Source organism: Arthrobacter sp. 05T420 (genome assembly GCF_056396305.1).
In genome coordinates this window covers 1-53,645 of record NZ_JBFTLG010000011.1, presented here as the reverse complement: position 1 = coordinate 53,645, position 53,645 = coordinate 1, and the positions used below count along the sequence as shown (strand labels likewise).

The following is a 53,645-nucleotide window of genomic DNA, read 5'->3' as shown; positions in this document are numbered from 1 at the left end:
GCTGACCGGTAAACGCCGACGGCGTACAGAGCCATGGCTGTCGCGATCGTTGCGAAGCTCGCCGGGACCGAGAACGTGATGAGCATGATGCCTGCTGTGGCAGCCAAAGACGACATCGGAGCTCGCCGGCGGAAGACCAGTGCGGTGCCGGAAACCACCACAGCGAGACACTGGAGAACGAACCACGGCCCTTCGGTCTCGCCATCCCGGAAGGCGATGGCTGCCGCCAGGGCCGGTGCTGTGTAGGCGGCGGCGACCAAGAGGTCCGTGACGCGCGGGCGGGAGCACCACCCGCGTGGCCCGCGCGGTTCGCCCGACGAAATCGGTGACTTCACAGCCGGTACCGGCAACGCTGCCGGGACCGCCGGGACCCCGCCCCGGTCATGCGCCGGCCTCTACCTGTCGTGAAGTGCATAAGGGTCCTTCGGCCGTGGGTTGGGAGATCAGTGGAGCGCAAGGACCAGGTAGAGGGCGGCTAGGACGAACGTGGCGGGGGTCATGATGAGGCGTTCGGGTTTGCTGCGGGAGATCCCGTTCATGAAGACTCCCAGCACGAAGTATGCCGTCATCACCCACATGGTGACCGCAGTAAAGGATTCGCTGACCAACAGCGGGACCAAACCAGCCTTGGCCAGAGCTGCATAAGCGAAGAGAGCATACACGGCTATGGACAGGGCGCTCCCGATTCGCAGTTTGGCAGGAAGGACGCGGTGTTGCCCGCCCCACGCCGCTCTTCCCAGCGGAGCTCCGGCGATAAGCGCGCCCTGGAAGATGGTCAGGCCGGCCAGAAGTGCGCAGGCGAGTGTCGCGAAAAGCTGATCTAACGGCATCTAAACCCATCCTCTTGTCCAGTCCTAGGCAGCGTGGTGTTCCTGCGCCCTGTTGTGGTGGCTGTGGAGAGCATATTCGTGAAACCGGCAGAATCATGGCAATCACCATCCGCGCCCCTCCCTTCCGCGCCGGATGGCCCTTCGAATGGCCACCGGGAGAGATCCGGCCAATACAGCAAGCAGGAGGCCAAGCACGATCAGTCCGGAAACCCGGATAGAGGCGCCTCCGGCCGGAAGGTCCAGATGCGCCGTGGGATAGTCGATCATCTTGGCTGCCGATACAGCCGTCGCACGGTCGGTGTGCTGCGCCAGATACTCTATGGCGCCGTCGAACCCGAGCGCTCCGTCGGCACCAGTAAACGCATCGACGGGCGTGCTGCGGGACGCGGCCCAGTTACGCAATTGCGGATCAATGTCCTGGGCCCGGGCCGCGCCGGGGGCGATGAACCGGTCCATCGGGGGAGCCTGATGTTCCGGGACGGTCAGGAGAATGAGACCATGCTTGGTGGTGACGGTATCAGTGGCGCCGACCGCCACGGCCCGGGCGGCGAAGGACATGTTGTAGACCTCGAAGGCGCTGGCGACGTCGATCTCACCCACCCCGTTGAAGAGCCCGACGTCTATCGTCGGCCGGAGCCACGGGACGAGGGCGTTGAGTCCGACAGGAATGTCCGCGGCGGAGAAGGACTGGACGGGTATCTGCGCTGGCGACGCCGCCTGCCAACCCGGGTATTTCATCAGCCGGCCGACTCGTCCGGCTTCGACGGCACCCGCCATGTCCTCCATGACTTTCAGGGCGCCGGGGATGCCGGAGGTTACGCCGGCCGTGGTGGTGATCCTGCCGTCCTGAACAAATCGCAGACCTCCCGTCCACTGGACCTCGGGATGGCTCTGCTTGAGGGCACCCAGACGGGACCAGTGGCTTGTCGCCTTATGCCCATTCAAGAGGCCGGTCCCGGCGAGGACGCTCGATCCGTTGCAGACGCCCAAGATGCGGGCACCGCGACCTGATTGCTCCACGATCCACTCGCGCATTGCGGTTTCCTCCGGGCCCTCCGGGGCGCCGACGGCCGGCACAACGACGACGGCCGGCTGCCGGGCCTTGCCCGATCGGACGTCCTCGAACGTGTACGTGGGCACTATCGCCGGACCCCCGTCTATTGGCACAGGGGCGGACCGAGCGGCAATTGTGTACACCGAAAAATCCGGCGAGCTGGCAAATACTTCGTAGGGGGCCAGAACATCACTTCCAACGGTTCCTGACGATCCCAGTACGACGGCGACAACTATCGGGCCGGAGGAGGAGGGCCGATTCACGGGCAGCTCCTTCGGCTCTTGGGCGGCGGGGCGGACGTGACTTTCCGCATCCGCCACCGACGCGCCCGCGAAAGCCATCGCAGTCACAGCGAGGAGGAAGAAGCCAACCGAGAGAGCGGAATGAATGATTCGTGTAGGGAGGGATGCCATTTGTGAGTCTCGATTCCGTATGGAGTTGCGGGGCCATCGCCTTCCATGTGCCCCGCCTTGCTCTTTCACGCTACGGATCGCCCCCTCCACCCACATCGGCCGCGAGGACTCTCTTGGACCAGCCCAACCGGTACCGGGGTACTACGTGACCGCGCCCTAGGGCTTCGCCTACCTCGCAGGTTGCACGGTCCACTCCGCGGTGACCGACCGGAATCCCGGCGGCGGCCGCATGGCGTGGCTTTGCGCCACACTCCGTGCGCAGCGAAAACCGGGGTACTCTGAGGCGCATGGAGATGCGCCTCGAGGTTGTACAAGTACCCGTCAGCGATGTGGACAAAGCCAAGTCGTTCTACACAGACCGGCTTGGGTTCGCCCTGGACCACGATGTGGAATACATACCGGGCATCCGGGTCGTCCAACTTACGCCACCCGGCTCCGCCGCCTCCATCGTCATCGGCACGGGAATGACCAGCATGCCGCCGGGCAGCCTGGAAGGCCTGCAACTCGTGGTCCCGGACATGGCATCCACAAGGGCTGAGCTTCTACATCGCGGAGCGGAGATCAGCGAGGTCCAGGACATGGGTGGAATCGCCTTCGCCTATTTCAGCGACCCGGACGGCAACCGCTGGGTCATCCAGGAAGCTACGCCGCCGGACGTTCGGGAAGCCTTTCAGCGCTAGGCGCATCCGCCGTGCGATTCGATCGATCTGAGCTTAAGGCGTTCCGGGCAGCGGCCTCGAACCTTGGGCGCTCGAGACTGACACGGCCATCGAGTAGTAGAGATAGTCGCTGTCCGCGTGGGTCCGTTCAAAGCCGGCCTGTTCGTACAGTTCCCGTGCGGGGTTGACCTTGTGCACTCCCAAGGTAAGCGTGCTTGACCCGCTGGCTGATGCATCGGACACGAACCGCTCCAGTAGGCGTTGACCGAGTCCCTGTCGCCGGAATTGTGGCAGGACGTGGATGGTGACCAGTACTGCCACTCCCTCAGGCAACGGCATCCACAGCATGATGCCTGCCGGCTGACCGCCAACGTCGATAACCCGAGCTCGGGAGAGGTTCGTTGTCCAGAGCTCCAGATTCCGATCAACCGCCTGCAGCCATTTGTCGACGTGTTCGCTCTCAACTTCCCGCATATACAGCAGTTCGGACCTATAGAGCATCGGCAGGTCTGTCGGCTCGGCAGGGCGCACGGCCAGTGCGGCGGGCCGGCCGTGGGAATTAACCGAACTTGGCGCTTCCGTCATCAATATCTCTCTTCCTCGAAACAGCTGGCCCGACCGTGCCTATGTCGGCACTGCACTGTGTCCGACTGCAAGGTGAGCCTACCCGCGGCGGAGGGCGTGGAGGGGGTACTGCCAGCACACGTGTCGGGAGGCACTCCCTCATTCTTCAGGATTGCAGTTGGCCGGACTCGTGGCCTATACCAGCAACCGTTCCCCAATCATGAACGACCGGACAGAAAGGGCTGCCAGCGCAGCGGCCCACAAAAACCACGGCGAGCTTTTTCCGGGGCATGTCTCGACCCTGGCGGTCACCGACCCCGAGCTCATCGGGTATTTCGACAACTTCGCCTTCGACGAGGTGCTCCGCCACGGAAACCTGGACACGAGGACCTGGCTCATGGTGCAGCTCGCATCGATGATTGCCTCGCAGGCCATAGGGGAGTACCACGTCATGCTCGGCGCGGCGCTCGCCGTGGGCATCATGCCGGTCGAAGTCAAGGAAATCGTCTACCAGGCCGTCCCGTATGTGCGGATGGCCAAGGTTGTCGACTTCATTCACGCAACGAATGACGCCCTTACCGAGCGGGGCATCGAGCTTCCACTGCCGGGCCAGTCCAGCACCACGCCGGCCGACCGTGCGGAGAAGGGACTCGCCGTGCAGAAGGACATCGTCGGGGGTGACGTTATCGAGGGCATGTATGCTTCGGCGCCCGACGACGAAATCCACTTCCAGCGCTACCTCTCAGCCGATTGCTTTGGAGACCACCTCACACGCACCGGCATCGACGTGCCCACGCGCGAGTTCCTTACACTGGCGATGCTCGTCTCACTCGGTGGGTGCGAAGCCCAGGAGTCACTTCGACAGGGATACGCAACCCGCGCCCTCGTCCGGCAACCGACGACTTTGACGCACTGATTGCCCGGTGGAAGCGGACGCGGCCGGCGGGCTCGACGGAGTCCGCGACACGGCGAACATGCCACTGGCCGACGAGCCAGCTCATGTGCGGGACGACCTCGCCGCCGTCGGATCCTGGCCCCGGGAGCGCCTGGTGGCGTATGGCCACGACCCGGATGCGCGCCCCGACGGCACCTTCCGGAGCCTCGTTCCACCTGGCAGTGTTCAGCGGCGCTGGAAAAGGCGGTCAGGAGGCCGCAGGCTCTGCGGCCAAGCCCGGTGGAGAACCGATGCTTGCCGGGGATGATTAAGGCAGACTGGTGGCGTGAGTGGAATCCGGTGGGTGCTGCACGTCGATCTCGACCAGTTCATCGCGGCGGTCGAAGTGCTCCGCCGGCCGGAGCTTGCCGGCAAGCCGATCATTGTCGGCGGGCGGGGCGATCCCACCGAACGGGCCGTGGTGTCCACCGCATCCTACGAAGCCAGGGCGTTCGGCGTGGGCTCCGGAATGCCCTTACGCATTGCGGCCCGGAAGGTACCCGACGCTGTGATCCTGCCCGTCGACCAGGAGGCGTACCTGGCGGCGTCTGAAACCGTGATGGCTACCCTGCGCGCACAGCCCGGCGCCACCGTGCAGGTGCTGGGTTGGGATGAGGCCTTTGTAGGCACCGAAACAGAGAATCCGGAGGCCTACGCCCGGCAGGTGCAGGCCGCAGTCCTGGAGCGAACCCAGCTGCATTGCAGTGTTGGCATCGGCGACACCCTGGTCCGAGCCAAGGTCGCCACCGGTTTCGGCAAGCCGGCGGGCGTCTTCCGACTCACTGCCGGGAACTGGCTCGACGTCATGGGCAGTCGGCCCACCAAGGACCTGTGGGGTGTCGGAACCAAAGTGTCGGGCCGGCTGGCCAAACTTGGCATCAACACAGTCGCCGAGCTCGCCGCGTCCGACCCCCAAGACCTGGTCCCGGAGTTCGGCCCCAGGATGGGGCTTTGGTACGCGGAGCTCGGACGCGGGGACGGCGCCAGCGTTGTGGACGACACCCCGTGGGTTGCCCGCGGGCATAGCCGGGAGACCACCTTCCAGCGGGACCTGACCGAGGCCGCCCAGGTGGACGACGCCGTCAGGGAGCTGACAGCGCGTGTCCTTGAGGATGTTGTGGCCGAAGGACGGCCTGTGATCGGGCTGACCCTCAAGGTTCGGTACGCGCCGTTCTTGACCAAAACCCACGCGAGGAAGATTCCTGAGACATTCGACCGGAACGAAATCCTCGCGCAGTCCTTGGACCTCGCAGAGGGAATCGAAGCCGGCCGTCCGATCCGGCTGCTAGGCCTGCGTGCCGAAATGGCAATGCCCGACGACGCCCGAAAGGGACATACGCCGACGCGCGGCGGTTGGTGACGGCGTCGTACCCTTCCTTGCCAGCGCGGATGAATAGCTTCGCGGCAGTAACCGTCCTTGTTGTCCAGCGCGCCGGAACGCCGAAGGGAAGCTCTCCGTCGACGTCCCGGGTCTGCGAATAACATCTGAGGGTTAGCGGCCGTTGTATTCGTCGTCGGTGATGTGCTTGCCCCAGGTCGTGGTTGTGGCGGGGTCCTCGCCGTTCTGAAGCATGGCGATGTGCTCCATGAAGCAGCCGGGGGCGGCAGCGTGCCAGTGCTCTTCGCCGGGCGGGGTGTAGAGCGTCTGGCCGGGGTGGACCTCGATGATCCTGCCGTCCCGGCCGCCGAAGCGTCCGACGCCTTGAGTGACGCGCAGGTACTGGCCGTGCTTGTGCGAGTGCCAGGCGGTGCGGGCACCTGGAGCGAAGCGAACGGTCGCGACGACCATCGTCTGGTCCTTCTCGTGAGGCAGTGCGATCGGATCCAGCCAGACGTCGCCGGCGAACTGGGCCGCCGGGTTCTTCGTGGTCGGCGCTGAGGGTTCGATGTTCATGATTTTCCTTATTTGTTGTCTGTGAAGAGTTGCTTGGCGATGCCCATCGCGGACATGCCCTTGGGCCAGCCGGCGTAGAGCGTGACGTGGGTGATGGCTTCGATGAGCTCTTCCTGGGTCATACCGTTTTCGAGGGCGCGGCCAAGGTGGGAACCCAGCTGTTCGGTGTTCCCTCCGGCGGTCAGCACGGCTACTGTGATGAGGCTGCGATCGCGGGCGCTCAGTTCGGTCCGGTTCCAGACGTCCTTAAAGAGGACGTCATCGGTGAGCTCGGCGAGCTTGGGAGCGAAGTCGCCGAACATTCTCCGTCCGCCCCCGACCTGCTTGGGCTGGTAAGTCACGATGATCGGGGTTGCTCTCACTGCCGCAGAGGTCGCGTGTCTGTCACCGCCGTCGTGTCTGCGCTGCGAGTTCATGGGTGCCGTAGCTGTTGTCGTCGGGGTTGACGGTGACGCCGGGTGCGACGATTTGGTCGATGCGGTCCAGCACCTCGGTACCCAGTGTGATGTCAGCGGCGGGCAGGTAAGACTCGAGTTGTTCCATGGTGCGCGGGCCAACGATGGCGGCCGTCACGCCCGGGTGGTTGATCGCGAAAGCGATCGCCAGCTCGATGAGGGTCAGTCCGTTGTGTTCGGCGAGCTGGGCAAGTTCTTCGACGATGTCGAGTTTTCGCTGGTTCGCGGGGCTGCTCATGTCGAAGCGGGCGTTCGGACGTGCGGGGGAGGTGGGCGTCGATGCCGAGTCCTTGCGCCAGCGCCCTGAAAGCCACCCGCCGCTGAGCGGGCTGTAGGTGAGCGTACCCATGCCGTGGCGTTGGGCCGTGGGGAGAACGTCTTCTTCGATGCCGCGGACCAGAATCGAGTAGGGCGGCTGCTCGGTGACGAACCGCTCCAGGTTGCGTTCCCGGGAGGCCCACTGGGCCTCCACGATCTGGGACCCGGAGTAGGACGAGGAACCGAGGTAACGGACTTTGCCTTGGCGGACGAGGTCGCTGAGCGCGCCGAGGGTTTCTTCGACGTCGGTATCGGGGCTGGGGCGGTGGACCTGGTAGAGGTCGATGTAGTCGGTGTTGAGCCGGCGAAGGGAGTCTTCGACTGCTTGCATGATCCAGCGGCGAGAGCCGCCGCGCTGGTTGGGGTCCTCGCTCATGGGCATGAAGAACTTGGTGGCGAGGAACACCTCGTCCCGTCGCCCGTCGAGTGCCTGTCCGACTATTTCCTCGGATGCCCCGCCCGAGTAGACGTCGGCGGTGTCGATGAAGTTGATGCCCGCGTCGAGGGCGCGGTGGATGATGCGGATGGAGTCGGCGGTGTCGTTGTTGCCCCAGGGGCCGAACATCATCGCACCGAGACATAGGGGGCTGACCTGCACGCCGGTGCGGCCCAGGGGACGGTATTCCATAGTGGTTTCTTCTCTCTGTCTTAGGCTTCGGGGATGACCATGGCGAAGCGATCCTCGCGGGCTTCGTCCGGGTCCGGACCGTTGCGGTTGCCGGTGTTGAGCGAATCGATGGCGGTGAGTTCCTCGGCAGTGAGTTCGAAGTCGAACACGTCGAAGTTTTCGGCGATGCGTGCAGGGTTGGTCGATTTCGGGATGGCGGAGCGGCCCTGCTGCAGGTGCCAGCGGAGCATGACCTGTGCCGGACTCTTGCCGTAGGCCCGTGCGAGGGTGGCGATTGCCGGGTCTTCCATGACGTTCCGGCGCTCCTGGCCCCACCCTGGGTAGAAGGTGATGCCTCCGATCGGTGACCAGGCCTGGGTGAGGATGCCGTGCTGGGCATCGACTGCCTGTACGTCCGGCTGGGTGAAGTAGGGGTGCAGTTCGATCTGGTTCACGGCCGGGACGACGTCGGTCGCGTCGAGCAGTCGCTGCAGGTGGTGCGGCATGAAGTTGCTGACGCCGATCGCCCGGACGCGCCCGTCGGCAAGTAGGCTCTCCAGCGCCTTGTACGCGGCGATGGTTTTTTCGAACCGGTCGGGGGCGGGTTGGTGCAGGATGAGCAGGTCAAGATAGTCGACGCCGAGCTTGCCCGTCGCTTTGTCCCAGGCGTGAAGTGTTTGGTCGTAGCCGTAGTCGCTGACCCAGACCTTGGTCTCGATGAACACCTCCGGACGGTCAAGGCCGGAGGTGCGGATGCCCTGCCCGACTTCCCGCTCGTTGCCGTACGCGGCGGCGGTATCGATGTGCCGGTAACCGGTGCCCAGCGCGGCCTCGACCGCGGCAGTGGTCTGCTCCGGGGCACTTTGGAAAACCCCCAGGCCCAGGGCTGGCATTGTGACGCCGTTGTTGAGGGTCAGTTTCATGTTCATGCCTTTCACGATATTGAGACGTACGGAATTGTGGGAGTGCACGTCATTACCCCCTTCTTGTGGATGGCGTTGTTGGTTCAACCGACCTCTTGGACCTGCGGCGCAGGGGCGGTCCTGGCGTGCTGCTTCTGTGTGCGGCGGGCGGCAAGATCGGCGGGCAGGATGGCGGCTGTGGTCACGATCAGGGCAAGGAGCAGGAGAATGCTGCCCGTCGTGAGGGCGACGCTGACCTGCGAGGCCAGGTGCGCTGCAGCGGAACCCGCCGCCGGGACGGCCGCTGCCGCCGCGACCGCGATGCCAAGCCCCAAGCAGGTGCCGACCTGATGGAAGGTGTTCACCAGGCCCGATGCCGCGCCGGCGTCGGCCGCGGGAGCGCCGACGATGCCGAACGAGGTCAGCGGCGCAAACGCGAGGCCCTGGCCGGCGCCGATGAGGACCATCGGCAGCGCCACTCCGGTCAGATAGCCGGAGTCCACACCGACTCGGCTGAGCCAGAACATCCCGGCAAGAGTGATCAGGATGCCGGCCACGAGTGGAACTGAACCGGGCACTTTACCAATGAGCCGCGGAATGCTCATTGCAACAGCGAAGTTGACCGCCGTCATGGGGAGGAACCCGATGCCGGCCTGGAGAGGGTCGAAGCCAAGTACTTCCTGGAGGAACTGGGTGGTGAAAAAGAAGAATGCGATCATCGCGCCCAGGTACAGAAAGCGGGCGACATAGGCGCCGGTTCGTCGGCGGCTCGCGAACAGCCGCAACGGCATGATGGGCTGGGCAGCCCTGCGCTCGATCAGGACGAACACGATCAGGAGCACGACGCCGGCGCTGACGGCCGTGATTGTGACCGGGGAAGCCCAGCCGGCGTCGACGGTGTTGATGATGCCGAATACGAGAGCGCCGACACCCAGCGTGGCGCTGACTGCCCCGGATAGGTCAAAGCGGCCGCGGGCACGGCCTGATTCCGTGAGGAACCGTGGGGCGAGTGCGATCATCGCGGCGCCAATGGGTACGTTGACGAAGAACCCGGCCCGCCAGGAGATCCAGTGGGCCAGCGCCCCGCCGATGACTAGACCGAGGCTGGCGCCGATCCCTGCGGTGGCGCCGTACAAGGCGACGGCCCGGGTGCGCTCGCGGCCTTCCGGGAAGCTGGCCGTGAGTAGGGAGAGTGCGGCGGGCGCGACGATCGCAGCCCCGACACCCTGCACGGCACGGCCGGCGATCGCCCACCAGCCAGTCGGTGCCAGTCCGATCAGCAGCGACGCGATCGAGAACACAACCAGCCCGAACACGAAGACCCGCCGGCGTCCGAGTAGGTCTCCTGCCCGGGCACCGAGGAGCAGCAGGCCGCCGAAGACCAGCGTGTACGCGTCCTGAACCCAGGTGAGCTCACCGGTGCTCAGCTGCAGATCTGCCTGCAGGCTCGGCAGGGCGGTGAAGATAACCGAGTTGTCCAGCAGGATCATGAAGTAGCTGGCGAGGATGATCGCCAGAATCGCAGCCGGGTGGGCTGTTGTGGGTTCAGGTTTCATGCTTTCAATGCAACCGTGATTCCTCACGGGCCGGGAGTCACGGTTGTTCCGGGTAACGCCAGTGCCTCCCTCGAGCATCACCCACCGCGTAGCGTGGATGCCATGACACACAGTGACGACGTGCGGAAGTTCCTGACCTCCCGCCGCGCAAAGATCACGCCGGATGAGGCCGGGCTGCCCGTCTACGGCGGCAACCGGCGCGTTGCCGGCCTGCGCCGCGAGGAAGTCGCGATGCTCGCCGGAATGAGCATCGACTACTACATACGCCTGGAACGGGGGAACCTTTCCGGCGCCTCGGACAGCGTCCTCGAAGCCCTCGGGCGTGCCCTGAAGCTCGACGACGCCGAAACGGCCCACCTTTTTGACCTTGCCCGGGCCGCCACCGCCGCTCCCCGTGTCCGGCGCAAGCGCAGCCCCCAGACGGTGCGGCCGAGCGTGCAACGCGTCATTGATGCGATCACGGCCGCACCGGCCTGGGTCCGCAACGACCGTGGGGATGTCCTCGCCGCCAACGAGCTGGGCCGTGCGCTATATCTGGACTTGATGGCCGAGCAGACCACTCCACCGAACAGTGCACGCTTCACCTTCCTGAACCCGAAGGCCCGGGACTTCTTCGCCGATTGGGAACGCGCGGCGGATGACATCGTCGCTGTTCTGCGGTCCACGGCCGGGAAAAACCCCTACGACAAAGACCTCACGGACCTGATCGGTGAACTCTCAACCCGAAGCGAGGAGTTTCGTACCCGTTGGGCCCGGCACGATGTGAAGTACCATCGCGTCGGCCGGAAGCGGCTTCATCACCCAATTGTTGGGGACCTTGACTTGAGCTTCGAAGCGCTTGAACTGCCCGCCGACCCGGGAATGCGCATCAACGTCTACACAGCAGATCCCGGAACACCCTCCGAGGACGCGCTGAAAGTCCTCGCCAGCTGGGCCGCCACCCAGCGGACCACCGCAGTGACCGCAGTGAAGGAGAAAAAATGAACGACCGGCCCTCCACTGTTCTGGTCGTCGGGGCTACCGGCAGCATCGGCCGCTACGCCGTGGCCGAGGCGCTGCAGCACGGTTACGCGGTGCGGGCTCTTGTGCGTGACCAGGCCCGCGCGGTCCGCATTCTTCCCGAAGGAGTGGACTTGGTGATCGGGGATCTGACCCGTCCAGATACTCTCGGCCCGGCTGTCGACGCAGTCGACGCGATCGTGTTCACGCACGGATCCACCACCGGCGAACGGGACGTGCGGGACAACGACTACACCGGCGTAGCGAACGTCCTCAAAGCCTTGGACGGCCGCCGCGCCTATATTGTCCTCATGACTGCTATCGGCACGACCCGGCCCGGCGTCGCCTACGCCCAGTGGAAGCTGCGCAGTGAGCGGCTCATCCGCGCCAGCGGCAACCCCTACACGATCGTGCGGCCCGGCTGGTTTGACTACAACCAGCCCGACCAGCGGACGATCGTCATGCTCCAGGGCGACAGGCGACAGTCCGGCTCACCCGCCGACGGCGTTATCGCCAGGGACCAGATCGCGCGCGTACTCATCGACAGTCTTCACATTGATGCCGCCGACCACAGGACTCTCGAACTCGTCGCCGAGCACGGACCCGACCAAGATAACCTCACCGCCGTCTTCGCCTCCCTGTCGCCAGACTCGGATGCATCTCTCGATGGAACCGAAGATATTGTTGACCTCCCCATGGAGAGTGAGCCGGAAATGTTCCGCCGCGACCTCGCAAAAATCAGAGCAGGAAGGCTCAAAGTCGGAGATCCGAACTCCTAGTCGACTGAGGAGAGGATCTCGACTTGCGGTCCATGGGTGCGGTTACCCCTCAACAAGTGTCACTTTATTCATGTTTGACCCCTAAAATCTAAATAGAAGGGTGACTATTTAGACTTCCGGAGGATCCATGACCCGTTGGCCCGCACACGGTAGTAAGACGATGCCGTGGAAGTCGTCCGGGCGCCGCCGCGCGAAGACCGGGAATTCACCGAAGTTGTGGTCTCGCTGCCACCCATGATCGCCGGGAGCTGGTTCGAACCGGGCCGCGAGACCATTGTCGCCCTTGAGGAGGCCGCGGTTGCCATAGCTTCCCTGGACGTCACAGCCGGCGCGCGGATGACCGCCATCAGCGGGTTCCTGCTCCGCAGCGAGGCTGTCTCCTCCTCCAAAATCGAGCACGTCAACGCCAACCGCGACGACTACGCCCGGGCCATGATCGGGCTCAAGGCCAGTGATGACGCCCGTTCAATGGTGGCTGCAGCCGATGCCGTACAAGGGATGATCGACGACGCCGGGCGAACCGGGGAGATCCGGTTGGAGGCAATGCTGGGTGCCCATCACACGCTCATGAAGGATGACCCGATGGACGGCCCACACGCCGGCAAGTTCAGGGACGTTCAGAACTGGATCGGCGGCAGCGACCATTCACCGCGCGGCGCCATCCATGTCCCGCCCCCGCCGGAGCTCGTGCCGGAGCTGATGGAGGACTTGATGGTCTTCTGCAACCGCCGCGACGTCCCCATCATGGCGCAGGCGGCGATAGCGCACGCCCACTTCGAATCCATCCACCCGTTCACCGACGGCAACGGCCGGATCGGCCGGGCCCTGATCGGTGCGATTTCCCGGCGTCGGGGGCTCACAAAGAACACGGTCACCCCGATCGCGTCGGCGATGGTCGCCGACGTCGACACGTATTTCGGTCTCGTCAACAACTACCGCTCCGGCGACGCCGATCCGTTCGTGCTCTACCTGGCCCGTTCCGCGGTCCGCGCCTCGAACGCCGCCCGGGAATCCGTGGCCGCACTCGATGCCCTGCCGGCGATGTGGCTGGAGCTGGCCAGGCCACGCAGAGGCTCCGCGGACGAAAAGATCATCCCGTGGCTGCTGGAGCGGCCCGTGTTCGAGGCCCACAGCGCTGCCCATGTTGCCGGCGTCGCCGAAAGTTCCGTCTACGCCGCGCTGCAAAGGCTCTCCAATGCCGGGGTGATCACCCCGGTCACCCAGTCAAAGCGCAGCCGTGCCTGGGCGGCGACCGAAGTCCTGGACGAGGTGGACCGGCTCAACAACCGGCTGGCCGACGCCGGGAAGACCGGCTGATCCGGCGACGACTTCTCGCAGGCGGTCAGTTAGGCACAACGGTAGATCCTCACACGGCGTGAGGATCTACCGTTGTGCCTATGAAACAGACGAGCGGTGCAGCAGGTCAATGGAGCATCGGCGAACTCGCGAAGGCGAGTGGCGTCACGGTCCGGACCCTCCATCACTACGACGAGATCGGACTGCTGTCAGCAGGCCAGCGGACCGCCTCCGGTCACCGGCGCTACACCGAGGATGACGTGCCGCGGCTGTACCGGATCCGGGCGCTGCAGATGCTGGGCCTCCCGCTGGCCGATATCGGCGCCGCGTTGGCAACCCCTGCCGATGACATGGCCTCGCTGCGCATCCTCCTGGAACAGCAATTGCAGCACATGAGCCGGCACGCCGAGCAGGTCCACGCCGTCCAAAACCGGCTACGGGACCTGCTTTCCCGCCTCGACATTTCACGCAGCGAGGGCGCCGCCATGCCGTCGCCGGAACAGTTCATGTCAACGTTGGAGATGATCACAGTGCTCGAAAACCACTTCACACCAGAACAGCGCCAGGAACTGGCCGACCGCAGGGCCGAACTCGGCACCGACCGCATCGAGGCCGCCAAGACCCGATGGGCCGCGTTGGTCGAGGAAGGCCTCAGACACGTCGAGAACGGAACGCCGGTCTCTGATCCCTCCATTCGGGAGTGGGTCAGGACATGGGACGAAATCGGATCCATGTTCCACTCAGGTGAGCAGACCAAAGCCGCCGCCCGTTCCATCTGGCAGGACAATAGGGGCGCCCTCAGCGCGGATCTGCCATGGTCCTCGGAGCAACTTGCCGGGCTCCTGGCCTACCTGCAAAAGGCAAGAACGCAACCCTGACCACCTGTGCTTCCTGACAGTGCCTTTTGGCACTGCTTTTGGACGGTGCTGGATGCAGAATGGAAGGAAGCCGGCTGATTCCTCAGCCCCTCCAGCGTCGAGGACGGCACATCATGACGAGTAATAAGACACGGACTGCACTCGTGTTGGCCACAGTTTTGATTGGGCTGAGCGGCTGTGCCGGAGGCGGCGGAACACCGGCGTCGGCCCCGGCCACGACGGCCGGGACCTCTTCCAGCATGTCGATGGAGCCGTCTGCCCCGGCGGGCTCCACTTCCGGGCCGGGAAGCGGAGCGGCAAACGCCGCCGCTGCGACAATCACGATCAGCAACTACGCCTACCAGATCCCCGGCTCGGTCGCTCCCGGCGCGGAGGTAAAGGTGACGAACATGGACAGTGTCGAGCACACGGTGACCGCAGACCAGGATGCGAAGCTCTTTGATGTCGAGGTCAAGGAAAACGGCGGTACGGCCACATTCAAGGCACCCTCCACGCCGGGCACTTACGCGTTTCACTGCAGGTACCACTCCAACATGCACGGTTCTCTGACAGTCAAGTGAGGACGACGCCGGCTGGGTCGGGCACTTGACGGTCTCGATCGAAAAAGGTGCCGTGTCGTGGCTACCCAGACCCCCTCACCGTCGCTTGACCCATCCCTCGTTGATGACTTGAGTTCGGCTCTCCGGGGCTGGCTGTTCCGTCCTGAAGAAACCGGCTACGACGACGCCCGGAAGGTCTTCAACGCGATGATTGACCGCCGTCCGGACCTGATCGTCCACCCCGCTGACGTCGAGGATGTCCGCCGAGCGGTGACCTTCGCCCGGGACAACAATCTCCCTGTTTCCATTAAGGGCGGCGGTCACAACGTGGCCGGGAACGCCGTCGGCGCGCATGGGCTCATGCTCGATTGCTCTGGCATGAGGAATGTTCAGATCGATGCTGAACGGCGCGTCGCCATAGCTGGCGCGGGTGCGCTGCTGGCCGATCTTGATGTTGCCACTCAGGCATATGGCCTAGCCACGCCGCTCGGAGTTGTCTCGGTTACCGGCATCGCCGGGTTGACCCTGGGCGGTGGCATCGGCTGGCTCAACGGCAAGCACGGGCTCACCTGCGACAACGTGCTGGCCGCCGACGTCGTGACGTCCGATGGCAGGCTGCTGACGGTGAGCCCGGACCAACACGCAGACCTCTACTGGGCCCTCCGGGGTGGAGGCGGCAACTTCGGCGTTGTTACGTCGTTCACCTATCGTTTGCATCCCGTCGGGCCGGTTCTTGCCGGGGCGCTCTCGTTCCCGGCCGAACGGACGGGGGAAGTCCTGCGGTTTTACCCCGAATTCGCCGCGTCTTGCCCCGACGATCTCGCGATGTCGGCGAGTCTTGCGCGTGACGCCTCGGGCCGCCCTGTGTTTGGCGTAGGCGTCTGCTGGAGCGGAGATAATGATGAGGCTTAGCTGGCCCTCCGACCGCTCCGCGAGCTCGGCCCAGCTGTCGACGTGGTGGTGCCAACCGACTACGTCGTCCTGCAGAGCGCTCACGACGCGGGCTTTCCGGTGGGCCAGAACCACTACTGGAAATCGAGCTTTTTCACCGAGTTCACCGCCGAGGCAGTCGATATCCTGCTCCAGTTTGCGGCCGAGATGCCTTCAGCGGCGAGTGGCATTGGAATGCAGCAACTACATGGTGTGGCGGCCCGGGTCGACCCGGCAGCCACGGCATTTCCCCATCGGCGGTCGCAGAGCGAGCTCCTCATCCTGGCCCAGTGGGCCGACCCGGCAGAGACGGAGCGCAACGTCGGCTGGGTCCGCGCGTTCTTCGAGGCGATGCAGCCCTTCGCTGCGGGCGGGGTTTACGTCAACGATCTGGGCCAGGAGGGGGAGGAACGCGTGAGGGCAGCCTACGGCGCCAATTACGATCGGCTGGCAGCCGTCAAAGCCACATACGACCCAACCAACCTCTTCCGATCAAATCAGAACGTCCGCCCGATCGCATAGGAAGTGCGCCGCTGGGATGGGACGATAGCCGACGACGGAGGCGGCCGGGGCAACCATCGACCGGTCCGCGGGCATGAAGGACCCTCTCATTTGCCGCCGTCGGCCCACGCGTCACCCCCCGCTTCGCGGCCATGCGGCCTTTGGCCAATCTGGCCCGCAGTGAATATGTCAGTCTGAACGGAGCCCACTCGGACGGCCCGAACGGTACCCACCTGAGCGACATACCGAACCTAATGACGGGGGCTACTCCGGGGACTGCATCGGAGGGCAGGGGGTGTCGCCGTAGGAGCAGAAGACGCAACAGTCGCCGGCCGTGGGGTTGATGGGTGCGCCGCAAGCGGTGCGCCGGTGGAAATACACGCACGCGTCGGTGGGCATGTCCCGTATCTCCTGGCTGCCGCAGTCCGGGCAACTCAGAGTGCTGGTGAGCCGTGGGCTTTTCATGCCCGGGTTGTGGCCGTGCCGGCCAGCCGTTGGATGATGGCGAGGCCGGACGGTGTGCCGGGCCAGTGTCGTTCCAAGGGGCCGTGGCCCGCTTTTCGGATGACTGCGCGCAGGACCACGGCCACGATGATGGCGTCGTCGGCATACCCGATGACCGGAAGGAAGTCCGGGACCAGATCAATGGGTGAGGCGAGGTAGATCAGCAGCAGGACCAGGCGGACCCGGATTCCACGCGGCAGGGTCCGGTCCGCGGTCAGCCGGCGCAGCAGGACCAGCAGGTCCGGCAGCAACCGGAGGGCGTCCCTCATGCTCACCGTTTCCGGGTGTTTACGGGCGTAGAGGCCGAGAAGGACAAGCAGCACGGCGTAGATCAGGACAACGCCGCCGACAGCGGCGATCGCTGCGTCCCCCCAGTTCATGCCGTGGTCTCTTCGTCGGTGTGCTTGAAGGCGTTGCGTGCCTCGCGGATGGCGTAGTAGATGATCACGGACCCGGCTAGCGGGTCGGCCCACCACCATCCGAAGAGGGCGTTCAGGACCAGCCCGGCCAGGACTGCGCCCGCCAGATACGCATCGACCAGGGTCACTTTCCCTTCGCCGCGCAACACCGGATTGCCCAGGGCGCGTCCGGTGCGGATTTTGCCCCAGGCGAGAGCGAGCATGACCACGAAGGTCAGGGCCGTCCAGACGATGCCCAATCCGGAGGTTGCGGGCCTGAGGCCGGCGGCAATGACGATGGCCAACTGGATGAGGAGGTAGGCGGCGAGGACCGCGAAGGCCACCCCGATCAGGCGCATCGCCCGGGTTTCCCGGTCTTTGTGGATGCCTTTGAGCTGCCAGACCACGACGAGGGAGGCGAAGATTTCGATGAGGCAATCCAGACCGAACCCGGCCAAAGCCGGTGATCCGGCACCAAGGGCGGCGGCGGCCAGGACGCCGAGGCCGATCACGTTCCAGCCCAGAGTCGCGTATTCCAGGCGCAGGCCTCGGCGCAGCAGTATCCCAGGGTCCGTCGTTGTGGTGGTCCCGTTAGTTCTGGCCATGGGTTTCTGCTTCCTTACGGTGGGTCTGTTCCAGGTCATTCGCGCGGCGGCCATTAATGGTGGCTGGCCCGGGGCTACATCGGCAGGTCGGTTCTCAGGTCTTTAGCAGCAGTCTTCACCTCGCCACGCCTCGCGGCCTTCCTTGACGGCGACAGCGGCGACGAGAAGGCCAACGACGGGGTCAAGCCACCACGCGCCGAAGAGCGCGTTGCCGGCCAGACCGATCAGGACAGCGGCTGCTGTCGCGGCGCAGAGCAGGTTCTGGGTTCCCTCTCCTGCTGTGGCTCCGGAGTTCAGCCGGGCACCGAGGCGGTGTTTCGCGATGCCGAGTACAGGCATGATGACCACACTTGCCGCGGTGAGCACAATACCCAGGAGGCTGTTTTCGGCCCGGTGCCCGGTCGCCAGATCGATGACTGATTGGATTCCAATGTAGGGGGCCAGGAGCCAGAAACTGATGGCCACCCCTTTTTGTGCCCGCCCCTCTGCGGTTTCGGAGAGGGTGCGGGACCCGGTGAATCGCCAGATGACAATGATGCTCGCCAGGCCCTCGACGGCCGAGCTGAGCGCCCAGCCGATCAGGGCTACCGAGCCGGCGGCGCCGCCGGCGACCAGGCCGAGCGAACCCTCCAGAACCAACCAGACCAGGCTGAACCAAGACAGCAACCGGACGGTACGGGCGTTCCTGATCCAGGCGGAGTCCGGAACGGCGGGAACGTCCGGAGTGCAACAGCCGTCCGCGCAAGAGGACGCTTCTTCGGGTGCAGGCTTGTTCCGGCCCAGGGGCAGGGGCGGGGGCCCGGTCATCAGTGCGTTCCTGTCTCGTGGACGGCGTGGCCGGCGGGTTCGAACTGGAACGTGGAGTGCTCGACGTCGAAGTGCCCGGTCAGGCAACTTTGCAGCTCATCGAGGATGAGGGGGGCGTGTCCGTCGTGGAAGCAGCTCTCGTCCAGGACGACGTGTGCGGACAGCGCGGGCAGGTCAGAAGTGACGGTCCAGACGTGCAGGTCATGGACGTCATGCACGTGGCCCGATTCAAGGAGGTGTTCTCTGACCTGGTCCAGATCGACACCTTCCGGGGCTCCCTCCAGGAGGATCCTCCCGGAGTCCCGCAGCAGGCCCCATGCAGCGTGGAGCATCAGGGCCACGACGATGAGGGATGCGATCGCGTCGGCGCGGGTAAAGCCGGTGGTCAGGACGACGAGGCCGGCGATCGCGGTGGCAATGAACCCATACAGGTCGGTGAGGATGTGCTGGAAGGATCCTTCCACGTTCAAGCTGGACCGGTTGGCTTTGGCTAGCACCCACACCGCCACCAGATTCACGATGACCCCCAGGATGGCGACGACCAGGACGGGTCCACCTGAGACTGGGGGCGGATCAAGGAGGCGGTGGATGGCCTCAACCGCCACGAGGGCGCTGATGACCAGCAAGGTGATGCCGTTGGCGGCAGCAGAGATGATCTCCGCGCGCTTGAATCCGAAGGTCCAGATCCCACGCGCCGGACGAGCGGCCAGGTTCATCGCCCACAGCGACGCAGCGATCGCGCCGGCATCCGTGAGCATGTGCCCGGCGTCCGAGAGCAGAGCCAGGGACCCGGAAATGACCGCGACAATCACTTCGACGATCATGAACCCGACAATCAGCGCCAAAGCGGTAACCAGGTACCGCCGGTCAGCGTTCGTCGATATTCCGTGGCCGTGGCCGTCGTGTTTGGACGCGGACGTCTTCCCTGCCTCGTCGCGCGGGTGGTCGTGAACGTGACCGGCGCTCACCGCACGTTGTCGTTCTGTGCGGGACCGTTACCCTCGGGATGAAGGGCGACAGTGTGTCCGGTATGGGTCAACCCCAGGTCCAGCAGCATCCGCACGTGCGCGTCATCCAGCCGGTAGTACGCCATCCGGCCCCGCCGGGAGACCGAAACCACCCGGTGGGCGCGCAGCAGGCGCAACGCATGGCTGACGGCGCTCTCGCTCATTCCCGTCGTCGCAGCGAGGTCACAGACGCACAGTTCCCCGGCCTCCAGTAGTGACGTCAACAGCCGCAAGCGTCCCGGATCGCCCAGAAGGGAGAACACATCGGCCAGTTCTGCGATGTCGTGGTCTGAGGGCATGGCCTCCCGGACAAGTTCGACCTTGTCGGGGTCGACCAGATTCACAGCGCATTCATCGACAGCTTCACGGGCAGCCACGTAACCTCCAACATCTGAACAATTATTCAGATGTCAGTATAACTAAGGCAAACCGAAAGTACCTAGCCACAGCTTGCAGTCGAGGGTGGGCACCGGTCGGGCCGCCCTAGTGGGTCCCGATCAAGTTGACACAATCACCGCAGCCAGTAGCCTTCTGGGATGGTCGAGGACGAGAAGGAACTGACAGGGGGAAACGCGTCGGAAAGTGTCGTGCGCGTAGGTGACACCGTCCGAAAACCTTGGCTGGAAAACTCTTCCGCAGTGCAGAGCTATCTTGGTGCGCTCCGGTCATCTGGCGTGGATGTTCCTCAGCCCCTGGGCCGGGACGACGACGGCCGACATGTGGTCGAGTACATCGAAGGAGTACTCGCGCTGGATCAGTTGCCGCTCGGGCAGGACGATTTGCTACGGGTTGGCCGGATGATTCGGCAAATCCATGATGCGAGTGAAGGAGTCGTGTTTCCCCATCCGGACGACTGGCACATGCTGCTGCCCGCTGAAAATCCGAATCTGATGTGCCATAACGACCTCGCTCCGTGGAATCTCATCAGAGGAGACCGCTGGGTGTTCATCGATTGGGATGGCGCCGGTCCCAGCACGCGGCTGTGGGATTTAGCGTACGCCGCGCAGTCGTTCGGCCAGCTGTGTGACGGGCAACCACTGGAAGATGCGGCTTTGAGATTGCGCGCCGTTGTTGACGGGTACGAAGCCGATGGCGCGCTACGCAAGGCGCTGCCGGCCGCGATGGCGAAACGAACAGCGGCGATGTTCAATCTCCTGAAGTTCTCGAACCAGACAGGGTTCCAGCCCTGGGCCGACATGTACATTGATGGACACGGCGAGCACTGGCGAGCCGCTGCTCAGTACGTCGTACTGAATCAAGCGGTCTGGGAGCAGGCCCTAGCGTAGCTAGGCGAAAATAGTGTCGGCCATGCCGCTGCTCGCATGCCAGAATCCTCATATGAGCAAGGAACGCAGTGAACTGAAGAGCACCGGATACGAGATCTTCATTGGTATCCTTTCGGTCCTGTCGATCGTCAATCTCGTGCTCTTGTATGTCGTGCGGGACACGTCGCTGGACACCGTGCTCACGGTGATGAACGGCATTTTCAGTGTGATCTTCCTCGCCGACTTCCTCTACCGGATTGTCACCGCGCCATCGGCGGGCGCCTATTTCTTCAAGCACTTTGGCTGGGCCGACCTGTTGGCCAGCGTGCCGTTGGCGCAGTTCAAGATCCTGCGGATCTTCCGGCTGGTCCGTGTGTACCGCCTGCTCCGCGAGGTCGGCGTCCGCACTGTCGGCCGCGCGCTGATCAAAGACCGGGCTGGCAGTTCCCTGTACGTACTGTTGCTCATGGGCATTTTGGTCTTGGAATTCGGAAGCCTCACGATGCTCCGCGTCGAGCAGTACGCCCCCGGGGCCAACATCACGAGCGCCTCGGATGCCATCTGGTACACGATCGTCACGATCTCGACAGTTGGATACGGTGACCAATATCCGGTCACCGATCTGGGCCGTGTCATCGGGTCAGGCATTATCGTCCTCGGTGTGGGTATCTTCGGCACCTTCACCGGTTACCTGGCCAACTTCTTCCTGGCTCCCAAGAAGGATTCCGCACCGCCCGTCGATGCGGCTGACACGAGTACCGGGACAGTCGAAGGGCTCCGCCTGAGCCTCGAAGAGTCCGAAGCAAAGCTCGCCCAGATCAGAAAGCTGCTAACCGGGCCAACCCAATGAACGCGCCGCTCCGAACCAAGAGCGCGTGTTTCCGGTGGGTCGCGGCATCCATCATGACCTGTGAACGGTAGCTCTTAGACTATTTAGGCGTGGCCGTTGGCTATGGAGGTGCTGCTCCAGGACGTCCCGGGCGGTGGTCCATTTTCGGCTTCCGTACCGGTCGTTGTTGATGTAGCGCAGAGTCGCGTCTCCGCTGAACATGCTGGCGAAGTACTGCATGCCCTGCCACGGCGGGAACGGTTCGGTAGAGGCCGGCACGATGGCTCTGACTGCCCGGCTCATGGCAGTCAGTGAACCAACACTGCCCGCGTAGAGGAGCCGGAACTGCGTTCCGGTCAGGTCGGTCATGGTGGAGGCCAGGGTCCTTGCCGTGGTCTGGTCCCCGGCGATCTGGAGGACGCGGGGCGCCCTCTCGTCGACGGCGGCAGCGGCTGTGTAGGTGGCGGTGTCGTCTTTGGTGGTGAAGTCGAGCACTTGGTCGGGGTCGGACCAGAAGAGCACACGGCGCCGTGAGAACAGGATCATTGGTGCCTGCCCGGAGAGCATGTCGGTGAAGGCGCCGTTGAGGATCGATGTGGCCTGGATTTGAGTGGTGTCCAGTCTCTGAGCGAAGTCTCTGCGAAGCTCCAGATTCCGGTTGCTTCGAGGCCGGATGCCACGGTAATCGATGGAGAAATCGGACGGGATGAAACGGGGCACGCCCACCGCGGCCGCCGCCTCCAGCAAGCGCGATTGAGCACCCAGGATAACGCTGTCGAGACCGTTGATCGCCGAGACCACACAGTCAACATCCGTGCAGGCCCTTCGGAGAGCGTCCGGATCATCGTAATCGGCCTGGATCACTTCGGCGCCCCGGGCGCGTAGTTGTGCGATCCGTGCCGGGTCGGTCTGTGGCCTAGCCAGGACCCGAACGGTGGCCCCCAGGGCGATCAGGTTCCGCAGGATTAGACCGCCGAGATCGCCGGTGGCGCCGGCGAGAAGGACTGTGCCCGGAGTGGGTGTCGTTGCGGTCATGGATTGCACCTCAAGTGATGTCTGGTGGAAGTCCGCTAAAGACTACCAACAGCGGGGGAGAGGGATTCCGGGTGCGGCACCGGCCCGGCGCCCTCAACCGAGGGGGTCGAAGGCCCAACCCAACTCATCTGGGGGCTCGCCCCTAGGAACCGATGTCCGCCAGTGTCAGCGCCGGCGGCGAACTTCCGTCGATGTCCAGTACGCCAAACTCCTTGGCAACCGCGGCGGCGACCAGCACGTGGCCGGTCCGCGCCATCAGGTTCGGGTCGTGGAACAGTGCGTTGATCACGCGGCCGATGAACTCAGGGCTTTCGCTGGTCGACAGATCGAACGCGCCGCTTTTCGCCGCAGCCACAACCGCCTCGGTTCGAACCAGGCCGGGGTAGAGCGAGGCCACCGGAACAGCGAACGGTTTTAGCTCGACGGCCATGTCGGAGGTCATCTTGTCCGTGGCAGCTTTTGCGATGCCGTAGATCGTGTTGCCGAGGTGACGCTGCGCCGACCAGAAGCTGATGTTGATGATCAAGCCGTGGTGCCGTGGCGTCATCATCCGCGCCGCATGGGCCGAACACACAAATGCCGCTCGCACTCCGGCGTCCATCATGCCGGTCCAGCGATGCGCCGGCTGATCCCAAAACGGCGCAGGCCACGTGAACGCGCCGCCTTCGACCATTTTCTCGTAGCCGCCCCAGGCGCAATTGACGAGGAGATCGAGGCGGTCGCACTCGGACCGGATCGTTTCGAACACGTGCGCCGTTTCTTCGTCTTTGAGATGGTCGCAGCGGAGGCGCCGGATCCCCGGCGGCAGGTCCGCCTGGTCGATCGAGCGGCCCGAGCCGTAAACTCGAAACCCCGCTTCCAGCAGGCCAATCGCGACGCCCCGGCCGACGCCTCGGCTGGCACCGGTCACGAGCGCCACGTCTCCCGTCGGCGCTTCATTGCGTTCGCGTTCGCTGGTCATGCTGAGCGGCCCCCGCCTGCGTTCCGTTGCGTTCCGTTCCGTGATCCCCATGATAGGCCGGAGCCGGCGCCTTGGCGCCCGGCCCCCGCACGTCGCTTCGCGCCGCTCAGCGTTCCCCACATCGTGACCGTCGGGTGGCAGTGACGGTCGTTGGCCGACGTCAGGGGTTTTGAGGATGACGAGTTGCTGGGTGGCCCGGGTCATCGCGACATAGCGGTCCACCGCGCCCTCGATGCCCGTGTCGAACGCGCCCGGGCCGACGAGGACCACCAGGTCGAACTCGAGTCCCTTCGCCAACTCTGGGGTCAGTGACCTGACGCGGGACGTCGCCCGGAACGGCCCGGTCTCGATGCCCCTAGGGCCGATGACGCAGGCGGTCCCGTCGGCATGCGCGGCGAGCCAGGTGTCGAGGCTTGAGCCCAGCTCCGCCGTCGACCCATGGACAACGGGGATGCCGCTGCTGCGGATCGACGTCGGCACGTTGGCGTCCCCCGTCGCCCAACTTGTCCTGCAAATCCTGCCCGCGTAGCATCGACATCACCAGGATTTCGGAGTCGTCGGCCGCGATCAGGTCGTCGACCACACGGTCCATAAGCTCTCGCTCCGCATCCACGACGGCCTCCTGCCGACGCTTGCGCCGTGAGGCCTCGGGGTCGCCGAGCCGTTGCCGGGCCGCATCCAGGAGCGGCAGGTCGGACACCGTCCAGACCCGGGCGTCGTGGCGCTGCAGCTTCGTGACCTCGCCCGGACGGAGCCAGGGGGGCGCACATGTACAGGTATGCGGGCACCGGCCAGAGGTCGCCGACAAGGTCCGGGTAATTCAGCAGCGGCCACGCCCTGCTGAACGCGTTGACCAGCTCCATGTTCTGCGCCAACGCCCTGCGGAGCAAGCCGTCCTGGACGTCGTCGCCGTCGTACTTGTCCACAAGGATTGTGAGCAGTTCCTCCCAGACGTCGTCGCGTGCCACGTTGTGCGGGGTGCCGGGCTCTGGTGCTGCGAACGCCTCGGCCCACTCGTCAACGCTGAGCCAGAGGTCGGCGTACGGCGTCTCGATCTCCATCCCCTGGGTGGGCGGTTCCGCATAGAACCTGACGGCCGGTTCGATGGCTTTCACCATGCCCGCGGACGACTTCAGGAGGGCCACGTCCGGGTCGGTCTCGATCGCTGCGGCGGATCCCTCGGGGACGAGGTCCCGCAGCGTGCAGGTCCGCACGCCTTCCTCGCCGAGGCAGGGGAGGGCGTCGGCAACGTAGGAGAGGTAAGGCCGGTGCGGTCCAATGAACAGCACACCACCTTTGCTGTGGGCACCACGGTGACCGAGGCGGGGGTCGGCGTAAAGGAGGTAGGAGGAGCGGTGCAGGGCGACGACTGTCTTCCCCGTACCTGGACCGCCGTCGACGACGAGAGCGCCGCGGGACGGTGCGCGGATGATGGCGTCCTGGTCGGCCTGGATGGTGCCGAGAACGTCCCGCATCCGGGCGGAGCGGCTGCTGCCCAGGCACCGGCCGCTTCACGCCGCTGCAGGGCGCGAACCCGACCATCGGCGCCGTCGATGCGCCCGAGGAGGTGCCGGAAACCCGGATCGAGGCGATCTATCCGCGCTCCCGGCGCAACGCCCTCGTCGATGCCGCCCTGTCCGCCCATCCCTACGAGACGCCGGCGTTCATGACCTTCCCGGTCGATGCCAGCGTGCCGGATGGAACGGGCCACGGGGGCTAGCGCAGCAGGGGAACACGAGGTTCCCGACGCCGGAACGGGCAGGATGACGCCTCAGGCCGCTGCCGGCGCCATCAGGAGTGCCAGCATCCCGCCTTCGAGGAGTTCAAGTTCGACGATGTGCAGCGTGTGCCGGGTTCCGTCCTCCGGCAGCATCGTCTTGCCACGCCCGAGCACGATGGGCGAGAACAGCAGAACGTACTCGTCGACAAGGTTACCCGCCATGACCGTCTTGACGAGCGTCGGGCTTCCCCAGACGATCACGTTTTCCCGTTCGCGAAGCGCGCGGACCCTGCCGGGTATGTCGTCGGCGATGACCGTGCTGTTGTTCCAGTCCGCGTGGTCCATGGTGGTCGACACGACGCAACGTTGTCCAGAGTGGTAGAAGCGGTGACAGTGAGCCTGCCCATGAGTCTCTCCTGCGGGTCGGTGCCGTTTGGCCTTTATCCGCGGCTTCTGAGCCGGAGTGTTCGTGCCTCATGGATGGCGGCGAGGGCAACAGCGCTGGCTGCGAGCCGGAGGGCGTGGACCCGGTACCACCGTTTCAGCAGGGGGTTGCGCCGCATCTCGCTGAGCGGTTTTGGGCTGAAGAACAGGGCGGGGTTGATAGACCGGAGCAGATACGCGGTGGCGGCCGCGCCGGTCGTCGAACTGGCAGCAGCGACTATCAGCCATGGCCTGCTGTCGGCATGCTTCCAGCCTGCCACGAGGGCAGCGATGGCCGCTGGCGCGTTGATCGGGGTGATCGGGGCGTAATAGCGGCCGGGGCTTCCCGCGCCAAAGGGCGACCGGGGGAGTTCGCGGCTTGCTTCCGCGGCCGCGACGCGGTGAGGGATCTTGACGAGGGCCTCATAGAGATTGCCGAAGAACCAATGCGCATGGCTGAACTCCGCCACACCCAAGAGCCGAACGGTGAGCAAATCCCGGCGGCCGGAGGAAGTCTGTCCCATGCCGACAATCTACCGCCGATGCTGTTCGCCTGGCCTCGCAATCCGCAGGAAGTGGAGATACTGAAGGTCAACATCGGATCAGTGTTGCACGGTTGCGCCCCGGAGGGGATCGGTCATGGCCCCTGCGTGACGCTCGGATCCTCGATCGCCACGGTGCCGGCGTCGCCGTCCACGCGGATCCGCTGGCCGCTGGTCAGCCGCTGGGTGGCGACCCCGGTGCCGAGCACGGCGGGGATGCCGTACTCGCGGGCCACGATCGAGCTGTGGCTCAACGGTCCGCCGACGTCGGTGACAACGGCCGATGCCATCGCGAACAGCGAGGTCCAGGCGGGAGTGGTGATGCGGGCCACCAGGACATCGCCGGGCACCATCAGGCCGAAATCCTGGGGGCCCTTAAGGACGCGGGCCGGAGCGGTGACCCGGCCCGAGCTGGCGCCGACGCCCTTGATGATGTCGCCCAGTTGGTCCTGTGAGCCTGCGGGCATCATTTTCCCGAAGGCCCCCTCCATCCACCGGCTTTCCGGGAGCAGTTGCGGGGCAGCGGCTTTGGCTTGCCCCCGCCACAGCATCTTGCGCTCCTCGACGGCGTCGGCGCGGACGGGCCGGTCGGCTCCGGTAATTGCCACAGCCGTCAATGCGCCCGGCGCGGCGAGGCCGAACTCGACGGCGCTGTGCAGCTCATGGCGGCGCAGCCAGAAGACGTCGGCAGGCTCGGCGATGACGGCGGAGTCCACCAGCCGCCGTCCGAGTTCGAGCAGCATCCGCCGTAGCAGCGGCCAGGCCAGGCCGACGTCGGCCAGGGCGTCCTCGCGGACCGGGGCGGCATTCTGAGCCCACCGGAGCAACCGGAGGAACGCCGCCTTGCGTTTCGGCCCGAGCCGGCTGATCGCCTGGTTGGTTTGGTTCTCCCTGCGCTCGGCCGACAGTCGCTGGCGCTCGTGTGGGTCGTTGCCCTGTCCCCGCAGATAGAACTTCACCGTCTCCAGCAGGGTCGAGGGATCGTCGGCCGGCAACGGGCTGACGAAGTCGAGGTTGTAGACCGCATGGCCGAACCGGTCGAGGTGATCCCGGAAGCGGGGATGCCATTGCTGCCAGAGCGCCTGATCGACGCCGGCCGGCGCGATCCCGGAGCGCTGCGCGTCGACCAGTCCCGCTGTGGTTTCGTTGAGGATCGCCGGGGCCAGCCCCGGAACTTCCCGGGCCCAGGCCGCCAGATCGAACAGCGACTTCTCCGCCCGGATGGGCTCGCTGTCGTAGCCGAGGAGGAACGTCTGGGCGGGAGGATCTCCGTCGCGCCGAACGAACCTGTCGTAGTAGGCCCGGAACGATATTTCGCTTGTTGCGGCGATGGGAATGATTGACTGCACGGCCGTGTAGTAGACGGTGCCGGCGTCCAGCAACGCCTGCACGCCCTCGAACAGTTCCTGGCCGGAGAGCTCCTCGACGGGGGACGCGGACCAGTCTTTGATCGCCTGCTCGTAGCGCGGATGCGAAAACTCCCGCCAGCCGGCCACTCCCATGTGCGCCTTGCCTCTGACCAGCGCCCGTACTGCGGTCAGCGACTTGCCCATCATCCGCCACATTCCCGAGGTGCGGTAGTAGTAATAGGCGTAGCCGTTAATGGTGGGCAGTCCCACGTCGTCATCGCGGATGACGTTCTTCCCGACCGCCTCGGCCATCAGGGCTCGCAACGAACGGGCCACCGAGCCGTCTATGAGGTCGGCGAACAGCGGCGAGAGCGGGTCGGGCAACTGTTCCACGATACTCGCCCGGAAGTACATCCCCTTCGGGTACGGCACCGTCCAGACAGCCGGCGTGTCAGCCGTCGGTTCAGGCAGTGCCGTGATGGGCCGGGATTGCAGGATGAAGAACTCGCCGGCGGCCCGTGCCCACTCGATGTCCTGCGGCACCCCGAAATGATCAGCAATCCGCGACCCATAGCCGGCCAGTGCGGCCGCCGACTGGTTGTCCAGAACGGGCTGACGACGCCGCGCGGCCGGCACCGGCTGCTCCCGCGTGCCGTGGTCCGCGTAGACAGTCATGACCTCCTTATCAGCCGTGCGGCGCGACAATACCGAGCCCGTGGCTGCCTCGACGACGACGTCATCCGTGGTCACCGTACCGCTGACCACAGACTCGCCCAGACCCCACGCGGCACTGATCACGATCTGGTCGCGGCGCCCGTTAGCCGGATTGGCGGTGAACATGACCCCGGCTGCCTCGGCGTCGACCATCTGCTGGACCACCACCGCGAGGCGTACTGCGTCCGGCCCGACGCCCTCGCGGGCCCTGTACGCCATGGCACGCGCCGTCCACAGTGATGCCCAGCAATCGGTCACGGCCTCGGCCAAAGCGTCTGTACCGCGGACATTAAGGTAGGTTTCCTGTTGCCCGGCGAAGCTGGCCGAGGCGAGGTCCTCGGCCGTGGCAGAGGAGCGCACTGCCACAGCCGAATCCCCGTTGCCCAGGCGCCCGTAGGCATCGCCGAGTTCTGCTGCGATCACGGCCGGCATGGTGCCGCCGGTGAACAGGGCGCGGATCCGCTTCGAGGCATCCTCGTAGTCCTGTGGCGCCGCCAGCGGCGGCAGTGCGGCCAGTTCGCGGATGCCGGCCTCGAGGTGGTTGGCAGCCACAAAATCCGCATAGGCCGCGGTGTTCAACACAAACCCCGGAGGAACCGGGAGCCCGGCCTGGGTGAGGCCGCCCAGTCCGACGCCCTTGCCGCCGGCCACATCGACGTCGCCGTGTCCCACATCGGCGAAGTCGTTGATGTAGGTCATGACCGTGCGTCCTTTCTGCCCGGCGCCGGATAACTTGTTGGAACCCGATTCCCAACATACTGGCACTGCCGCAGGCCCGAGGCCATAGCTGCACCTGCCGTCGGTTCTAGTCCTTGTCGAGTTCGTCAAGGAGGGACTTCGCCGCTTTGGCGATGTCGTCGTGGTCGTTCTGGGCGGCCCGGCTCTCGATGGCAAGAATCGCGCAGCGGTGCAGCCGCCGGAAATCCCCAAAGGGAAAGCTGTAACGGCCCTTGGTGTCGTCGGGTTTCTCGGTGTCTTCGCCCAGATGCCACGTGCCGTACTCGGTGTAGCCGTGCCGGTCGATGAACGCGTTTTCCTTGTCAGCGTCAGGGGCGTGCTCGCTCCAGTCGCCCCGGGTATCCCGGGCAATCGTTGCGTCCTTGATCAGACGTCGGGCATGGCGCAGCGCCTCGGTGTTGAGCTTGATCGTCATGGGGGTCGTTTTCGCTCTCTGGGTGCCGGTCAGGTCAGGGAGTTTTCGGGTGCCTCTGGCGGCTGGCCCGCACCACGTGAGACGTAAACTTTCGTGCCCGCACCTCTGCTCACCGTTGTGGGGCGGTTGGAGCGAAGACCTCGGCCGCGGGAGACTTCCGGAGTCTGTGCTCCACGAAGGCTTGCGGGGCAGCCGGGCCAGTCTTGGGCTTGGGCATCGTGCAGTGTGAAAGCCGGCTGTGTCAGGGGAGCACCCCGGGCGTTGCGTCCCGGGGTGTCACAGCACCGGCCAGCAGCCGTCTAAAAGAAATCGCAGTCCGCCCCTAGGGGAAGATCATGCATGCAATGGCTCTAAGCCCTGCTTCGGCGCCCGGCAACGGCGCCATAGATCAGAAGCACAATGACGGCCCCAAGAATTGAAAGGAGCCAGGTCCGCAGGTCAAAGAAGTCCGCGAGGCCTCCTCCGAAGATCAACGAACCTATCCAGCCTCCGAGGATTGCGCCTACGACGCCGACAACGAGTGTAATAAGCCAGCCGCCTCCCTGCCGTCCGGGAAGGACCGCCTTGGCGATAGCTCCTGCGATAAGGCCGAGAATGAGGAACGCAAGAATTCCCATTACTGTACTTCCTTTCGGTAGACCGGTCGTGGAATGCGGCCGTAACCGCGATTTAATCAGCATGCGTTGTGTCGTGCAATACCCGGTGTCGTGGTTGCTGTTTGCGGCGCTCCCTTCGCGGCCTTGCATGCAATGGATGCGGCGGCTGGCCCCGGGTCACGGATGGCAGGGGGATGGGGATCCGCGCGCGGGAGCCTAGTCCTTTGGAGTTGCCGGGTCAGGTTTGGCCGCCGAAGGGGCACTGGCGCCTGGAGTCCTCGGCCGGGGGGTCTGGAAGAAATCCACAAACCGTGCGAGTTGTTCCGACAGGATCTCCCACCCGTCGAAGTCCGCGGGGACGGCAGCCCTCTCTGCCTGGCGGGCCGCACGCAGGGCGACACTTCCGGCGTCCGTTATCTGGACGTGAAATTGACGTCGGTCAGCTGGATTGCGTGTCCTCGTGACCAGACCTCCCTCTTCCAGTCGGGCGAGGACGCGCCCGACTGTCTGGCTCTGTACATGAACCTTGGCGGCGAGCTGTTCCTGGTACATGGGGCCGGGTGCCACGGCTTCCAAGGCGATGACGGCTGCACGTGTCAGTCCCAACGGTGCCAGGGCATCGTCGTGGAGCCGCTGGACTAAGCGGGCCGCTGCGGTCAGAAGCCGGTAACCGTCCCAGGCGTGGGGCTCAGGGGCGTGGATCACGAAGAGGGCCTTCCTGATTGGGTGGCAACGAAATCACGTTGTCAGGGACGGCGCCAATATGTGCCGACGTCCTGCTCCACACTAAGCATGTCTTGCATCAATTTTGCAAGCATGCTTACTATTTTTCATGCGGGAAGCCCGCGCCGCACGCTGTTTCCCCTTTGATTTTCGCTAAGGCCTTGCGGAACAGATAGCAAGTGTGCTTACTATCTAGTTAGTAACCGTGCTTACTAATTCATCCGGTGCGCCAGCCACGATCCCAAGCAGACCATTCCTGAAAGAGAGCAACGATGACAGAGAACCCATGGGCCCAGGCAACACCCCAGGCTTCCACTGACCAGTACGCCGGCGTTGGCGTGGTGCCCCCTCAAGGTGCGGAGCGCGCTGGCTCAAAACCGGAGGCAGCCAAGGAGGAAGCGGCGGACGTAAAGCGTCAGGCCACAGACGCGGCCCAGAACGTCGCGGAAACGGCCAAGACGGAGGCAGCCAACGTCGCCGCCGAGGTCAAGACGAATGCCATGGGCCTGCTGCACCAGGCCAAGTCTGACCTCACCGATCAGGCAGGGACCCAGCAGCAGAAGGTCGCCGAAGGCCTGCGATCCGTCGCCGGCGAACTGCATTCCATGGCCGCTGCCTCCGATCAGCCCGGCGTGGCCAGCGACCTAGTCCGCCAAGCCGCAGAGCGGTCCTCCGCCGTCGCGTCCTGGCTCGATAACCGCGACCCTGGTTCGCTCCTGACGGAGGTAAAGTCCTTTGCCCGCCAGCGCCCGGGCACGTTCCTCTTGCTCGCGGCCGGGGCCGGTGTACTGGCCGGGCGTCTTAGCCGCAGCCTGAGCGCCGGGGCCCCCGAGACGACCGGAATCACGGCTACCGGAACGTCCGCCGCCGGCCGGTTCCCCGATACCGGGGTAGCGGTTCCGCCGCCGCCGGTGCAGATGCCGGCTCCGCAAACCACGACGGCGGGCTACGCGGACACGTATCCTCCGAATCCGCTGGACTCCGAGTTGGGCGCTATCGATCCCCTCCGCGACGCCGCGCCGGGCCGCCGGACCTCTGAGCCCCTTGCCGGCGAGCCCCTGCGGTCGGCTGATCCGTTGCGCGATGACCCCTTTGACGGCGGCCGTCGATGAGCAGCGAAATCCCTCCCACCGCCGCCCACGCGAAGGCGGAGTCCAATTCCCTGGGTGACCTGCTGGGCGAGGTCACGCGGGACATGTCCACCCTGATGCGGCAGGAAGTGGAACTGGCCAAGGTCGAACTCAAGCAGTCCGCCACCCGGGCCGGCAAAGGGACCGGCCTGCTGGCCGGCGCCGGCGTCGCTGGCCACTTCGTGCTTCTGTTCCTGTCTGTGGCGCTCTGGTGGGCGCTAGGGACCCTGATGGGTCTGGGGTGGTCCGCCGTGGTGGTCGCGGTCATCTGGGCCATTGTTGCCGCCATCCTGGCGGCCATGGGCCGCAAGGAACTCAACGCGATTAAGGGCATGCCGCAGACCGCCGAGACCCTGCAGGAAATCCCGCCCACTTTGAAACCCAACTCTTAGATCCAGCGAGGAAACACGATGAGTGAAAACCCGGATGTCATCCGAGCAGATATTGAAGCAACCCGCGCCCGCCTGGGCACCAACGTGGACGCCGTCGCAGACAAGGTCACGCCGTCGCACATTGTCCAGCGGCAAACAGACAAGGTTAAGGACGCCGTCTTTGGAGTGAAGGAGAGGGTCATGGGAGCCGCGGACCACACCGCCGACAACGTCCATTCAGCCGCAGGAAGCGCCGGCGCGCACGTGAGTGACGCCGGTTCAGCGGTCGCGGCCGCGCCGACCCAGCTGAAGGCGAAGACCCAGGGGAACCCGCTGGCCGCCGGGCTGATCGCTTTCGGCGCCGGCCTGCTGGTGTCCTCCCTGATTCCGGCCAGCCAGAAGGAGCGTGAAGCCGCTGATGCCCTCAAGTCGGCCGCCGAGCCGCTGACGGCGGAACTGACGGACGCCGCCAAGCACGTGGCCGAGGGGCTCAAGGAACCCGCCCAGGAAGCTATGGAAAACGTCAAGGCCACTGCGGCGGACGCTACCGAACACGTCAAGGCAGACGGCCAAACGGCTGTGGCGGACGTCAAGGACCGGACCGCCGAAGCCAAGGACAACGTTCAGCAGGCCTGAGGCCGCATCAGAATCCAGCCGGCCGCCCTCGCTAATGCGCTGGGCGGCCGGCCACTTCGCTTAACCCCAAGAAGGACTTTTCCATGGCCAAGAACCCTGCCAAGGCAGAAAATGACTCCATGACCGACGCCGAAACGGACCATAGCAGCACCGCCAAGGCCCGCACGGCGCCCGCTCCGGACGACTCCCGCAAACCGGACAGCCCCACCGACGTCACCAAGCCATCCTGGAAGTACATCGCCAAGAAGACCCTGCGTGAATTCACGAAGGACCAGTGCCCGGATCTCGCCGCAGCCCTGACGTACTACTCGGTTCTCTCCATTTTCCCGGCGCTGTTGGCCCTCGTGTCTTTGCTGGGCATATTTGGGCAGGCCGGGAAGACCACATCTGCGCTCCTCGAGATCGTCCAGGGCTTCGCGCCCGGCGACACAGTGAACGCCATCCGCGGGCCAATCGAGCAGCTCAGCAGCTCCTCCGCTGCCGGACTCACCCTGGTACTCGGCATCCTTACCGCCCTGTGGTCCGCCTCCGGGTACGTCGGGGCGTTTGGCCGGGCCATGAACCGGATCTACGAAATCGACGAGGGCCGGCCGTTTATCAAACTTCGGGGCACGATGCTCCTGGTCACGATTGCCACCGTGCTCATCGTCTTGGTGCTCTCAGCCATGCTGGTCCTGAGCGGGCCGGTGGCCGAGGCGGTCGGCAACGCAATCGGCCTGGGGGACGGCGTCCTGACGGCGTGGAACATTCTCAAGTGGCCGGTGATCCTGCTGCTCGTGATCCTGGCGATCGCCATCCTCTACTACGCCACGCCGAACGTAAAGCAGCCCAAGTTCCGCTGGATGAGCCTGGGGTCCACAATCGCCTTGGTGATCTTCCTGCTTGCGTCCCTGGCCTTCGCCTTCTACGTTGCCAACTTCAACAGCTACGAGAAGACCTACGGCGCGATCGGCGGCGTCATCATCTCGCTGCTGTGGCTCTGGATCCTGAACATGTCGCTGCTGTTCGGTGCCGAGTTCGACGCCGAGATGGAGCGTGGCCGCCAGCTCCAGGCCGGCATCGAGGCCGAGGAGACCATCCAGCTGCCGCCTCGGGACACGAAACAGAGCGACAAGCTGCAGGCCCGCGAGGAAGAGGACATCCGCCGCGGGCGGGAACTGCGGGAACACCAGGGGGACCAGCACGAATTGCGGGACGGCAACAACCATCCCAGAGACAACGAGGGAGTGGACCGCACCTAGCTTTCGAAAGAGTCAGGCCTCGCTGATTGCGGCGAGTTTGACGCCGTTCTTTTGTCCTTCCCAGGTGCCCGTCAACGTGAGCCGGCCGACTGGCTGCTCGCTAAGGTCCAGTCGCCGGACAACGACTAAGTGGAGGCCGGCAGTCTCGATAGCCGTGCCGGCGTCGACGGGGCGTGGGGTAGCCGAAGTGACGTCCGGAACTGCATCGAGTTTCGGTCCGGTGCTGTGCACGAAGACCGACTGGGCCAGGAGTTCTTGTGTTCCCCCTTTTTGGAGGTATTGCTCAGCCTGCGGGCGGCCCAGCATGATGCTCGCCGCCAGCGCTGCCACGTAGATGGGATCGGCGCAGGCATCGTAAACCCATCTGGGGCCGAGAACCGAGTGCTGCATCGTTCCGACTAGCCATGGTTCCGCTCCGGCCAGGGGCTGGGCCCTGTACGTGAGGGGAACTTGAACGGTGGATCCGCCCACCGAGACGATGATCGTTTCAATGCCGACCTCACCGGCGGGGTCGTCGAACCGGTAGGAGCCTACTTTGCGCAATCCTGCCGTGCCGGGCTCAGTGAACCACGGCTGGCTGGGCAGCCACTCTTCGAGAAGTTCAAGTTTCGTCGGCTGCAGTTCTGCCTGATGAATGATCGCCATGGCTGCAAGCCTAAACCCGCGGCCCGGGGGTGTCCCCGCAGAATGAGCCCATGAGGCTATTTGAGTCCGAGATGTCAGTTATAGATGCGGCTTTGGATCTGGCTGCCACGCTCGGAAGCCTAATCACAGGGTCGCTGCAGCTGCGATGGATGCCGCCGGGACGATACACCGGAGTGAATGTCTATCACTTCACCGGCGGCCCGCGCGCCGAACTCGTCGCTCTCCGTGCGGCTGCCGCTGCTGGGCCGGCCCCCTTCTGAGATCCCGATAGCGCTCGGACCTGCCTTATTCGTGTTCGACGATGATGCCGAGCACCGCACCTTGGACGGTTTGGTTACGGACGTAGTCAGCCGCCGGCTGAATCCGCAACCACCGAATAAACAGCCCCCGAATAGAAAGCCAGGGTGGCTTTCGGTTGAGCTGAGTTCCTCAGCCGACTAGATGACCAGCGGCGCCCAGATGTCCAGCGCTGCCTAGATGTCCAGCGCTGCCCGGCGCTGCGGCGGGGGACCCACCACTGTCAGGTCCATCTCGGCCTGGGCCCGGCCGAAGCCCTCCATGTCCATGTATGGCTGGCCGCCCTCCGTGTACATGTAGTCCTCGGTGGGCTTGTTGAAGTATTCGAAGAAGCCGTTGAAGACCGAGGGCGTCAGGAAACCAACCATCTGGGTGTTGTGGGAGTCGAAGGCGAAGGAATGGATGGTTCCCGCCGGAGCGTGGAGGAAGTCACCCTTGGTGAGCAGCACCTCGCGGCCGTTGGCGTAGATCCACATCCGGCCCTCCGTGCAGAGGAAGTTTTCCGTGTGCTGTTCATGGAAATGCAGCGGAATGTAGGGAGATTTGGCGCCCTTGGTGTGGACGGCAAAGTAGTTCGATCCCGTGTTCGCCGGCCGGGACAGGTACGTGAACATGGTCTGGTAGCTGACCAGCCGCTCGCCCTCGCCGGCGCTGAGGAAGTATGGGCTCTGGGCGGACGGCAGTCCGGCGTCCTGCCGGAAGGACGGCGCCACCCGTTCGACGTCGGGGAACGTCATGCCGAATTCTGCGCCCACCTCGACGCACTCCCGCAGACTGAGCTTTCGTCCCGCCGTGACAGGAGGGACGTGCGAATCGATGGGGGTGCCGACGCGTTCGTAATAGGCCTCGGCGCCGCCAGGAGTCATCCAGTTCAGGAACCGGGTGTAGTGGCTCGCCATCCGGTACGCGTGCGGGGTTCCTGGCGGGATCACCACGGAATCCCCGGGAGTCAGGATCCGGCTTTCTCCCGGCAGCCAGACATGCAGGATGCCGTCGAAGACGTACAGCGTCTTGTGTTCCACGGCATGGGTCACAAACGGCGATTCGGCTCCCATGCCGCCGGAGATGTAGGCGGCGCTGAAGATTCCGCCGGTATCCGCCGCCCGGGCGATAACTGTGACCAGCTGGCCGTTGATCTCATAACGGGCGCCCTCGCCCGACGCCATGTAATACGGGACGGCGTCGCCGGGAAGCACATTCGCCACCGGCAGCTGCTTGTTCATTTCCTCAACGCTGAGGGACATCGCATCCTTCTTTCCTGTCAATGGACCGCGGGCTGTCCCCAAGACTGCCTTGGATTCCCCGCCGCGACGACATCCATTTCCAATGGATGAAACACTTCTGCCGCTTCGCACTGAGGAGAATGAGAGCGGTGGGGCCCACCCGACGACCGCCGGCGCTAAACGTTGACCGTCAGCGTGACGGGCGATGCCGTCTCCGGCCCGCCACATCCGACTGTTCCGCCGGTCCGCTGCCACGCTAGGGACGTCTTTTTCTCGGCGAGAGTCTTTCCTGTTGAGTCGAGAGCGCGGACGACCACTGATCCGGGGGAGTCGATTTCGAACCCAAACCGCCAACTGTCCGAGCCGATCTTCTCTACAACGATGCGACGCACGGTGTGACCACCGCCCGGCGCGGTACCGAGACCGTTGGCCCCGGTTGGAGTTGCCGTCCCGGATGGAGGTACGGCCTGCGGTGCTTGGCTCTCCGCCGCCCGGGAACATGAGTCCGGGGTGCACAGCTGCACCCACGACACGTTGCGGGTGTCCCCATCCAGGGTCACGGTGACGAAGTTGATCCACGCGATGGCCGGGCAAACTCTCGCGCACCCCCCGACCGGCACCAGTGACGGCAGCAAGACTGTCAGCCATGCAAGGGATCGCAAGAGCCTCATGCGGCCAGCATAAGTCCCGGTCACTTAAGAGGCTACGTCCACGGTCTGCAACGAGTCGGGCTTTCCTATGGGAACATCACTGAGGCCGCCAATGGCGCGATGAAGGTGCGATTGGGAGTGGCTGATACAGGGCGGCGTCATGCGCGTGGGCCTAGATGTCAGCGGCGTTCGCCGATACGGTCTAAAGTCCCTGTTTTCGTGTCAGTCCTCCCGGCTACTCTTGCGTGAGGCGCATGGCGGTCCGTAATGCGAGCCGGTGCGCCTTAAGCCAATAACAATGGGGGTACGTTGTCCAACGATTCAGTCATGACCTGGCTTCCCGGTGATGCGGGCCGCACAGCGGCGACAGAGCCTTCCGCACGGGGCGACGCCGTCGCCCCGTGTTGGGACCGGGTCATCCCGCCGCCGTCTGAGGGTGCCAGTCGCGTTGCCTACTGCCGCGACCATTTGCCGCCCTTGTAGGGGCACGGCGGCGGCAGGGCCCTGGCGCCGGCATTGTTTCCTACCCCGCAGCGTACCGGGGTGGCCTCGCGGACGGCATTGTTGGCTGCTATTTACCTAGGATTTACGTGGCCGGCCTTGTGGGCGTTTCAAGGCCGCAGCGAGACTAATAGGACGCAGCTGACGTCATCAGTTCAGCAGCGAGGACAAACCAAACCACTGGGAAGCAGCGAGGCTTTCCCGTCTCTACCGTGGCGATGATGCCCGGACGGGGAGCCCACACATCGGAGGATCGTCATGGCCGGCACATTTGAACTCTTCGTAGATGCTGATGCTTGCATCAGGTTCCGGCTCAGGGCACCGGATGGGGCGGTACTGGCCGTCTCTAAGGGATTTGCAGACAAGCCTGCTGCTGTTGCCGGCATCAGGGCCATGCGCGAGTACGCCGGCATGGGGCTGATCAGTGACCTGTGCCCGGACGAGTTGCGCGCAAGTCCACCGGCACCGCGGACTAGGACCGCCCCCACACCGGTGCCCGGCGTTGACCGACGGGTGCACGACAACGATCTCCGCATCCGCGCCCGGGCCCTCCGCCGTCCGGCGCACGGGCCCGGCGCAATCGGCGTCGGCTGATCCGGCAGCATAAGCAGGAGCCGGGGCCCGACGGGCCGAGGCTGACCGACTCAGGCGGATGCTTGGATGCCGAGGCGCTGTTACGGGTCCATTCCAGCGTGCACCGTAACGAACTCGATCTTGTTCGCCGGCTGGACCGTTTTCTTGGGGGCCCGCGAGAACCCCTTGGCGTCCAGGTGATTCTGGGCCCGGTACTCCGCCACGGCGTCGTCATAGAGACCGTTGAGCCGGCGCCCGGAGTAGACCTGCTCTGAACCGTCAGTGAACGTGATGCTGATCTGTGACTTTTCCGGAAAATGCCTGTTCATGCGGATGAAGCCCTCGGCGTCTTGCTTGAGGTTGATCATGTGGTTCCCACTTTCGTGATCGAGTTGATCCAGTCTCGCGCCTTGGCTGCCACTAATCCAACCGGCCGGCTCCAACGTGGGTGGCGTGCACCTACCCGGAGGCATAGGCGTCCACCGCTTGCTCCAGCACGTCGCTGTAACGGTCCCAGGAGGCGGCGGGTGCGGCGGCTACCAGGACACTGCCGCCCCGCGTTCCGGAAACGAGACAGGCGATCTCCCGGTATTTGTGGCCGCCGATGCGGGTTACATATGTGTCCTCCACACAGGAGCCTGGGCCTCCGCGGAACCGCATGCCGGCACGCTCCGCCAGCCGATTCGCAGATGCGGCGTGTTCGCCCGTGAGGTGGGCGAGCCGGAACTCTGGCCAATTGGACTGCGCTTCGTCGCCTTGTTGCGGCGTGGCGTTGAGATAAATCTTGAGATCACCGTTGGGCGCCGTGACGGTGGCAGATACCGTGCCCGGGTCGCCCGGTGTGGGAGCTGCACCGGGCGGGATGGACAACACCGCTGTTGCTTTCGGCAGTGCCAAGGACTGCCACGCCGCCGGGGCAGGGCCGGCGTGGAACCAAGAGAACGGTGTTGCGCCGGACGGAGAAGCCGCCGGTACCTGGTTCCCGGGCCCGGGTCCGGAACCGCAGCCACCGGCGCCCAGCACCGCCGTCGTCACCAGCACCCCGACGAACAGCAACGACTTTCGGCTTCGTGCTCTAAGCCCCCCGATAAAGCTATTTGTTGCCGTCACCGTCGTCCGGTCCTCCGTTGTTATCGCCGTCCTGGTCGTTCCCCCGAGGCGCCGGGGCGGGCGGAACCATGGGCCGGGGAGTCATGGCGGGCGGGATCATCGGCCGCGGGATCATGGGATTCGGAACCATCGGCCGCCGGGCCGGGGCCGCCGGCGGAACGACGTGTCGCGGTGCCGGGGCGGCCGGCCGGACCATCGGGGCCGGCACCATGGCAGGCCGAGGTGGCGGTGCCGGAGCCACCTGGGGCGGGAGGGCTGCCGGAGCCGGCGGTGCCGTAGCTACCTGGGACGGGGCCGGCGCTGGAGCCGGGCCAGGGCTTGCGGGGACTTTGGGCGACGGCGAGGGGCTCCCCGTCGCGGGAACTGACGGCACTGTGTAGGGGGCCGGTGCCGGCATTGCAGGGTGCCCGGCGAAGCAGGCCGCCAGCAGCAAGGTAGTGCCTAACGCCGCGGCGGCTGACGCCGGGCGGGAAATCTTCATTGTGCTCTCCTCAGGGAAGGCCGGCCAGGGACGGCCGGGCTGTCCCTACAACGGTCCCGGCAGCCTGAGGGTTCAACGGCGGCCCGCCGCTGCCGAAGCAGGGGCCCGGTGAACTGATCGTAGGCCGGCGTCGTCCTACATCTAGGAGGCAGAAATGTCCGATCAGGAGGCAGAGCTACTGCGGTCGCTGCACGAGGCCTACGGCCCGGCGCTTTGGCGATTCGTCATGAGAATGACCCGTGACAGTTCGCTGGCCGATGACGTCGTACAGGAGACGCTGATCCGGGCCTGGAAACACCCGGCGATTCTGCAGCGCCCGGAAGCGGCGGTGCGGGCCTGGCTCTACACGGTTGCCCGCAATCTTGTCATCGATGACCGGCGCAGCGCCCGCCGTCGCCACGAAACGGAAACCGACCAGCTGCCTGAGGTTCCGGACGCGGACCGGGTGGACAGGATCTTGGATGGGTGGTTGGTATCGGATGCCCTCGCTGGATTGTCCGCCGAGCACCGGGCCGTCGTAGTTCACTCGTACTATCTGCGGGAGACAACGGCCGAGATCGCGGAAAGTCTTCAACTCGCAGAGGGCACCGTGAAGTCACGGTTGCACTACGCGCTGAGGGCAATGCGGCTGGCTCTGCAGGAAGGGGGCGTGACGCCGTGAGCTACAACGGGACCGATGAGTACCGCCGCTGGGATGCCGCGTACGTGCTGGGATCCCTGGTGTCCTCTGAGCGCCACGAGTTCGAGGAGCACCTCTCAGGCTGCGAGGGCTGTAGGGCCGCCGTCGCCGAACTTGCCGGACTGCCGTCACTCCTTGCCACACTGTCAGCCGAAGAAGCACAGGCCCTCGGGCGGACCGACGGCGAAAGGCCAACCCCGAGGTTGCAACCCGGGCTGGCGAAAAGGGTCCAGCACGGACGGCGGCGCACCCGCCTGGCTGTCGCAAGCCTCATGCTGGGCGCCGCTGCTGCCGCAGGCGCAGTCACCGTTGCGGTTACGGCCTCCCCGCCGCCGGCCGCTCAGACCCAGGCTGCGTCCGCAACAGCACTGAACTTCACCCCGGTAGCCGACAGCACACTGATGGCCACGGGATCCCTGACCAGGCAGGCGTGGGGAACGCAGATCGACTGGAAATGCACGTACACACCTACCCCGGCCGACTACGCCCCGCCCGGCGCCGTCCGCACTCCGGAGGAGTACGGGTTGGTGGTTGTTGACTCCCGCGGTGCCGCCACACAGGTGGCCACCTGGACGGCAACTCCCGGAACAGTGGCCACGCCGACAGCGACCACGCAGACCCGGGTTGAGGACATCCGCCGCGTCGAAATCCGTGCCGTGGCCAGCGGCAAGACGGTCCTGACCGCGCACCCATAACCCCGGCCACGCGTATTGCAGAGACAATGGAGGCGTGACTTCCGCGACCGCACCCTTGGACCCAGCCTGCTCCAAGGGCCTCTTCGACCTCGACGCCATCGGGGCTGGCCTGACTTTTGCGGTATCGCTGGAGGCGCTGGCGGCGGCGCTGCAAGGCGGCGGTGCCGGGGGGTCCGCGGTAGTGCAGGCTCCTCCTGGCACGGGCAAGACGACGCTTGTGCCGCCGCTGCTGGCTAACGCCGCAAACGCCAACATCGCGAACAGCGGGCGGCCCGTCCGCGGCGGCCCTCCGCGGATCGTGGTCACCCAGCCGCGCCGCGTCGCTGCCCGCGCGGCCGCCCGGCGCTTGGCCGCCCTGGACGGCACCCGGCTCGGTGACCGCGTGGGCTACACGGTCCGCGGGGAACGCCAGACAGGCCCAGGCACCGTCATCGAGTTCGTTACCCCCGGCATCCTGCTGCGCCGCCTCCTCGCGGAGCCGGGGCTCGAGGGCATCGACGCCGTGGTCCTCGACGAGGTCCACGAGCGCGGGCTGGAGACCGACCTCCTCCTCGGCATGCTCATCGAAGTCCGCGAGCTGCGCGGTGACCTCACGCTCGTGGCCATGTCGGCGACCCTCGACGCGCCCCGCTTCGCTTCACTGATCGGGGAAACGGCGGCCGGAAACGACGACGGCGGCCCGGCGCCGGTTGTCGACTGTCCGTCCGCGCTGTTCCCGCTGGAGGTGGAATGGGCCCCCGCATCGGTGCCGCGGCTGGATGAACGGGGAGTGGCCCGGGCCTTCCTGGACCACGTGGCCGACACGGCCGCTGCGGGGCATGCCGCCGCGTTGGCTGGCGGGCGGGACATTGACGCCCTGGTGTTTGTTCCTGGTGCCTGGGAGGTCTCTTACATTGCGGCGCGGCTGCGCGGCCGGAGCGGCGCTGAGGTCCTGGAACTGCACGGCCAGGCCGGCCCGGCCGAGCAGGACCGCGCCGTCTCCGGGCGTGAGCCCGGCGGGGCTGCCCGGATCATCGTTTCCACCGCACTCGCCGAGTCCTCCCTCACAGTCCCAGGCGTCCGGCTGGTGGTTGATTCCGGGCTGTCCCGCGAGCCGCGCCGCGACGCCGGCCGCGGAATGTCCGGCCTCGTCACAGTGTCCTGCTCCCGGGCATCTGCGGAACAACGCGCCGGCCGGGCCGCGCGCCAGGGTCCGGGCACCGTGATCCGCTGCTACGACCAGAGGGCCTTTGGCGCCGCGCCAGCCCACCAGACGCCCGAGATTGCGGCAGCTGACCTGACCGGCGCCGCCCTGCTCCTGGCATGTTGGGGAGCCCCCGGCGGGCGGGGGCTGGCCCTGCCGGACGCGCCGCCCCAGGCCGCCATGGACGAGGCCGTTGAAGTGCTGCGGGAACTCGGCGCCGTCGCTCCGGACGGTCACGCAACCGGGCTGGGTAAAATCCTGGCCCGGGTCCCGACGGACCCCAGGCTTGCCCGCGCCCTGCTGGATGGTGCCGCGACGGTGGGCCACCGCACGGCGGCCGAGGCTGTCGCCCTGGTCTCGGGGGACCAGCGTGCCCCGGGCGCTGACCTCACGCGCCTGGTCGCCGCGCTGCGAACGGGCAGGGATCCTGGATCCCGGCGCTGGGCGGAGGACGTGCGGCGGATGGAGTCGATCGCGCGGCAGGAGTCCTCCGGCGTCGGGCCCTCTGTCCCTGCCGGGGCGGTGGGCGCCGCGGAGGCGATCGGGTTCGTCGTCGCGCTGGCCTTCCCGGACCGGGTGGCGCGCCGCGTTCCCGGCGAGGGTCCGGCACAATACCTCCTGACGTCCGGAACGCGGGCCGGGTTGCCGGCCGGCAGCCCCCTGTCCGGGCACGACTGGCTGGGCGTGGCCGAAGTATCGCGCGCGCAAGGGCGCCACGCCGCGGGGACCGGCGCCGTCATCCGCTCTGCGGCGCCGCTGACAGCGGACACCGCAGAGGCCGCCGCCCGCAATCTCCTGAGCGAAACGCTGCACGCGCGGTTTGGCCAGGGCCGCGTCTCCGCCCGGCGGGAGCGCCGCCTGGGCGCGATCGTGCTCTCGTCCACCCCGGTAAGGCCTTCTGCGGAGGAGGGCCGTGCAGCTGTGGCCCGCGCCCTGGCGAGCGAGGGGCTGGCAACCATCGGATGGTCGACGGCGGCGGATGGCTTACGCCGCCGTCTTGCCCTCCTGCACCGGGAGCTGGGCGGGTCATGGCCCGACGTTTCCGAGCCGGCGCTGCTGGCCCGGCTGGAGGACTGGCTGGCCCCGGAGCTCGCAGCACTGGCCGGCGGGGCATCCACGGGCGGCATCGACCTCGCCGGTCCGCTGAGCCGGCTGCTGCCGTGGCCCGAGGCTGCCCGGCTGGGTGAACTGGTACCGGAATCGCTGGCGGTCCCCAGCGGGTCACGGATCCGGATCGATTACCCGGATGCGGGAGACACCACCGGCAGGCCGGTAGTGGCCGTCAAGCTGCAGGAGTGCTTTGGCTGGGCAGAGACGCCGCGGCTGGCCGATGGGCGCGTGCCGGTGCTCTTCCACCTTCTCTCGCCGGCCCGCCGGCCCCTGGCCGTGACCGACGACCTCGCGTCGTTTTGGTCCGGACCCTACGCACAGGTCCGGGCGGAAATGCGCGGCCGCTATCCGCGGCATCCGTGGCCCGAAGACCCGTGGACCGCACCCGCGACAGCCCGAACCAAGCCCCGGAACTGACCGCGGGGGCCGGCGGCGGGGCGCCGCCGGCTGAGCTCTCGCGCCGGCCGGGCAACAGGGGCATGATGAAGTTGCACGACGCCGGCGTGCCTCCTGGCCCGCGGGATGCCGGGCAAAAAGGCCGGTCCAGTGGCAAATAAAGCGTGATCTCAGCCAAGCGATGAAGAGTGATGGCCATGCATCTTGCGTTCGTCTCCATTCCCGCCTACGGACACGTGAACCCGACTCTGCCGTTGGTGGCGGAGCTGGTAGGCCGGGGGCACAGGGTTACGTACTTCACGTCGGCCGACTTTGGACCGCAGATCCGCAACGCCGGCGCGGATTTTTACGCCGCCGGCGGGAACTGGATGGCGTCAATGCCTGCCCTGGCGCCCGGGCAGCGGGCGCAGGCGCACCTGATGCTGCCGATCATGAACCGAGTGTTCGAGGACATCAGATCCAGCTTTCCGGCGCTGGTGGACCGCCTGCGGCAGGACCGGCCGGACGCCGTCTGCTTTGACGCTATGACCCTCAGCGGCAGCATGGCCGCAGAAAAGATCGGCGCCCCGGCCATTGCGCTCATGCCCACCTATGCCAGCAATGAACATTTCTCGCTGAGGTCGCTGATGCCTGGCCCGCCACCGGAAGGAGCCGACGCCATGGCCAAGGTTGCGCTGGCCATGAGCCGACTGCTGGCCGAGTTCGCGGCCGAGCAAGGTGTGCGTACGCCCCGGATGTTCGACGGGCCGCCTGCACCGTTCAACATCGTGTTCCTTCCCCGCGAGTTCCAGCCCATGGGGGACACATTCGATGACCGGTTCCGGTTTGTCGGGCCCAGCGTGGGCGGCCGTGACACCCACGACGAATGGATACGTGCCGGAGCGGGTCCGCTGCTCTTCATTTCGCTGGGGACCACCCCACTGAACCGCCGGCCTGACTTCTTCCGGATGTGCCTTGACGTCTTCGGCGGCAGCGACTGGGATGTCGCCATGGCCGTCGGGGACCAGACCAACCTCGCCGATCTCGGGGCTATCGCACCAAACGTCCAGGTCCGGGCTTTCTTCCCGCAATTGCAGGTACTGCGCCAAACCGCTGTCTTCATCACCCACGCCGGCATGAATTCGACCATGGAGGCGCTCTATTTCGCCGTCCCGCTAGTGGCTGTGCCACAGCAACCGGAGCAGGTTGCCACCGCCCGCCGGCTGGAAGAACTGGGTCTTGGCCGGCACCTTGCGGCTGAAGACGTCGGGCCCGAGGCGCTCCGGGCCGCAGCCTCCGCGCTCCACACTGACGCCCAGGTCCGGCGGAACGTGGCTGCGATGAGCGAGATTGTCCGGAGCGCGGGAGGTGCCGTGGCGGCCGCCAACGCCATCGAAGCGCATGTGCTCCACGGCGCGGGCCGGTTCGGCGACGTCGGTTAGGGCAGTGGCCTCGCGGCATATTCGCCGTGTTTCTTGAGGAACTCAGCCACCGTGGCGGCCAGGGACGCCCCCGCCTCGTCGGCACTGCGCTTGGCGCCGGCAACGGCAAAAGAATGGTCGCCGCCCTCGCGCCACTCCACGGTCGCGGCGGGCCCGATTTTGCCGGCCACCGCCTCCAGGAGTTCCGGGGTGGCGAACGTATCGCGGGTGCCCTGCAGGAAAAGCATCGGCAGCGCCAGCCCGTAGAGGTGCTCATCGCGAAGTTTTTCCGGTTTGCCCGGCGGGTGCAGCGGATAACCCAGGTAGACCAGTCCGGCAGCCGGCATGCCTTCCGCCACCGCCATTGAGGCCATCCGTCCGCCGAAGGACTTCCCGGCGGCCCACAGCGGCCGGCCGGCGGACCGGGACGCAGCGGCGTCCATGGCCGCCCGCCACGCGGCGATCGCCGCCGGTGGCCTGTCAGGGAACTTCCGTCCTGCCTCGCGGTAGGGGAAGTTGAAACGCAGGGTGGCGACGCCGAGGTCGTTCAGGGCGCGGGTGAAGCCCGCGAGGAACGGATGGTCCATCCCCGCACCGGCGCCGTGGGCAACGACCAGGGTGGCGAAGGAGCCGTCGGGCTCGGCAAAGACGCCCGACACTGTGGCGTCGCCGACCTCGATGGTGATCGGGAACTCCGGCGTTGTCATGCGTCCATCATGCCGGTTCAAGGGCCGTTCTGCCGCACGGCGTCTGCCCCACCGCTCTTCGGGGCTGGGCCTCCGTTCCGTGACCACGACGGCGCACGCCAGTTCGCCGCTGTCCGCCCGCTGTGCCCGTTTCGCTCTTCAACTGTCCCCGCCGCCGGGGTAGGTTGTCCCCATGGCCAAGGAAGAAGTCCACCTCAATGTCAGCGGTCCGCACGGCGACCGGGAGTTGCGGGTGTCGAGCCCGGGCAGGGTCGTCTGGCCAAGCCTGGGACTCACCAAGCTGGACCTGGCCCGGTACATGGTGGATGTCGGGGATGCCTTCCTGGCAGCGAACGGGGACCGGCCGGTGACGCTCCAGCGGTTCAAGGACACGGTGGACGGTGAGCAGTTCTTCTCCAAGAACCCGCCCAAGGGTGCCCCGGATTTCATCCGTACGGTCGACGTCGTCTATCCCAGCGGACGCTCGCACCCCCAGCTGGTCATTGACGAAATCGCCGCGGCGGTGTGGGCGGTGCAGATGAATACGGTGGTCTTCCACCCGTGGCCCTCCCGGTCCGGCAACCCGGACAATCCGGACCAGTTGCGCATCGACCTCGATCCGCAGCCCGGTACCGGTTTCGCGGACGCCGTTCCGGTCGCACTGGAGTTGCGGCGCGTCCTCGCAGAGGCCGGCCTGGACGCCTTTATCAAGACCTCAGGCAACCGGGGGCTCCATGTCTTTGCCCCGATCGAGCCGACCCGGGAGTTCCTGGAGGTGCGGCACGCCGTCATTGCGGCGGCGCGCGAACTCGAACGGCGCCTACCCGAGCTGGTAACCACCGCCTGGTGGAAGGAAGAACGCGGCGCCCGCATCTTCGCCGACTTCAACCAGGCGAACCGCGACCGAACGATAGCGGGTGCTTACAGCCCGCGTGCACTCGCCAACGCGACAGTGTCCTGCCCGCTCCGCTGGGAGGAGCTCGAATCCGCGGATCCGAATGCCTTCACTATCATCACCGTCCCGGAGCGGCTCAAGGCCACCGGCGATCCCTGGGAGGGCATGCATTCGGGCGGCGCGGGCACCGTCGATCTACTCTTGGAATGGTGGGACAGGGACGTCGAGGCCGGCCTGGGGGAGCTGCCGTTCCCGCCGGACTATCCAAAGATGCCGGGGGAACCGCCGCGTGTACAGCCCAGCCGGGCGCGCAACAACGGCTGACGTATCACCGTCAAGGGACGAATCAGAGGTCTCTACCGTTGGTAGTAGCAGAGGGCGGTTGCGGCGGGCCCACGGGCCCATCATGTCCGGGCGGTGGACTGCCCACACGGCCGTTGGCCAGCACCCCTCCACGGCTGGCCGATGCCGTGGAGACAGCCATCCGTCAAGGCGCCCGCATCGAATTACCGGCATGAGCAAGGCTGAGAAGAAGAAGCTGCGGTATTGCGATTACTACTGCATCATGTCGCTGAAGGACTTCGCGGCCTGGGTCGACGCGGACGACGACCGGGAACCCGTCATGTCCTACGCCGCGCCGCCTACCAGGTAAGTTTCTGGGCTTTGATTTCGTAATGACCGTCACGCTGCGTGAACGTGGCCCGATACCCGCGCTTGACCCCATTGACCACCATCTGGCAGTCCGTATGTGTGTTCACCTTGATGTCCGGGAAGTTCTTGCACTCCACGACGGAAATCGTGATGCCAGGCTTATTGGGTTTGGCGCGGGCCTTGATCCGCTCGGCCAGAATCTTGCCGCTGGTCTGCGGATCGAAGACCACCACCGACGGCGGGGGAGTCGCCGTCACTGTGGTCGTGGGTACCGGCGTGGCCGGAGGTGCAGCGCATCCTGCCATCAGGAGCGCTCCGACCATGGTTGCTGCGCATGCGGTTCTGAATGTGTTCATCGTCGATCATGTCCATCCGACGCCCGTCAACGGAGCTGCCCGAGACCCAGGCTGCCCACGCCAAACTATGCCCTGTCCGGCTTGGGGAATCCTTGGCCCCTGGGCCACGGTGCTAGCGGCGCGGGCGGGCGGTCCGCAGTATGCTGCGGATCGAAACGCCGACGGCGCACACCAGCGGGGCCAACGCCACGAGCACCACCACGGTGTTGGGCCGGAACCTCATGCGGCCCGAGGCGCCCTTGGCGTAGACACCCAGAGGCAGCACGAGCCCGCCGCCCCCGCCGCCACTTCCGCCGCCCGTCTGGGCATCTTCGGTGCTGCTGCCTCCGCCGAAGCCGAACGTCACCACAGCGACGGGGATGACATCTTCCCCTGCGATGCTCACGGCGGGGCCGTACGCCCGGGAAACACCCACATTCTTGAATGTGTCCACGAGGGACGAGAAAGACTCAGACATAGGACACACCATAGGCAACCGCACCCGCTAGTGCCAGAGCCGCCCACCACCGCCCGGCCGCATTGGAAAGGAGCGGGGAGAGGACTGGCCGGAAGGGGCTGGCCCGAAGGGCTGCAAAAGGAAACGGTACCGGGGCTCTGGTTGCGGGCACTGTCCTGCGCTTAGATTTGGAACTGCCGGGCGCAGCCCAGGGCATTAGAGACGAGTCACGAGAATCGAGGCACCGGACATGGGGACATCTACGAATGCGGCTTCACGGCTTGCCGACGCATTGGCAATCATCCTTGGCACCGACGGCATCCCCCTGCGGCTGAGGGCCTGGGACGGCTCGGAAGCGGGCCCGGAGAATGCACCCGTTGTCGTCTTCCGGTCCCGACGGGCACTTCGCCGGATGCTGTGGTCCCCCGGGCAGCTCGGACTGAGCCGAGCCTACGTCGCCGGTGAAATCGAGGCCCCCGGCGACATTTTCGCCGCCTTTGCCGCTCTTAGCTCGGCCGGAAAATTCGCCGAGCCCGGACCGTTCCGGCCGCCGACACCCCGGGAGGTGCTTGCGCTGCTGAGGATTGCCGTCCGGCTCGGCGCGCTGGGACCGAATCCGGCACCACCGCCCGAGGAAGCCCGCGTGGGCCGGTACGGCAGGCGTCACTCCAAGGGCCGGGACGCCGCAGCCATCTCCCACCATTACGACGTCGGCAACGATTTCTATTCTCTCGTTCTGGGCCGGTCCATGGTCTACTCCTGCGCGGTCTGGGAATCCGACGCAACCGGGCTTGACGCGGCACAGGCAGCCAAACTCGATCTGGTCTGCCGGAAGCTGGGACTCAAACCGGGCATGCGGGTGCTGGACGTGGGATGCGGCTGGGGGAGCTTCGCACTTCACGCCGCCCAGCACTTCGGGGCCGACGTCGTCGGCGTGACGCTCTCGGTCGAGCAGGCGGCCATGGCTCGCAAACGGGCGGCGGACGCGGGGCTGACGGAGCGGGTGGACATCCGGGTGCAGGACTACCGCGATGTGGATGACGGGCCGTTCGATGCGATCAGTTCCATCGGCATGTCAGAGCACGTAGGACGCGAGCAGATCCAGCACTACGCCTCCCAGCTGCACGGGTTGCTCCGCCCGGGAGGCCGGCTGCTCAACCACGCGATCTCGTGGAACGCCGGGCCCACCGCGGCGGACCCGGATTCCTTCATTCCCCGCTATGTCTTCCCGGACGGCGAGATGCTCAGCCTTTCCGACATGGTCGCGGCCCTGGAATCGGCGCACCTGGAGGTCCTGGACGTTGAGGCGTTGAGGCGCCACTATGCCCTGACGCTCCGGGCCTGGGTGCGGAACCTCGAGGAGCACTGGGACGAGGCCGTGCGGTTCGCTGGCGTGGGCAGGGCCCTCGTGTGGCGGCTCTACATGGCCGCCAGCGCCCTCGGTTTCGAGGGCGGCCTCACGGGCGTGAACCAAGTCCTGGTCCAACGCCCCGGCGGCGCGGAACCCCCGTTGCGCCGATCCGCATGGATCTGAGGCCGCTCCCATCCGTTGACGCCGGGTCCGGCCCCGACGAACCGAGTCCCGCCCGATGAGCCGGGTCGCGCCCGATGAGCCGGGTTCCGGAGGCTGACCCACGGACCGCGCGAAGCTAGGCTGTCTTCATGAGCAATACCGAAGTTGCGCCACAGGAAATCCTCTGCGAAACGGAGGGGACACCCGCCGGCGTCGAACTCCTGGCCCCGCGGCAAGTCCCACTGGGCGGCCCGCGCGCGATGGACGTGCGGCGCACGCTTCCGCAGCGCCAGCGCAGCCTCATCGGGGCGTGGTGCTTCCTGGACCACTATGGCCCGGACCGGGTCGGCAATTCTGGCGGCATGAAAGTCCCGCGGCACCCGCACACCGGGCTGCAGACTGTCAGCTGGCTGTTCACGGGGGAGATCGAGCACCAAGACTCGGCCGGCTTCCACGCAGCAGTGCGGCCCGGTGAAGTCAATCTCATGACCGCCGGCCGCGGCGTCAGCCACTCGGAATTTTCCACCCCGGACACAACTGTCCTGCACGGTGCTCAGCTGTGGGTGGCGCTGCCGGACAGGGCACGCCACATGGCACCCACGTTCGAGCACTATCGCCCGGAACCTGTCAGCGGAAGCGGCTGGACCATGCGGGTCTTCCTGGGCGCGCTTTCCGGGTCCGTCTCGCCCGTCGCCACCCACACGCCCCTGCTGGGCGCGGAGATCCTGCTCGGGGCAGGTGCCGAACTGACCCTCGAAACAGATTCCTCCTTTGAACATGGCCTGCTGGTGGACTCGGGCAGCCTGGCCCTCGACGGACACCCCGTCCCGAAAGACCACCTCGGGTACGTGCCGGTCGGACGCGGCTCCCTGGCGTTGTCCGCAGGCCCGGACGGGGCCCGTGTCCTGCTGATCGGCGGCGAGCCGCTGGGCGAAAAGATCGTGATGTGGTGGAACTTCGTGGGACGCAGCCACGACGAGATTGTCGCGTACAGGGCCCAGTGGCAGGCCGAGATCGGCGCGCACGACGGCGCTGAAAACGGTTCTGCGGACGGTTCCGACGCCGGCCCGGCCGGAGCAGCGGCGGCCGCCGCTCCGGCGGCAGGCACGGACCTGCGGTTCGGCCCTTTTCCGCCCGGGGGGCCCGCCGCCCTCCCGGCCCCGGCACTGCCGAACGTCCGCATCAAGCCACGCGGCTAGGCCGTGCATGAGCCGTGCCCAGCGGCGTCCAACGCCTGCACCAGTCCAGTATCCTCAAGCCAGGCCACCGCGCCAACCCGCCCCATCCCAGGAGACCACGCTGACATGATCACCATCAGGAACAACCCCGAGCGCAACCGATTCGAAGTGCTCGCCGACGACACCGTGATCGGCCAGGCCGCGTACGTGGACGACGTCGGGGAGGCCCAACGGATTTTTTACCACACGGTGATCAATGAGGAATATGGCGGCCAGGGGCTGGCCGGCATGCTTGCCGCACAGGCACTGGATGAGACCGTCGCCGCGGGCCTCATGATCGTTCCAGTGTGCCCGTACATCAAGAAGTACCTTGCAAAGCACCCCGGCTATGCGGCCAACGTGCTGGCGCCCACTCCGGCTCATCTGGAGTTAGTGAAGGCTTGGCTGGCCCAACGCGTCCGGCAGTGACCGTTCCTGGCGCTCAGGGATGCGCGATGAACCGCTCCACACGCCGGTCGGGGATGAGCCAGATCGCGGCAACCACCGTATAAGCCGCGATGCCCAAGAGCGGGTTCACGAGGCTGAGCCCCATCCCGGCGATGTACAGCACCGGGGATCCCTTGCCCTTCCAGTCCTGCCCCATGGCCTCATCCAGCGCGCCACCGCGTCCCTGCTGGCCGATCAGCGCCGATTTCAGGATGTAGTAGGCAATAGCGGCGAGCAGCAGGTTCAGACCGTAGACCAGGACGGGGACCTCTGCCAGGCCGGCGTCATTTATCCACCGAGTAGTGAACGGGATGAGGGACAACCAGAACAGCAAGTGCAGGTTTGCCCAGAGAACGCCGCCGTTGATCCTCCCAGCCAGATGAAGCATGTGGTGGTGGTTGTTCCAGTAGATCCCGACATAGATGAAGCTCAGCAAGTAGCTGAGCAGTGTTGGAAGCTCGTGGAGCAGCGCCGTCCAGGTGGGTTCGGCGGGGACGTGAAGCTCCAGCACCATGATGGTGATGATGATCGCAAGCACGCCGTCGCTGAACGCCTCCAGCCGGTTCTTGTTCATGGGCCGCCTTTGATCAGGGCATCGTGGCAGATGCAACGAGGAACTGCCGACGCCGTGACGTGCGGTTCGTAAGAAACGGTACCGTCAAGTTTGTCTTTCGGCGAGGACGGCTCAGCCCTCGGCCTCTGCTTCAAGCTCTGCCTCGGCCATTTCGAGGGCAAAGCCCAGTGCGCTGGCGAGGTTGCCGGCTGCCGCCACGATCCGGGGAGTCCCAACGATGGGAGCGACCGCGATGAGGATGCCTTGGACGTCCTCTAGGGTGATGCCAACGTCCATTGCGGTGCCGGCGTTGAGCAGGTAGGAGGCGGCCGGGGCGTCCACTGCAGCGAGCACCGCAATCCGGGCCAGCATCAACTCGCGGGGGTTGAGGGTGGAGCGTTCGAGCGACACGGCAGTGATGTCGGCGAGGGCGGCGAGGACGGGAGCTTCTTCTTCGGCCATGGTCATATCTCCATCTGATTGCGGTCTGGTGTGCCCAGTGGGCAATGAGAGCGGGTTTGCCCACTCGACTGCAACGTAACCCGACACAGTGGAAGAAGGCATCACCCGAACGGGATGAGCCGATTGACAGCCGTCCGAGCGTGGCCGGAACCGTCAGCAGCGCGTTGACGAACGCCCGCGCAGGGGTTCGGCAAGGCATCGCCAACGCGTTGACGAGGGGCCGCTTCGGGGCCACAATCGCATTAGCTCGACCCAAGGCGCGTTCGCGCGCTCAACAGGACTGACCCAGGCAATCAGTGCCGGTGGCGGTTCCTGACGTCAAAGGGAGGTCGCCGAGCATGGCTGAGAAGAAAGTCAAGCATTTGAGCGTCGAGGAACGCGAATCAAAAGGCAAGGGCAACCGCAAGAAGACGCCCGTCTCGAGCCACACCGGGTGGAAGCCCGCTGCCGACAGACCCGATCCGGTGGCACTCCTCGAGGAACAGAATTTGACCCGGGAGCAGGACCTCGTGCCGGTGCGCCACGGCCGGATGTTGGTCTCACCGTTCACGTTCTACCGGGGTGCGGCCAAGATCATGGCCGCCGACTTGAAGGACACGCCCCGGGCCGGCCTGCGCGTCCAGCTGTGCGGCGACGCCCACCTGTCCAACTTCGGGGTCTTCGCCTCGCCAGAGCGCAACTTGCTGTTCGACCTGAACGACTTCGACGAGACACTCCCGGGACCGTTCGAGTACGACGTCAAGCGGATGGCGGCGAGTTTCACGATCGCGGCGCGGAACAACGCGTTCACCAAGGACGAAACACGCGACGTGACACTGACGGCGGTTCGAGCCTACCGCGAAGCGATGGCCGAGTTCGCGCAAATGCGCACCTTGGACATTTGGTACGCGCGTCTGTCCGAGGAGCAGTTGATGGAAGCCATCAACCTGGCAGTGGCAAGCCAGAAGGGGAAGGCTCTCAAGAAAGCTGCCCAGGGCATGGAAAAGACGGCTCGACAGAACGTCGCAAAAGCACATACCAGGGACAGCCTGCAGGCACTGTCGAAGCTGGCCGAACGAGTTGACGGAGAGTATCGAATTGTCAGCCAACCACCGATCGTCATTCCCGTCCGGGACCTGGGAGATACGTACGGTATGTCTGGCGACGAGGTTGAGAAGGCGGTTCGTGAACAGCTCCGGGCCTACCGGGCCACACTGCCGGACGACCGGCGTCACCTGCTCGAACAATTCGAAGTCATCGACGTCGCCCGCAAGGTGGTGGGCGTCGGCAGCGTCGGCACACGGGCGTTCATCGCCCTGCTCCAGGGCCGCGATCAAGAGGATCCCCTGTTCCTCCAGGTCAAGGAGGCCACGAAATCGGTGCTTGAGGA

General features: G+C 65.8%; 61 protein-coding genes (1 of these 61 running past the window's edge). 29 read left to right on the top strand and 32 right to left on the bottom strand.

All coding sequences use genetic code 11. The annotated features are described in order from the left end of the window. The 3 genes from AC1DEM_RS12200 to AC1DEM_RS12190 all read right to left on the bottom strand — a co-directional run. Positions 1 to 335 carry the beginning of a sensor histidine kinase gene (locus AC1DEM_RS12200; RefSeq protein WP_476884621.1) on the bottom strand. 883 nt of this gene lie to the left of the window's left edge, so only the first 335 of its 1,218 coding nucleotides appear in the window; it begins with the start codon at positions 333 to 335; its stop codon lies off the left edge, out of view. Positions 336 to 443: 108 nt separating this feature from the next. After that, a complete protein-coding gene (locus tag AC1DEM_RS12195) occupies positions 444 to 830 on the bottom strand; it encodes a hypothetical protein (protein ID WP_476884620.1) in 387 nt (128 codons plus the stop codon). 102 nt (positions 831 to 932) lie between these two features. Further along, positions 933 to 2,225, bottom strand: coding sequence for a DJ-1/PfpI family protein (locus AC1DEM_RS12190; protein WP_476884712.1), 1,293 nt, complete (start codon positions 2,223 to 2,225; stop codon positions 933 to 935). Positions 2,226 to 2,584: 359 nt separating this feature from the next. Here AC1DEM_RS12190 and AC1DEM_RS12185 point away from each other — a divergent pair, with 359 nt between their 5' ends. Next, positions 2,585 to 2,977, top strand: a complete 393-nt coding sequence (locus tag AC1DEM_RS12185) for a VOC family protein (protein WP_476884619.1) — start codon at positions 2,585 to 2,587, stop codon at positions 2,975 to 2,977. A gap of 33 nt (positions 2,978 to 3,010) precedes the next feature. Here the strand turns inward: AC1DEM_RS12185 and AC1DEM_RS12180 are convergent, their stop codons facing one another. Further along, the gene (locus tag AC1DEM_RS12180; RefSeq protein ID WP_476884618.1) at positions 3,011 to 3,541 is read right to left on the bottom strand and encodes a GNAT family N-acetyltransferase; all 531 of its coding nucleotides are present in this window, start codon (positions 3,539 to 3,541) and stop codon (positions 3,011 to 3,013) included. A 199-nt stretch (positions 3,542 to 3,740) separates the two neighbouring features. On the opposite strand from AC1DEM_RS12180, the gene AC1DEM_RS12175 reads away from it, so the two are divergent. Both AC1DEM_RS12175 and AC1DEM_RS12170 read left to right on the top strand, forming a co-directional pair. Next, positions 3,741 to 4,436 (top strand): carboxymuconolactone decarboxylase family protein, encoded by a 696-nt coding sequence (locus AC1DEM_RS12175; RefSeq protein ID WP_476884617.1) that lies wholly within the window; start codon positions 3,741 to 3,743, stop codon positions 4,434 to 4,436. 304 nt (positions 4,437 to 4,740) lie between these two features. After that, on the top strand, positions 4,741 to 5,814 hold the full coding sequence (locus tag AC1DEM_RS12170) for a DNA polymerase IV (protein WP_476884616.1): 1,074 nt from the start codon (positions 4,741 to 4,743) through the stop codon (positions 5,812 to 5,814). Between the two features lie 132 nt (positions 5,815 to 5,946). On the opposite strand, the gene AC1DEM_RS12165 is transcribed toward AC1DEM_RS12170, so the two are convergent. The 5 genes from AC1DEM_RS12165 to AC1DEM_RS12145 all read right to left on the bottom strand — a co-directional run bounded on the left by AC1DEM_RS12165 (position 5,947) and on the right by AC1DEM_RS12145 (position 10,186). Continuing rightward, positions 5,947 to 6,348: a (R)-mandelonitrile lyase gene (locus tag AC1DEM_RS12165; protein WP_476884615.1), complete on the bottom strand. Its 402-nt coding sequence runs from the start codon at positions 6,346 to 6,348 to the stop codon at positions 5,947 to 5,949. A gap of 8 nt (positions 6,349 to 6,356) precedes the next feature. Continuing rightward, the gene (locus tag AC1DEM_RS12160) at positions 6,357 to 6,689 is read right to left on the bottom strand and encodes a carboxymuconolactone decarboxylase family protein (RefSeq protein WP_476884614.1); all 333 of its coding nucleotides are present in this window, start codon (positions 6,687 to 6,689) and stop codon (positions 6,357 to 6,359) included. A gap of 43 nt (positions 6,690 to 6,732) precedes the next feature. Next, entirely contained in the window at positions 6,733 to 7,749 is a 1,017-nt protein-coding gene (locus AC1DEM_RS12155; protein ID WP_476884613.1) for an aldo/keto reductase, read from the bottom strand. A 20-nt stretch (positions 7,750 to 7,769) separates the two neighbouring features. Next, positions 7,770 to 8,651 carry an aldo/keto reductase gene (locus tag AC1DEM_RS12150; RefSeq protein ID WP_476884711.1) on the bottom strand — a complete coding sequence of 294 codons (882 nt, stop codon included), beginning with the start codon at positions 8,649 to 8,651 and terminating at the stop codon, positions 7,770 to 7,772. A gap of 83 nt (positions 8,652 to 8,734) precedes the next feature. Continuing rightward, on the bottom strand, positions 8,735 to 10,186 hold the full coding sequence (locus tag AC1DEM_RS12145; protein WP_476884612.1) for an MFS transporter: 1,452 nt from the start codon (positions 10,184 to 10,186) through the stop codon (positions 8,735 to 8,737). A 102-nt stretch (positions 10,187 to 10,288) separates the two neighbouring features. Here AC1DEM_RS12145 and AC1DEM_RS12140 point away from each other — a divergent pair, with 102 nt between their 5' ends. From AC1DEM_RS12140 to AC1DEM_RS12110, 7 genes are all read left to right on the top strand, one after another. Continuing rightward, positions 10,289 to 11,170 (top strand): helix-turn-helix transcriptional regulator, encoded by an 882-nt coding sequence (locus tag AC1DEM_RS12140; protein ID WP_476884611.1) that lies wholly within the window; start codon positions 10,289 to 10,291, stop codon positions 11,168 to 11,170. Beyond that, positions 11,167 to 11,964 (top strand): SDR family oxidoreductase, encoded by a 798-nt coding sequence (locus AC1DEM_RS12135; RefSeq protein WP_476884610.1) that lies wholly within the window; start codon positions 11,167 to 11,169, stop codon positions 11,962 to 11,964. Before AC1DEM_RS12140 ends, AC1DEM_RS12135 begins: the two co-directional genes overlap by 4 nt. Before the next feature lie 165 nt (positions 11,965 to 12,129). Then, the gene (locus AC1DEM_RS12130; RefSeq protein ID WP_476884609.1) at positions 12,130 to 13,281 is read left to right on the top strand and encodes a Fic family protein; all 1,152 of its coding nucleotides are present in this window, start codon (positions 12,130 to 12,132) and stop codon (positions 13,279 to 13,281) included. Positions 13,282 to 13,361: 80 nt separating this feature from the next. Continuing rightward, the gene (locus AC1DEM_RS12125) at positions 13,362 to 14,138 is read left to right on the top strand and encodes a MerR family transcriptional regulator (RefSeq protein WP_476884608.1); all 777 of its coding nucleotides are present in this window, start codon (positions 13,362 to 13,364) and stop codon (positions 14,136 to 14,138) included. Between the two features lie 113 nt (positions 14,139 to 14,251). Further along, on the top strand, positions 14,252 to 14,698 hold the full coding sequence (locus AC1DEM_RS12120; protein WP_476884607.1) for a cupredoxin domain-containing protein: 447 nt from the start codon (positions 14,252 to 14,254) through the stop codon (positions 14,696 to 14,698). A gap of 57 nt (positions 14,699 to 14,755) precedes the next feature. After that, complete coding sequence (locus AC1DEM_RS12115; protein WP_476884606.1) at positions 14,756 to 15,589, top strand: FAD-binding oxidoreductase; 834 nt, start codon at positions 14,756 to 14,758, stop codon at positions 15,587 to 15,589. 42 nt (positions 15,590 to 15,631) lie between these two features. After that, positions 15,632 to 16,129, top strand: a complete 498-nt coding sequence (locus AC1DEM_RS12110; protein ID WP_476884605.1) for a BBE domain-containing protein — start codon at positions 15,632 to 15,634, stop codon at positions 16,127 to 16,129. Between the two features lie 243 nt (positions 16,130 to 16,372). Here the strand turns inward: AC1DEM_RS12110 and AC1DEM_RS12105 are convergent, their stop codons facing one another. From AC1DEM_RS12105 to AC1DEM_RS12080, 6 genes are all read right to left on the bottom strand, one after another. Then, complete coding sequence (locus tag AC1DEM_RS12105; RefSeq protein ID WP_476884604.1) at positions 16,373 to 16,573, bottom strand: GDCCVxC domain-containing (seleno)protein; 201 nt, start codon at positions 16,571 to 16,573, stop codon at positions 16,373 to 16,375. Beyond that, positions 16,570 to 16,992 carry a YkvA family protein gene (locus AC1DEM_RS12100; protein WP_476884603.1) on the bottom strand — a complete coding sequence of 141 codons (423 nt, stop codon included), beginning with the start codon at positions 16,990 to 16,992 and terminating at the stop codon, positions 16,570 to 16,572. Before AC1DEM_RS12100 ends, AC1DEM_RS12105 begins: the two co-directional genes overlap by 4 nt. Then, the gene (locus tag AC1DEM_RS12095) at positions 16,989 to 17,615 is read right to left on the bottom strand and encodes a cation efflux transmembrane domain-containing protein (protein WP_476884602.1); all 627 of its coding nucleotides are present in this window, start codon (positions 17,613 to 17,615) and stop codon (positions 16,989 to 16,991) included. The genes AC1DEM_RS12100 and AC1DEM_RS12095 overlap by 4 nt, the downstream gene beginning before the upstream one ends. A 102-nt stretch (positions 17,616 to 17,717) precedes the next feature. Further along, complete coding sequence (locus AC1DEM_RS12090) at positions 17,718 to 18,422, bottom strand: cation diffusion facilitator family transporter (RefSeq protein WP_476884601.1); 705 nt, start codon at positions 18,420 to 18,422, stop codon at positions 17,718 to 17,720. Beyond that, positions 18,422 to 19,390, bottom strand: a complete 969-nt coding sequence (locus AC1DEM_RS12085; protein ID WP_476884600.1) for a cation diffusion facilitator family transporter — start codon at positions 19,388 to 19,390, stop codon at positions 18,422 to 18,424. The genes AC1DEM_RS12090 and AC1DEM_RS12085 overlap by 1 nt, the downstream gene beginning before the upstream one ends. After that, complete coding sequence (locus tag AC1DEM_RS12080) at positions 19,387 to 19,728, bottom strand: ArsR/SmtB family transcription factor (protein WP_476884710.1); 342 nt, start codon at positions 19,726 to 19,728, stop codon at positions 19,387 to 19,389. The genes AC1DEM_RS12085 and AC1DEM_RS12080 overlap by 4 nt, the downstream gene beginning before the upstream one ends. 237 nt (positions 19,729 to 19,965) lie before the next feature. Here AC1DEM_RS12080 and AC1DEM_RS12075 point away from each other — a divergent pair, with 237 nt between their 5' ends. Further along, positions 19,966 to 20,715 carry a phosphotransferase gene (locus AC1DEM_RS12075; RefSeq protein WP_476884599.1) on the top strand — a complete coding sequence of 250 codons (750 nt, stop codon included), beginning with the start codon at positions 19,966 to 19,968 and terminating at the stop codon, positions 20,713 to 20,715. A gap of 52 nt (positions 20,716 to 20,767) precedes the next feature. Beyond that, positions 20,768 to 21,544 (top strand): ion transporter, encoded by a 777-nt coding sequence (locus AC1DEM_RS12070; protein ID WP_476884598.1) that lies wholly within the window; start codon positions 20,768 to 20,770, stop codon positions 21,542 to 21,544. A gap of 51 nt (positions 21,545 to 21,595) precedes the next feature. On the opposite strand, the gene AC1DEM_RS12065 is transcribed toward AC1DEM_RS12070, so the two are convergent. Together AC1DEM_RS12065 and AC1DEM_RS12060 are read right to left on the bottom strand one after the other, a co-directional pair. After that, complete coding sequence (locus AC1DEM_RS12065; protein WP_476884597.1) at positions 21,596 to 22,558, bottom strand: NmrA family NAD(P)-binding protein; 963 nt, start codon at positions 22,556 to 22,558, stop codon at positions 21,596 to 21,598. Positions 22,559 to 22,700: 142 nt separating this feature from the next. Further along, positions 22,701 to 23,999 (bottom strand): SDR family NAD(P)-dependent oxidoreductase, encoded by a 1,299-nt coding sequence (locus AC1DEM_RS12060; RefSeq protein WP_476884596.1) that lies wholly within the window; start codon positions 23,997 to 23,999, stop codon positions 22,701 to 22,703. 1,087 nt (positions 24,000 to 25,086) lie between these two features. On the opposite strand from AC1DEM_RS12060, the gene AC1DEM_RS12055 reads away from it, so the two are divergent. After that, on the top strand, positions 25,087 to 25,239 hold the full coding sequence (locus AC1DEM_RS12055) for a hypothetical protein (protein WP_476884595.1): 153 nt from the start codon (positions 25,087 to 25,089) through the stop codon (positions 25,237 to 25,239). A 51-nt stretch (positions 25,240 to 25,290) separates the two neighbouring features. Here the strand turns inward: AC1DEM_RS12055 and AC1DEM_RS12050 are convergent, their stop codons facing one another. The 6 genes from AC1DEM_RS12050 to AC1DEM_RS12025 form a co-directional block, all read right to left on the bottom strand. Next, positions 25,291 to 25,683: a dihydrofolate reductase family protein gene (locus AC1DEM_RS12050; RefSeq protein WP_476884709.1), complete on the bottom strand. Its 393-nt coding sequence runs from the start codon at positions 25,681 to 25,683 to the stop codon at positions 25,291 to 25,293. After that, positions 25,680 to 26,186 (bottom strand): hypothetical protein, encoded by a 507-nt coding sequence (locus tag AC1DEM_RS12045; protein WP_476884594.1) that lies wholly within the window; start codon positions 26,184 to 26,186, stop codon positions 25,680 to 25,682. The genes AC1DEM_RS12050 and AC1DEM_RS12045 overlap by 4 nt, the downstream gene beginning before the upstream one ends. Positions 26,187 to 26,299: 113 nt before the next feature. Continuing rightward, on the bottom strand, positions 26,300 to 28,966 hold the full coding sequence (locus tag AC1DEM_RS12040) for a PEP/pyruvate-binding domain-containing protein (RefSeq protein ID WP_476884593.1): 2,667 nt from the start codon (positions 28,964 to 28,966) through the stop codon (positions 26,300 to 26,302). Positions 28,967 to 29,072: 106 nt separating this feature from the next. Further along, positions 29,073 to 29,420, bottom strand: a complete 348-nt coding sequence (locus AC1DEM_RS12035) for a hypothetical protein (RefSeq protein ID WP_476884592.1) — start codon at positions 29,418 to 29,420, stop codon at positions 29,073 to 29,075. Between the two features lie 350 nt (positions 29,421 to 29,770). Further along, positions 29,771 to 30,037, bottom strand: a complete 267-nt coding sequence (locus AC1DEM_RS12030) for a GlsB/YeaQ/YmgE family stress response membrane protein (protein WP_476884591.1) — start codon at positions 30,035 to 30,037, stop codon at positions 29,771 to 29,773. A gap of 195 nt (positions 30,038 to 30,232) precedes the next feature. Beyond that, positions 30,233 to 30,721, bottom strand: a complete 489-nt coding sequence (locus AC1DEM_RS12025) for a MarR family winged helix-turn-helix transcriptional regulator (protein WP_476884590.1) — start codon at positions 30,719 to 30,721, stop codon at positions 30,233 to 30,235. A gap of 290 nt (positions 30,722 to 31,011) precedes the next feature. Here AC1DEM_RS12025 and AC1DEM_RS12020 point away from each other — a divergent pair, with 290 nt between their 5' ends. The 4 genes from AC1DEM_RS12020 (at position 31,012) to AC1DEM_RS12005 (ending at position 34,117) form a co-directional block, all read left to right on the top strand. Next, positions 31,012 to 31,851, top strand: a complete 840-nt coding sequence (locus AC1DEM_RS12020; RefSeq protein ID WP_476884589.1) for an ATP synthase subunit B family protein — start codon at positions 31,012 to 31,014, stop codon at positions 31,849 to 31,851. Continuing rightward, a complete protein-coding gene (locus AC1DEM_RS12015) occupies positions 31,848 to 32,261 on the top strand; it encodes a phage holin family protein (protein ID WP_476884588.1) in 414 nt (137 codons plus the stop codon). The genes AC1DEM_RS12020 and AC1DEM_RS12015 overlap by 4 nt, the downstream gene beginning before the upstream one ends. Positions 32,262 to 32,279: 18 nt before the next feature. Then, positions 32,280 to 32,876: a DUF3618 domain-containing protein gene (locus tag AC1DEM_RS12010; protein WP_476884587.1), complete on the top strand. Its 597-nt coding sequence runs from the start codon at positions 32,280 to 32,282 to the stop codon at positions 32,874 to 32,876. Between the two features lie 83 nt (positions 32,877 to 32,959). Then, positions 32,960 to 34,117, top strand: coding sequence for a YihY/virulence factor BrkB family protein (locus AC1DEM_RS12005; RefSeq protein WP_476884586.1), 1,158 nt, complete (start codon positions 32,960 to 32,962; stop codon positions 34,115 to 34,117). Between the two features lie 12 nt (positions 34,118 to 34,129). Here AC1DEM_RS12005 and AC1DEM_RS12000 read toward each other — a convergent pair whose 3' ends face one another. Both AC1DEM_RS12000 and AC1DEM_RS11995 read right to left on the bottom strand, forming a co-directional pair. Further along, on the bottom strand, positions 34,130 to 34,762 hold the full coding sequence (locus AC1DEM_RS12000; protein ID WP_476884585.1) for a CG0192-related protein: 633 nt from the start codon (positions 34,760 to 34,762) through the stop codon (positions 34,130 to 34,132). Positions 34,763 to 35,235: 473 nt separating this feature from the next. Beyond that, on the bottom strand, positions 35,236 to 36,303 hold the full coding sequence (locus tag AC1DEM_RS11995; RefSeq protein ID WP_476884584.1) for a quercetin 2,3-dioxygenase: 1,068 nt from the start codon (positions 36,301 to 36,303) through the stop codon (positions 35,236 to 35,238). A 1,388-nt stretch (positions 36,304 to 37,691) separates the two neighbouring features. Between AC1DEM_RS11995 and AC1DEM_RS11990 the strand changes: the two genes are divergently transcribed. Beyond that, complete coding sequence (locus AC1DEM_RS11990; RefSeq protein ID WP_476884583.1) at positions 37,692 to 38,027, top strand: YegP family protein; 336 nt, start codon at positions 37,692 to 37,694, stop codon at positions 38,025 to 38,027. Positions 38,028 to 38,107: 80 nt separating this feature from the next. Here the strand turns inward: AC1DEM_RS11990 and AC1DEM_RS11985 are convergent, their stop codons facing one another. Then, positions 38,108 to 38,374 carry a hypothetical protein gene (locus AC1DEM_RS11985; RefSeq protein ID WP_476884582.1) on the bottom strand — a complete coding sequence of 89 codons (267 nt, stop codon included), beginning with the start codon at positions 38,372 to 38,374 and terminating at the stop codon, positions 38,108 to 38,110. A 91-nt stretch (positions 38,375 to 38,465) separates the two neighbouring features. Continuing rightward, positions 38,466 to 39,116 (bottom strand): hypothetical protein, encoded by a 651-nt coding sequence (locus AC1DEM_RS11980; RefSeq protein ID WP_476884581.1) that lies wholly within the window; start codon positions 39,114 to 39,116, stop codon positions 38,466 to 38,468. 83 nt (positions 39,117 to 39,199) lie between these two features. On the opposite strand from AC1DEM_RS11980, the gene AC1DEM_RS11975 reads away from it, so the two are divergent. The 5 genes from AC1DEM_RS11975 to AC1DEM_RS11955 all read left to right on the top strand — a co-directional run bounded on the left by AC1DEM_RS11975 (position 39,200) and on the right by AC1DEM_RS11955 (position 45,081). Beyond that, positions 39,200 to 39,496 carry a hypothetical protein gene (locus AC1DEM_RS11975; protein ID WP_476884580.1) on the top strand — a complete coding sequence of 99 codons (297 nt, stop codon included), beginning with the start codon at positions 39,200 to 39,202 and terminating at the stop codon, positions 39,494 to 39,496. A 255-nt stretch (positions 39,497 to 39,751) separates the two neighbouring features. Further along, positions 39,752 to 40,258 carry a sigma-70 family RNA polymerase sigma factor gene (locus tag AC1DEM_RS11970; protein WP_476884579.1) on the top strand — a complete coding sequence of 169 codons (507 nt, stop codon included), beginning with the start codon at positions 39,752 to 39,754 and terminating at the stop codon, positions 40,256 to 40,258. After that, a complete protein-coding gene (locus AC1DEM_RS11965) occupies positions 40,255 to 40,971 on the top strand; it encodes an anti-sigma factor family protein (protein WP_476884578.1) in 717 nt (238 codons plus the stop codon). Before AC1DEM_RS11970 ends, AC1DEM_RS11965 begins: the two co-directional genes overlap by 4 nt. Positions 40,972 to 41,005: 34 nt before the next feature. Continuing rightward, positions 41,006 to 43,681, top strand: a complete 2,676-nt coding sequence (gene hrpB / locus AC1DEM_RS11960) for an ATP-dependent helicase HrpB (protein ID WP_476884577.1) — start codon at positions 41,006 to 41,008, stop codon at positions 43,679 to 43,681. 170 nt (positions 43,682 to 43,851) lie between these two features. Then, a complete protein-coding gene (locus tag AC1DEM_RS11955) occupies positions 43,852 to 45,081 on the top strand; it encodes a macrolide family glycosyltransferase (protein WP_476884576.1) in 1,230 nt (409 codons plus the stop codon). Here AC1DEM_RS11955 and AC1DEM_RS11950 read toward each other — a convergent pair. Beyond that, positions 45,078 to 45,767, bottom strand: a complete 690-nt coding sequence (locus tag AC1DEM_RS11950) for an alpha/beta hydrolase family protein (protein WP_476884575.1) — start codon at positions 45,765 to 45,767, stop codon at positions 45,078 to 45,080. The two genes, AC1DEM_RS11955 and AC1DEM_RS11950, sit on opposite strands and share 4 nt — an antisense overlap. Before the next feature lie 172 nt (positions 45,768 to 45,939). Between AC1DEM_RS11950 and ligD the strand changes: the two genes are divergently transcribed. Further along, positions 45,940 to 46,965: a non-homologous end-joining DNA ligase gene (gene ligD / locus AC1DEM_RS11945; protein ID WP_476884574.1), complete on the top strand. Its 1,026-nt coding sequence runs from the start codon at positions 45,940 to 45,942 to the stop codon at positions 46,963 to 46,965. Positions 46,966 to 47,155: 190 nt separating this feature from the next. Next, positions 47,156 to 47,293 carry a hypothetical protein gene (locus AC1DEM_RS11940; RefSeq protein WP_476884573.1) on the top strand — a complete coding sequence of 46 codons (138 nt, stop codon included), beginning with the start codon at positions 47,156 to 47,158 and terminating at the stop codon, positions 47,291 to 47,293. Here AC1DEM_RS11940 and AC1DEM_RS11935 read toward each other — a convergent pair. Together AC1DEM_RS11935 and AC1DEM_RS11930 are read right to left on the bottom strand one after the other, a co-directional pair. Continuing rightward, positions 47,283 to 47,648, bottom strand: a complete 366-nt coding sequence (locus AC1DEM_RS11935) for a hypothetical protein (protein ID WP_476884572.1) — start codon at positions 47,646 to 47,648, stop codon at positions 47,283 to 47,285. The genes AC1DEM_RS11940 and AC1DEM_RS11935 overlap by 11 nt on opposite strands. A 112-nt stretch (positions 47,649 to 47,760) precedes the next feature. Beyond that, positions 47,761 to 48,105 (bottom strand): hypothetical protein, encoded by a 345-nt coding sequence (locus AC1DEM_RS11930; protein WP_476884571.1) that lies wholly within the window; start codon positions 48,103 to 48,105, stop codon positions 47,761 to 47,763. Positions 48,106 to 48,334: 229 nt separating this feature from the next. Between AC1DEM_RS11930 and AC1DEM_RS11925 the strand changes: the two genes are divergently transcribed. The 3 genes from AC1DEM_RS11925 to AC1DEM_RS11915 all read left to right on the top strand — a co-directional run bounded on the left by AC1DEM_RS11925 (position 48,335) and on the right by AC1DEM_RS11915 (position 51,243). After that, complete coding sequence (locus AC1DEM_RS11925; RefSeq protein WP_476884570.1) at positions 48,335 to 49,618, top strand: class I SAM-dependent methyltransferase; 1,284 nt, start codon at positions 48,335 to 48,337, stop codon at positions 49,616 to 49,618. A gap of 128 nt (positions 49,619 to 49,746) precedes the next feature. Next, positions 49,747 to 50,796: a pirin family protein gene (locus tag AC1DEM_RS11920; protein WP_476884569.1), complete on the top strand. Its 1,050-nt coding sequence runs from the start codon at positions 49,747 to 49,749 to the stop codon at positions 50,794 to 50,796. A 105-nt stretch (positions 50,797 to 50,901) separates the two neighbouring features. After that, the gene (locus AC1DEM_RS11915) at positions 50,902 to 51,243 is read left to right on the top strand and encodes a GNAT family N-acetyltransferase (protein ID WP_476884568.1); all 342 of its coding nucleotides are present in this window, start codon (positions 50,902 to 50,904) and stop codon (positions 51,241 to 51,243) included. A gap of 13 nt (positions 51,244 to 51,256) precedes the next feature. Here AC1DEM_RS11915 and AC1DEM_RS11910 read toward each other — a convergent pair whose 3' ends face one another. Together AC1DEM_RS11910 and AC1DEM_RS11905 are read right to left on the bottom strand one after the other, a co-directional pair. Continuing rightward, positions 51,257 to 51,835, bottom strand: coding sequence for a TMEM175 family protein (locus AC1DEM_RS11910; RefSeq protein WP_476884567.1), 579 nt, complete (start codon positions 51,833 to 51,835; stop codon positions 51,257 to 51,259). Positions 51,836 to 51,946: 111 nt separating this feature from the next. Beyond that, positions 51,947 to 52,276: a carboxymuconolactone decarboxylase family protein gene (locus AC1DEM_RS11905; protein WP_476884566.1), complete on the bottom strand. Its 330-nt coding sequence runs from the start codon at positions 52,274 to 52,276 to the stop codon at positions 51,947 to 51,949. 338 nt (positions 52,277 to 52,614) lie between these two features. Here AC1DEM_RS11905 and AC1DEM_RS11900 point away from each other — a divergent pair. Beyond that, on the top strand, positions 52,615 to 53,645 hold a 1,031-nt coding region (locus AC1DEM_RS11900; RefSeq protein ID WP_476884565.1), incomplete at its 3' end, for a DUF2252 domain-containing protein.

Excerpts from the sequence above, each read along its gene's own strand:
- AC1DEM_RS12165 (WP_476884615.1), bottom strand. The coding sequence starts at position 6,348 with ATGAACATCGAACCCTCAGCGCCGACCACGAAGAACCCGGCGGCCCAG.
- AC1DEM_RS11920 (WP_476884569.1), top strand. The coding sequence starts at position 49,747 with ATGAGCAATACCGAAGTTGCGCCACAGGAAATCCTCTGCGAAACGGAG.
- AC1DEM_RS12035 (WP_476884592.1), bottom strand. The coding sequence starts at position 29,420 with ATGACGATCAAGCTCAACACCGAGGCGCTGCGCCATGCCCGACGTCTG.
- AC1DEM_RS12040 (WP_476884593.1), bottom strand. The coding sequence starts at position 28,966 with ATGACCTACATCAACGACTTCGCCGATGTGGGACACGGCGACGTCGAT.
- AC1DEM_RS12175 (WP_476884617.1), top strand. The coding sequence starts at position 3,741 with ATGAACGACCGGACAGAAAGGGCTGCCAGCGCAGCGGCCCACAAAAAC.
- AC1DEM_RS12095 (WP_476884602.1), bottom strand. The coding sequence starts at position 17,615 with ATGGCCAGAACTAACGGGACCACCACAACGACGGACCCTGGGATACTG.
- AC1DEM_RS12005 (WP_476884586.1), top strand. The coding sequence starts at position 32,960 with ATGGCCAAGAACCCTGCCAAGGCAGAAAATGACTCCATGACCGACGCC.
- AC1DEM_RS12180 (WP_476884618.1), bottom strand. The coding sequence starts at position 3,541 with ATGACGGAAGCGCCAAGTTCGGTTAATTCCCACGGCCGGCCCGCCGCA.
- AC1DEM_RS12190 (WP_476884712.1), bottom strand. The coding sequence starts at position 2,225 with ATGGCTTTCGCGGGCGCGTCGGTGGCGGATGCGGAAAGTCACGTCCGC.
- AC1DEM_RS12015 (WP_476884588.1), top strand. The coding sequence starts at position 31,848 with ATGAGCAGCGAAATCCCTCCCACCGCCGCCCACGCGAAGGCGGAGTCC.
- ligD (WP_476884574.1), top strand. The coding sequence starts at position 45,940 with ATGGCCAAGGAAGAAGTCCACCTCAATGTCAGCGGTCCGCACGGCGAC.
- AC1DEM_RS11975 (WP_476884580.1), top strand. The coding sequence starts at position 39,200 with ATGGCGGGCGGGATCATCGGCCGCGGGATCATGGGATTCGGAACCATC.
- AC1DEM_RS12045 (WP_476884594.1), bottom strand. The coding sequence starts at position 26,186 with ATGGGACAGACTTCCTCCGGCCGCCGGGATTTGCTCACCGTTCGGCTC.
- AC1DEM_RS11915 (WP_476884568.1), top strand. The coding sequence starts at position 50,902 with ATGATCACCATCAGGAACAACCCCGAGCGCAACCGATTCGAAGTGCTC.
- AC1DEM_RS12150 (WP_476884711.1), bottom strand. The coding sequence starts at position 8,651 with ATGAAACTGACCCTCAACAACGGCGTCACAATGCCAGCCCTGGGCCTG.
- AC1DEM_RS12030 (WP_476884591.1), bottom strand. The coding sequence starts at position 30,037 with ATGGGAATTCTTGCGTTCCTCATTCTCGGCCTTATCGCAGGAGCTATC.
- AC1DEM_RS12140 (WP_476884611.1), top strand. The coding sequence starts at position 10,289 with ATGACACACAGTGACGACGTGCGGAAGTTCCTGACCTCCCGCCGCGCA.
- AC1DEM_RS11995 (WP_476884584.1), bottom strand. The coding sequence starts at position 36,303 with ATGTCCCTCAGCGTTGAGGAAATGAACAAGCAGCTGCCGGTGGCGAAT.
- AC1DEM_RS12100 (WP_476884603.1), bottom strand. The coding sequence starts at position 16,992 with ATGAACTGGGGGGACGCAGCGATCGCCGCTGTCGGCGGCGTTGTCCTG.
- AC1DEM_RS11940 (WP_476884573.1), top strand. The coding sequence starts at position 47,156 with ATGAGCAAGGCTGAGAAGAAGAAGCTGCGGTATTGCGATTACTACTGC.
- AC1DEM_RS12080 (WP_476884710.1), bottom strand. The coding sequence starts at position 19,728 with ATGCCCTCAGACCACGACATCGCAGAACTGGCCGATGTGTTCTCCCTT.
- AC1DEM_RS12075 (WP_476884599.1), top strand. The coding sequence starts at position 19,966 with ATGGTCGAGGACGAGAAGGAACTGACAGGGGGAAACGCGTCGGAAAGT.
- AC1DEM_RS11910 (WP_476884567.1), bottom strand. The coding sequence starts at position 51,835 with ATGAACAAGAACCGGCTGGAGGCGTTCAGCGACGGCGTGCTTGCGATC.
- AC1DEM_RS11955 (WP_476884576.1), top strand. The coding sequence starts at position 43,852 with ATGGCCATGCATCTTGCGTTCGTCTCCATTCCCGCCTACGGACACGTG.
- AC1DEM_RS11930 (WP_476884571.1), bottom strand. The coding sequence starts at position 48,105 with ATGTCTGAGTCTTTCTCGTCCCTCGTGGACACATTCAAGAATGTGGGT.
- AC1DEM_RS12105 (WP_476884604.1), bottom strand. The coding sequence starts at position 16,573 with ATGAAAAGCCCACGGCTCACCAGCACTCTGAGTTGCCCGGACTGCGGC.
- AC1DEM_RS12070 (WP_476884598.1), top strand. The coding sequence starts at position 20,768 with ATGAGCAAGGAACGCAGTGAACTGAAGAGCACCGGATACGAGATCTTC.
- AC1DEM_RS11935 (WP_476884572.1), bottom strand. The coding sequence starts at position 47,648 with ATGAACACATTCAGAACCGCATGCGCAGCAACCATGGTCGGAGCGCTC.
- AC1DEM_RS12135 (WP_476884610.1), top strand. The coding sequence starts at position 11,167 with ATGAACGACCGGCCCTCCACTGTTCTGGTCGTCGGGGCTACCGGCAGC.
- AC1DEM_RS12010 (WP_476884587.1), top strand. The coding sequence starts at position 32,280 with ATGAGTGAAAACCCGGATGTCATCCGAGCAGATATTGAAGCAACCCGC.
- AC1DEM_RS11925 (WP_476884570.1), top strand. The coding sequence starts at position 48,335 with ATGGGGACATCTACGAATGCGGCTTCACGGCTTGCCGACGCATTGGCA.
- AC1DEM_RS12000 (WP_476884585.1), bottom strand. The coding sequence starts at position 34,762 with ATGGCGATCATTCATCAGGCAGAACTGCAGCCGACGAAACTTGAACTT.
- AC1DEM_RS11970 (WP_476884579.1), top strand. The coding sequence starts at position 39,752 with ATGTCCGATCAGGAGGCAGAGCTACTGCGGTCGCTGCACGAGGCCTAC.
- AC1DEM_RS11990 (WP_476884583.1), top strand. The coding sequence starts at position 37,692 with ATGGCCGGCACATTTGAACTCTTCGTAGATGCTGATGCTTGCATCAGG.
- AC1DEM_RS11950 (WP_476884575.1), bottom strand. The coding sequence starts at position 45,767 with ATGACAACGCCGGAGTTCCCGATCACCATCGAGGTCGGCGACGCCACA.
- AC1DEM_RS11985 (WP_476884582.1), bottom strand. The coding sequence starts at position 38,374 with ATGATCAACCTCAAGCAAGACGCCGAGGGCTTCATCCGCATGAACAGG.
- AC1DEM_RS12090 (WP_476884601.1), bottom strand. The coding sequence starts at position 18,422 with ATGACCGGGCCCCCGCCCCTGCCCCTGGGCCGGAACAAGCCTGCACCC.
- AC1DEM_RS11905 (WP_476884566.1), bottom strand. The coding sequence starts at position 52,276 with ATGGCCGAAGAAGAAGCTCCCGTCCTCGCCGCCCTCGCCGACATCACT.
- AC1DEM_RS12185 (WP_476884619.1), top strand. The coding sequence starts at position 2,585 with ATGGAGATGCGCCTCGAGGTTGTACAAGTACCCGTCAGCGATGTGGAC.
- AC1DEM_RS12120 (WP_476884607.1), top strand. The coding sequence starts at position 14,252 with ATGACGAGTAATAAGACACGGACTGCACTCGTGTTGGCCACAGTTTTG.
- AC1DEM_RS12195 (WP_476884620.1), bottom strand. The coding sequence starts at position 830 with ATGCCGTTAGATCAGCTTTTCGCGACACTCGCCTGCGCACTTCTGGCC.
- AC1DEM_RS12155 (WP_476884613.1), bottom strand. The coding sequence starts at position 7,749 with ATGGAATACCGTCCCCTGGGCCGCACCGGCGTGCAGGTCAGCCCCCTA.
- AC1DEM_RS12125 (WP_476884608.1), top strand. The coding sequence starts at position 13,362 with ATGAAACAGACGAGCGGTGCAGCAGGTCAATGGAGCATCGGCGAACTC.
- AC1DEM_RS12020 (WP_476884589.1), top strand. The coding sequence starts at position 31,012 with ATGACAGAGAACCCATGGGCCCAGGCAACACCCCAGGCTTCCACTGAC.
- AC1DEM_RS12145 (WP_476884612.1), bottom strand. The coding sequence starts at position 10,186 with ATGAAACCTGAACCCACAACAGCCCACCCGGCTGCGATTCTGGCGATC.
- AC1DEM_RS12065 (WP_476884597.1), bottom strand. The coding sequence starts at position 22,558 with ATGACCGCAACGACACCCACTCCGGGCACAGTCCTTCTCGCCGGCGCC.